The organism is Haloarcula mannanilytica (genome assembly GCF_005406125.1).
Taxonomy (GTDB): Archaea; Halobacteriota; Halobacteria; order Halobacteriales; family Haloarculaceae; genus Haloarcula; species Haloarcula mannanilytica.
Window position 1 is genome coordinate 1 of the sequence record NZ_BIXZ01000013.1, and the last position, 57,671, is coordinate 57,671.

At 56.9% G+C, this 57,671-nt stretch carries 53 protein-coding genes and 2 pseudogenes; 29 read left to right on the plus strand and 26 right to left on the minus strand.

Annotated features, from left to right (window positions below; all coding sequences use genetic code 11):
• On the minus strand, nucleotides 1–125 hold a 125-nt coding region (locus tag Harman_RS19435), incomplete at its 3' end, for a transposase (protein WP_137685352.1).
• A gap of 190 nt (nucleotides 126–315) precedes the next feature.
• Between Harman_RS19435 and Harman_RS19440 the strand changes: the two genes are divergently transcribed.
• Nucleotides 316–1,401: a Gfo/Idh/MocA family protein gene (locus Harman_RS19440; RefSeq protein ID WP_137685353.1), complete on the plus strand. Its 1,086-nt coding sequence runs from the start codon at nucleotides 316–318 to the stop codon at nucleotides 1,399–1,401.
• A gap of 3 nt (nucleotides 1,402–1,404) precedes the next feature.
• On the opposite strand, the pseudogene Harman_RS19445 reads toward Harman_RS19440, so the two are convergent.
• A pseudogene (locus Harman_RS19445) lies at nucleotides 1,405–2,041 on the minus strand (IS6 family transposase).
• A gap of 267 nt (nucleotides 2,042–2,308) precedes the next feature.
• On the opposite strand from Harman_RS19445, the gene Harman_RS19450 reads away from it, so the two are divergent.
• The 9 genes from Harman_RS19450 (at nucleotide 2,309) to Harman_RS19490 (ending at nucleotide 13,921) form a co-directional block, all read left to right on the plus strand.
• Nucleotides 2,309–3,328, plus strand: coding sequence for an IS110 family transposase (locus Harman_RS19450; RefSeq protein ID WP_137685354.1), 1,020 nt, complete (start codon nucleotides 2,309–2,311; stop codon nucleotides 3,326–3,328).
• A gap of 266 nt (nucleotides 3,329–3,594) precedes the next feature.
• Entirely contained in the window at nucleotides 3,595–4,389 is a 795-nt protein-coding gene (locus Harman_RS19455; RefSeq protein ID WP_137685355.1) for an IclR family transcriptional regulator, read from the plus strand.
• A gap of 342 nt (nucleotides 4,390–4,731) precedes the next feature.
• Nucleotides 4,732–7,182, plus strand: coding sequence for a beta-mannosidase (locus Harman_RS19460; protein ID WP_137685356.1), 2,451 nt, complete (start codon nucleotides 4,732–4,734; stop codon nucleotides 7,180–7,182).
• Nucleotides 7,183–7,648: 466 nt separating this feature from the next.
• Complete coding sequence (locus Harman_RS19465) at nucleotides 7,649–9,397, plus strand: ABC transporter substrate-binding protein (protein ID WP_235007275.1); 1,749 nt, start codon at nucleotides 7,649–7,651, stop codon at nucleotides 9,395–9,397.
• Between the two features lie 80 nt (nucleotides 9,398–9,477).
• The gene (locus tag Harman_RS19470; protein ID WP_137685358.1) at nucleotides 9,478–10,476 is read left to right on the plus strand and encodes an ABC transporter permease; all 999 of its coding nucleotides are present in this window, start codon (nucleotides 9,478–9,480) and stop codon (nucleotides 10,474–10,476) included.
• Nucleotides 10,463–11,497, plus strand: coding sequence for an ABC transporter permease (locus tag Harman_RS19475; RefSeq protein ID WP_137685359.1), 1,035 nt, complete (start codon nucleotides 10,463–10,465; stop codon nucleotides 11,495–11,497). The genes Harman_RS19470 and Harman_RS19475 overlap by 14 nt, the downstream gene beginning before the upstream one ends.
• Nucleotides 11,497–12,573 (plus strand): ABC transporter ATP-binding protein, encoded by a 1,077-nt coding sequence (locus Harman_RS19480; RefSeq protein WP_137685360.1) that lies wholly within the window; start codon nucleotides 11,497–11,499, stop codon nucleotides 12,571–12,573. The genes Harman_RS19475 and Harman_RS19480 overlap by 1 nt, the downstream gene beginning before the upstream one ends.
• A complete protein-coding gene (locus tag Harman_RS19485) occupies nucleotides 12,570–13,619 on the plus strand; it encodes an ABC transporter ATP-binding protein (RefSeq protein WP_137685361.1) in 1,050 nt (349 codons plus the stop codon). Before Harman_RS19480 ends, Harman_RS19485 begins: the two co-directional genes overlap by 4 nt.
• A 59-nt stretch (nucleotides 13,620–13,678) precedes the next feature.
• Complete coding sequence (locus tag Harman_RS19490; RefSeq protein WP_137685362.1) at nucleotides 13,679–13,921, plus strand: hypothetical protein; 243 nt, start codon at nucleotides 13,679–13,681, stop codon at nucleotides 13,919–13,921.
• Between the two features lies 1 nt (nucleotide 13,922).
• Here Harman_RS19490 and Harman_RS19495 read toward each other — a convergent pair whose 3' ends face one another.
• Nucleotides 13,923–14,837: a HEAT repeat domain-containing protein gene (locus Harman_RS19495; protein WP_137685363.1), complete on the minus strand. Its 915-nt coding sequence runs from the start codon at nucleotides 14,835–14,837 to the stop codon at nucleotides 13,923–13,925.
• A 146-nt stretch (nucleotides 14,838–14,983) separates the two neighbouring features.
• Between Harman_RS19495 and Harman_RS19500 the strand changes: the two genes are divergently transcribed.
• Nucleotides 14,984–15,349 carry a hypothetical protein gene (locus Harman_RS19500; RefSeq protein WP_137685364.1) on the plus strand — a complete coding sequence of 122 codons (366 nt, stop codon included), beginning with the start codon at nucleotides 14,984–14,986 and terminating at the stop codon, nucleotides 15,347–15,349.
• 63 nt (nucleotides 15,350–15,412) lie between these two features.
• A complete protein-coding gene (locus Harman_RS19505) occupies nucleotides 15,413–15,871 on the plus strand; it encodes a universal stress protein (RefSeq protein WP_160140717.1) in 459 nt (152 codons plus the stop codon).
• Nucleotides 15,872–15,883: 12 nt separating this feature from the next.
• Here the strand turns inward: Harman_RS19505 and Harman_RS19510 are convergent, their stop codons facing one another.
• Nucleotides 15,884–16,615, minus strand: a complete 732-nt coding sequence (locus Harman_RS19510) for a sugar phosphate isomerase/epimerase family protein (protein ID WP_137685366.1) — start codon at nucleotides 16,613–16,615, stop codon at nucleotides 15,884–15,886.
• A 47-nt stretch (nucleotides 16,616–16,662) separates the two neighbouring features.
• Nucleotides 16,663–17,751 (minus strand): Gfo/Idh/MocA family protein, encoded by a 1,089-nt coding sequence (locus Harman_RS19515; RefSeq protein ID WP_137685367.1) that lies wholly within the window; start codon nucleotides 17,749–17,751, stop codon nucleotides 16,663–16,665.
• A gap of 531 nt (nucleotides 17,752–18,282) precedes the next feature.
• Here Harman_RS19515 and Harman_RS19520 point away from each other — a divergent pair.
• Together Harman_RS19520 and Harman_RS19525 are read left to right on the plus strand one after the other, a co-directional pair.
• The gene (locus tag Harman_RS19520) at nucleotides 18,283–19,608 is read left to right on the plus strand and encodes a CBM35 domain-containing protein (RefSeq protein WP_137685368.1); all 1,326 of its coding nucleotides are present in this window, start codon (nucleotides 18,283–18,285) and stop codon (nucleotides 19,606–19,608) included.
• A 245-nt stretch (nucleotides 19,609–19,853) separates the two neighbouring features.
• On the plus strand, nucleotides 19,854–21,143 hold the full coding sequence (locus Harman_RS19525; RefSeq protein ID WP_137685369.1) for an AGE family epimerase/isomerase: 1,290 nt from the start codon (nucleotides 19,854–19,856) through the stop codon (nucleotides 21,141–21,143).
• Nucleotides 21,144–21,643: 500 nt separating this feature from the next.
• On the opposite strand, the gene Harman_RS19530 is transcribed toward Harman_RS19525, so the two are convergent.
• From Harman_RS19530 to Harman_RS19555, 5 genes and pseudogenes are all read right to left on the minus strand, one after another.
• Nucleotides 21,644–22,726, minus strand: a complete 1,083-nt coding sequence (locus tag Harman_RS19530) for a Gfo/Idh/MocA family protein (RefSeq protein WP_137685370.1) — start codon at nucleotides 22,724–22,726, stop codon at nucleotides 21,644–21,646.
• Between the two features lie 175 nt (nucleotides 22,727–22,901).
• Nucleotides 22,902–23,728: pseudogene (locus Harman_RS19535) on the minus strand (IS5 family transposase).
• Between the two features lie 379 nt (nucleotides 23,729–24,107).
• A protein-coding gene (locus tag Harman_RS19545) for an IS630 family transposase (protein WP_137685371.1) occupies nucleotides 24,108–25,108 on the minus strand; the annotation gives its coding sequence in 2 pieces (ribosomal slippage) (nucleotides 24,108–24,616 and nucleotides 24,616–25,108; 1,002 coding nt in all).
• A gap of 42 nt (nucleotides 25,109–25,150) precedes the next feature.
• On the minus strand, nucleotides 25,151–26,050 hold the full coding sequence (locus Harman_RS19550) for a homing endonuclease associated repeat-containing protein (RefSeq protein ID WP_268812815.1): 900 nt from the start codon (nucleotides 26,048–26,050) through the stop codon (nucleotides 25,151–25,153).
• Nucleotides 26,051–26,276: 226 nt separating this feature from the next.
• Nucleotides 26,277–27,176: a replication factor A gene (locus Harman_RS19555; protein ID WP_137685372.1), complete on the minus strand. Its 900-nt coding sequence runs from the start codon at nucleotides 27,174–27,176 to the stop codon at nucleotides 26,277–26,279.
• 329 nt (nucleotides 27,177–27,505) lie between these two features.
• On the opposite strand from Harman_RS19555, the gene Harman_RS22035 reads away from it, so the two are divergent.
• The gene (locus Harman_RS22035) at nucleotides 27,506–27,631 is read left to right on the plus strand and encodes a hypothetical protein (protein ID WP_268812816.1); all 126 of its coding nucleotides are present in this window, start codon (nucleotides 27,506–27,508) and stop codon (nucleotides 27,629–27,631) included.
• A 177-nt stretch (nucleotides 27,632–27,808) separates the two neighbouring features.
• On the opposite strand, the gene Harman_RS19570 is transcribed toward Harman_RS22035, so the two are convergent.
• The 3 genes from Harman_RS19570 to Harman_RS19580 all read right to left on the minus strand — a co-directional run bounded on the left by Harman_RS19570 (nucleotide 27,809) and on the right by Harman_RS19580 (nucleotide 29,518).
• The gene (locus Harman_RS19570) at nucleotides 27,809–28,318 is read right to left on the minus strand and encodes a hypothetical protein (RefSeq protein ID WP_137685373.1); all 510 of its coding nucleotides are present in this window, start codon (nucleotides 28,316–28,318) and stop codon (nucleotides 27,809–27,811) included.
• Nucleotides 28,315–28,914, minus strand: a complete 600-nt coding sequence (locus Harman_RS19575; RefSeq protein WP_137685374.1) for a DUF7437 domain-containing protein — start codon at nucleotides 28,912–28,914, stop codon at nucleotides 28,315–28,317. The genes Harman_RS19570 and Harman_RS19575 overlap by 4 nt, the downstream gene beginning before the upstream one ends.
• Nucleotides 28,915–29,224: 310 nt before the next feature.
• Nucleotides 29,225–29,518 (minus strand): hypothetical protein, encoded by a 294-nt coding sequence (locus Harman_RS19580; protein ID WP_137685375.1) that lies wholly within the window; start codon nucleotides 29,516–29,518, stop codon nucleotides 29,225–29,227.
• A gap of 336 nt (nucleotides 29,519–29,854) precedes the next feature.
• On the opposite strand from Harman_RS19580, the gene Harman_RS19585 reads away from it, so the two are divergent.
• From Harman_RS19585 to Harman_RS19635, 11 genes are all read left to right on the plus strand, one after another.
• The gene (locus Harman_RS19585) at nucleotides 29,855–30,310 is read left to right on the plus strand and encodes a pilin (RefSeq protein WP_137685376.1); all 456 of its coding nucleotides are present in this window, start codon (nucleotides 29,855–29,857) and stop codon (nucleotides 30,308–30,310) included.
• A gap of 7 nt (nucleotides 30,311–30,317) precedes the next feature.
• On the plus strand, nucleotides 30,318–32,384 hold the full coding sequence (locus Harman_RS19590) for a hypothetical protein (protein ID WP_137685377.1): 2,067 nt from the start codon (nucleotides 30,318–30,320) through the stop codon (nucleotides 32,382–32,384).
• Entirely contained in the window at nucleotides 32,381–33,214 is an 834-nt protein-coding gene (locus Harman_RS19595; RefSeq protein ID WP_137685378.1) for a hypothetical protein, read from the plus strand. The genes Harman_RS19590 and Harman_RS19595 overlap by 4 nt, the downstream gene beginning before the upstream one ends.
• A 2-nt stretch (nucleotides 33,215–33,216) precedes the next feature.
• Nucleotides 33,217–34,890, plus strand: a complete 1,674-nt coding sequence (locus Harman_RS19600; RefSeq protein WP_137685379.1) for a hypothetical protein — start codon at nucleotides 33,217–33,219, stop codon at nucleotides 34,888–34,890.
• Nucleotides 34,890–38,147 (plus strand): VirB4 family type IV secretion system protein, encoded by a 3,258-nt coding sequence (locus Harman_RS19605; RefSeq protein WP_137685380.1) that lies wholly within the window; start codon nucleotides 34,890–34,892, stop codon nucleotides 38,145–38,147. Before Harman_RS19600 ends, Harman_RS19605 begins: the two co-directional genes overlap by 1 nt.
• Nucleotides 38,148–38,152: 5 nt before the next feature.
• Nucleotides 38,153–38,527: a hypothetical protein gene (locus tag Harman_RS19610; RefSeq protein WP_137685381.1), complete on the plus strand. Its 375-nt coding sequence runs from the start codon at nucleotides 38,153–38,155 to the stop codon at nucleotides 38,525–38,527.
• Entirely contained in the window at nucleotides 38,524–39,003 is a 480-nt protein-coding gene (locus tag Harman_RS19615) for a hypothetical protein (RefSeq protein WP_137685382.1), read from the plus strand. The genes Harman_RS19610 and Harman_RS19615 overlap by 4 nt, the downstream gene beginning before the upstream one ends.
• The gene (locus Harman_RS19620; RefSeq protein WP_137685383.1) at nucleotides 39,000–39,755 is read left to right on the plus strand and encodes a relaxase/mobilization nuclease domain-containing protein; all 756 of its coding nucleotides are present in this window, start codon (nucleotides 39,000–39,002) and stop codon (nucleotides 39,753–39,755) included. Before Harman_RS19615 ends, Harman_RS19620 begins: the two co-directional genes overlap by 4 nt.
• Nucleotides 39,745–41,949, plus strand: coding sequence for a type IV secretory system conjugative DNA transfer family protein (locus tag Harman_RS19625; protein ID WP_137685384.1), 2,205 nt, complete (start codon nucleotides 39,745–39,747; stop codon nucleotides 41,947–41,949). Before Harman_RS19620 ends, Harman_RS19625 begins: the two co-directional genes overlap by 11 nt.
• Before the next feature lie 1,068 nt (nucleotides 41,950–43,017).
• Nucleotides 43,018–43,383 carry a helix-turn-helix domain-containing protein gene (locus Harman_RS19630; protein ID WP_137685385.1) on the plus strand — a complete coding sequence of 122 codons (366 nt, stop codon included), beginning with the start codon at nucleotides 43,018–43,020 and terminating at the stop codon, nucleotides 43,381–43,383.
• Between the two features lie 9 nt (nucleotides 43,384–43,392).
• A complete protein-coding gene (locus Harman_RS19635) occupies nucleotides 43,393–43,674 on the plus strand; it encodes a type II toxin-antitoxin system RelE family toxin (protein ID WP_137685386.1) in 282 nt (93 codons plus the stop codon).
• Between the two features lie 190 nt (nucleotides 43,675–43,864).
• On the opposite strand, the gene Harman_RS19640 is transcribed toward Harman_RS19635, so the two are convergent.
• The 6 genes from Harman_RS19640 to Harman_RS19665 form a co-directional block, all read right to left on the minus strand.
• A complete protein-coding gene (locus Harman_RS19640) occupies nucleotides 43,865–44,641 on the minus strand; it encodes a PHP domain-containing protein (RefSeq protein WP_137685387.1) in 777 nt (258 codons plus the stop codon).
• Nucleotides 44,641–45,387: a 2-phosphosulfolactate phosphatase gene (locus Harman_RS19645; protein ID WP_137685388.1), complete on the minus strand. Its 747-nt coding sequence runs from the start codon at nucleotides 45,385–45,387 to the stop codon at nucleotides 44,641–44,643. The genes Harman_RS19640 and Harman_RS19645 overlap by 1 nt, the downstream gene beginning before the upstream one ends.
• A 108-nt stretch (nucleotides 45,388–45,495) precedes the next feature.
• Complete coding sequence (locus Harman_RS19650) at nucleotides 45,496–46,305, minus strand: energy-coupling factor transporter transmembrane component T family protein (RefSeq protein ID WP_137685389.1); 810 nt, start codon at nucleotides 46,303–46,305, stop codon at nucleotides 45,496–45,498.
• Complete coding sequence (locus tag Harman_RS19655; RefSeq protein ID WP_137685390.1) at nucleotides 46,305–48,032, minus strand: ABC transporter ATP-binding protein; 1,728 nt, start codon at nucleotides 48,030–48,032, stop codon at nucleotides 46,305–46,307. Before Harman_RS19655 ends, Harman_RS19650 begins: the two co-directional genes overlap by 1 nt.
• The gene (locus Harman_RS19660) at nucleotides 48,029–48,889 is read right to left on the minus strand and encodes a hypothetical protein (protein WP_137685391.1); all 861 of its coding nucleotides are present in this window, start codon (nucleotides 48,887–48,889) and stop codon (nucleotides 48,029–48,031) included. The genes Harman_RS19655 and Harman_RS19660 overlap by 4 nt, the downstream gene beginning before the upstream one ends.
• A 706-nt stretch (nucleotides 48,890–49,595) precedes the next feature.
• Entirely contained in the window at nucleotides 49,596–50,729 is a 1,134-nt protein-coding gene (locus Harman_RS19665; RefSeq protein WP_137685392.1) for an SOSS complex subunit B family protein, read from the minus strand.
• A 1,302-nt stretch (nucleotides 50,730–52,031) separates the two neighbouring features.
• On the opposite strand from Harman_RS19665, the gene Harman_RS19670 reads away from it, so the two are divergent.
• Nucleotides 52,032–52,199, plus strand: coding sequence for a DUF1931 domain-containing protein (locus Harman_RS19670; RefSeq protein WP_137685393.1), 168 nt, complete (start codon nucleotides 52,032–52,034; stop codon nucleotides 52,197–52,199).
• Between the two features lie 213 nt (nucleotides 52,200–52,412).
• Here Harman_RS19670 and Harman_RS19675 read toward each other — a convergent pair whose 3' ends face one another.
• Together Harman_RS19675 and Harman_RS19680 are read right to left on the minus strand one after the other, a co-directional pair.
• Nucleotides 52,413–52,649 (minus strand): HalOD1 output domain-containing protein, encoded by a 237-nt coding sequence (locus tag Harman_RS19675; protein WP_137685394.1) that lies wholly within the window; start codon nucleotides 52,647–52,649, stop codon nucleotides 52,413–52,415.
• 48 nt (nucleotides 52,650–52,697) lie between these two features.
• On the minus strand, nucleotides 52,698–52,985 hold the full coding sequence (locus Harman_RS19680) for a HalOD1 output domain-containing protein (RefSeq protein WP_137685395.1): 288 nt from the start codon (nucleotides 52,983–52,985) through the stop codon (nucleotides 52,698–52,700).
• Between the two features lie 238 nt (nucleotides 52,986–53,223).
• Here Harman_RS19680 and Harman_RS21675 point away from each other — a divergent pair, with 238 nt between their 5' ends.
• Nucleotides 53,224–53,394 carry a hypothetical protein gene (locus Harman_RS21675; RefSeq protein WP_200831013.1) on the plus strand — a complete coding sequence of 57 codons (171 nt, stop codon included), beginning with the start codon at nucleotides 53,224–53,226 and terminating at the stop codon, nucleotides 53,392–53,394.
• A gap of 21 nt (nucleotides 53,395–53,415) precedes the next feature.
• Here Harman_RS21675 and Harman_RS19685 read toward each other — a convergent pair whose 3' ends face one another.
• Both Harman_RS19685 and Harman_RS21680 read right to left on the minus strand, forming a co-directional pair.
• On the minus strand, nucleotides 53,416–53,772 hold the full coding sequence (locus tag Harman_RS19685; protein ID WP_160140718.1) for a type II toxin-antitoxin system PemK/MazF family toxin: 357 nt from the start codon (nucleotides 53,770–53,772) through the stop codon (nucleotides 53,416–53,418).
• 6 nt (nucleotides 53,773–53,778) lie between these two features.
• Nucleotides 53,779–54,177: a MarR family transcriptional regulator gene (locus Harman_RS21680; protein ID WP_200831015.1), complete on the minus strand. Its 399-nt coding sequence runs from the start codon at nucleotides 54,175–54,177 to the stop codon at nucleotides 53,779–53,781.
• Nucleotides 54,178–54,980: 803 nt separating this feature from the next.
• On the opposite strand from Harman_RS21680, the gene Harman_RS19695 reads away from it, so the two are divergent.
• On the plus strand, nucleotides 54,981–55,292 hold the full coding sequence (locus Harman_RS19695) for a TrmB family transcriptional regulator (protein ID WP_235007278.1): 312 nt from the start codon (nucleotides 54,981–54,983) through the stop codon (nucleotides 55,290–55,292).
• A gap of 201 nt (nucleotides 55,293–55,493) precedes the next feature.
• Here Harman_RS19695 and Harman_RS19705 read toward each other — a convergent pair whose 3' ends face one another.
• From Harman_RS19705 to Harman_RS19715, 3 genes are all read right to left on the minus strand, one after another.
• Nucleotides 55,494–55,751 carry a type II toxin-antitoxin system HicA family toxin gene (locus Harman_RS19705; RefSeq protein WP_137685397.1) on the minus strand — a complete coding sequence of 86 codons (258 nt, stop codon included), beginning with the start codon at nucleotides 55,749–55,751 and terminating at the stop codon, nucleotides 55,494–55,496.
• Nucleotides 55,752–55,756: 5 nt separating this feature from the next.
• On the minus strand, nucleotides 55,757–56,032 hold the full coding sequence (locus Harman_RS19710; RefSeq protein ID WP_137685398.1) for a type II toxin-antitoxin system HicB family antitoxin: 276 nt from the start codon (nucleotides 56,030–56,032) through the stop codon (nucleotides 55,757–55,759).
• 85 nt (nucleotides 56,033–56,117) lie between these two features.
• Nucleotides 56,118–57,110 (minus strand): hypothetical protein, encoded by a 993-nt coding sequence (locus tag Harman_RS19715; protein WP_137685399.1) that lies wholly within the window; start codon nucleotides 57,108–57,110, stop codon nucleotides 56,118–56,120.
• Nucleotides 57,111–57,671: the final 561 nt, after the last annotated feature.

A 57,671-nucleotide genomic window follows, 5' to 3' on the forward strand; every position in this document is an offset into this window, starting at 1 on the left:
TAGCTGCCGTTTCTGACCGTCCGGTCAGAACGGCAGCGAGGACAGGTAACACCGTCACGCCAGCGAACCTGTTCCAGCAGGTCCGCTGCGACCGATTCCGACCCAAACACATCTAGCGGAATCATTCGTGTCGGGCACCGCTGGCGCGGTGCCCTTGTCCTCTTCGACTCCATAGCTACCGCTTAGCAGTATCAACAATCTCCTACGCAAGAGCGTATTTCTATAGGTATGCAATTTTCCGCGCAGTAGATATCGAAACTGTACCCGACCACCGAAGCATCATTATTAAGAAAAGAGCCTCGATATCACTTATCAATGGTTAACAATCAACTGAATATTGGTATTGTAGGGCTTGGATCCCACGGGAAGAACCACGTTACGATGTTACAAGAGATGGGCCATCAGGTACGTGGTGTCGATGCGAATCCTGAGAACCGCTTTGAATTCGAACAAAAATTCGATGGAGAGACGTACGAAACCCCCTCTGAATTGTACAATAGCGGTATTGATGCAGTAATAATCTCGACACCGAACAAATTTCACGAAGGTGCAACTGTTGATGCCCTGAAAAACGGTCTCGACGTGATGCTTGAAAAGCCGTTAGCTCACGACGTGGCCTCGGCCGAGAGGATTGCCAATACTGCAAAAACGACAGGGAACATCTGTCTCGTTGGGTATCATCACCGTTACCGCAATATCTGTCAGGTGACTCGATCGTATATTGAGCAGGATTATCTCGGTGAGGTCACGCATATCAATGCCAAATACATTCGTCGGCGTGGTGTCCCTGGACGGGGAACGTGGTTCACCTCTCGAGAAATCGCAGGCGGTGGTGCCTTGATAGATATCGGTGCTCACCTCGTGGATATGTTGCTGTTCCTCGCTGGGCGACCTACCCTGGAGAAGGTTATGGCAGTGGCTCGGTCGGATTTCGGCCAACACGACGACTATTCGTACCTCCACATGTGGGGTGAAGACGACGAGGCCCGGATGTATGATGTTGAAGACTCTGTAACGGCTTTCTGTTCGTTCGAAAACGGGCTGACGGCCAGTATCGAAGTTGCGTGGGCAGCGAACGATACTGCGACACACTCATATAAGATCCGTGGAACAGAGGCCGGCGCGTATCTTGATATCACAAATTCGCTTGAGGAGGTCGACCCAGTAGTCGACGTTCGTAACGAGTTGGAACTCTACGAGGCACGCTCGGGCGGAAGCGACCACTTCGTAAACTCTGAGGTCATTGCACCGCTCAATAACCCGTATCGAGAGGAACTCGAGACGTTCCTCTCGGCGGTTCGTTCTGGAGAGCGGCCTGCACAGAACAATGTCGAGCAAGCATTACAGGTGCAGCAAGTGATCGACCGACTCTACGATGCGAGCGGTCAGGGAGGAGGGTAGTGTTTAGTTTGGAGCATTGTGCCAGCGAGCGAAACTCTGGGGCCAATTTTCAGCTGTCTTCGGTTCGACGTGACTGAAACAGTTTGAAAATGAAGAGGTACGGCGTTTTACTTCTCTGAATATATGTTCGACAGCATTTCGATTTCCGTGACGTTCTGTCTGAAATCGGAGCCCGGCTCGTTGCAGTGCCGCTCGGAGGTGTTTTGCGCCATCGACGAGAAAAAACGGCGGTTTCGACATCATGTTTTTGTTGCAGTTCTTTGAGAAATATCTCGGTAAGAGCGGTTGTAGTGGTCGAAAACAACCGCAAATGGAGAATTTCGTTTGTCTGTGGATTTGCAGCGGCGTACAGCCAGAACTGCTGGTCGTTGATTCGAATCACCGTTTCGCCAACCGCAATCTGATTCGGATTTTTACCGCTGACTGGCTGTAGATCGGCTTTCTGCACCCAATCGTGGACTGCTTTGCGAGACCGCTGGACACCCAAATTATCAAGAACAGAGATTGTATTCGAAAGTGACAGTCCAGCCACGTGCATCTGAATACCGAGCTTCATCGCGCGCTCGGGTGTCCGCTCGCGCTTCACAAAACCCAAATCTATCCAGTCGCTACTACCGCTGAGGCGGGCAATTTCTGCCATAGACCAGCAAGAAATTCTCCCGCCTCGCTTTTCACGCTTAACTGACTCGATGGAAATTCTGCTATCCCATGAGAACGTGGAACAAGATATGGGACGCAAGAGACCGATTCGTGTTTCGTGCCAGCGAGCACGTTTAACTGACTGGTCCAAGTGCGTAGGAAGCCGAGGCTTGGGCGTGACAGCCCGGATGCCGCGCCACGCGGCATCCGGGAAAGCCCGAATAGGTGAATCTCTGTTCCACGCACTGACGTCCCGGAGTGAGAATCAATGTATCTTGGAATTGACGTTCACAAGCGAGACGCACAGGTGGCAGTAATCGACGAGGCCGGTGAGATCGTCGAAGAGGTTCGCGTCGCGAACGCGAACCTCGACGACCTCGCCCAGCGGTACGCTGGTGCCGAGGCCGTCATCGAAGCGACCACCAATTACTACCACATCCACGATATGCTGTCGGAGCATTTGGATGTGACTGTTGCTCACCCTGGCAAACTCTCGCTGATCGCAAACGCAGACAAGAAGACTGATCGCGTCGACGCAAAGGAGTTGGCGCGGATGGGCCGGTTGAATTCAGTGCCGGAGAGTTACGTCCCGACCGACGAGATTAGGGAAGCCCGCGCACTCGTGCGCGGGCGACAGAAGTTGGTAGAGAATCGTACCGACTACGCCAACAAGATCCACGGGTTGTTGTCCGAACACGGAATCACGCAGGAAATCAAGCCGCTGAGTGTGTCGGGGCGAGAGTCCCTTCGGGATCTCTCGCTCCCGACGCCATGGGACTCGTTGCTAGAGTCATATCTCGAAGTGATCGAGACACTCACTGAAGAGATCGAGACACTCACTGAAGAGATCGAGAGTCTCGAAGAAACGATTGAAGAGCGCGCTGGGTCTCTTGAGGAGACCCAGCTACTGATGACGATTCCCGGTGTGAGCTACTATTCAGCACTGATGATCTACGGTGAAGTCGGCGAAATAGAACGGTTTGACCGGGACAAAGAAGTCGTGAGTTACGCTGGATTGAACCCGGTGATCCGCAAGTCAGGCGACTCGCGGATCGAGGGTGGCATCTCGAAACGTGGCTCACGGCAGTTACGTTGGATCCTCGTCCAGTGTGCACGGACAGCCGTTCATACGTGTAAAGACGCGTATCTGAAACGGTTCTACGATCGATTAGCGGGAAAGAAAGGGTCACAGAAAGCAATTGTCGCAACTGCTCGCAAGTTGCTGGTGTCGATCTTCCACATGCTCAACCGAGAGGAGGTGTATGATCCCCCAGGTGTGAGTGCCTGACCGCCGCCGGTCCGGCGGCGGTCAGTGGCCGAGTTGCAGGCCGCACCAGCTACAGCTACCGCACACGATGTCTCCAGCCTGCCGTTGATGAAGAATAGTACCAGCTTGCAGTCCACCGATTTTCTTGCTTTCTCGTTCAATCAGCTTGGCGGTCCAAAATACTATGTCGTCAACGGTGGTTTGTTCAGGTAGCAGAATTTCCATAGGTAAACACGACGCGGGGAGGAGATGCAAAAACTAAATAGCCACACACCATGGTAGTGAGTATGACAAACTCCTCAGGAAAGAGAGAACGTAAAACCATCCAGTCGGTGGAGACCGCTCTTGAAATTCTTGAGGTCATCCGCGAAAAAGAGATCGCGGGTGTTACTGAAATCGCGGACGAGTTCGGTCGCTCAAAGAGCACGGTACACCACTACCTCGCTACGTTGGAGGAACACGGGTACTTGGAACGATCCGATGGAAAGTACCAACTCGGTCTCAGATTTCTGACGCTGGGCGGGAAAGTTCGCGAACAGGAGCAGTTGTATCACCTTGGGAAAAGCGATGTTGACAAGCTTGCACGAGAGACTGGGGAGAAAGCTCGTCTCATCGTCGAGCGAGATGGGTATGGTATCACCTTGTACCAGTCGTCCGGAAACGCGATCGAAGATACCCCGACGCACGTCGGTAGCATCGAGGAACTGTACTGTACGGCAGCCGGGAAAGCATTCCTTGCAGAACTCCCTGATGAAGAGGTTTCGACGTATCTCGGCGAGAAAACGATGCACGCGTACACGCAGAATACGATCACGGACCCCGAGGAACTACGCGATCAGTTAGAGGCGATTCGATCTCGGGGGATTGCCTTCGACGACGAAGAACGATACGACGGGATCAGATGTGTCGCTTCATCGATCGTCTCGAGTGACGATACGCTACTCGGGGCGTTGAGTGTCTCTGCACCGGTGGATCGGGTGTCCGATGAGCGATTTCGCTCTGAGATACCCGATCTCCTGCAGAACATTGTCGGTGTCGTGGAAATCAATACGACGTATTCCCGGTGGGAAGATATGTTTTGATATCAGCTGTAGCTCTTTGCGCTCAAGCTCGGCGATAGCACTGTAGATAACACGAGTACACACGTTAGTACCGTGGCGGAGATCACACTTTTTCGAGAAGTGGGGTGGCTAAGCCGAAACTGGGTTTCCTATAATGAAACAGTTTTCCGAAGATCCGCGCTCGTGAATCGCACTCCGCTTCCTTACTGGTCCTGAATGGGGTTCGTTGTGCGAGACCTCAGCGAATAATGAACAACTGCAGGCACGATTTATAGGGGTTTCCTCATCTCAAACGCACTGTCGACCGTCACTTCCGTGCTGTTCACCGGTACTATTATAAAGGACTACATACAGTGCAGAGGTATGCAAGTCCAGTCACTGACGGGACAGTGGCGGTTTCGCCGCTCTGAAGAGGAACCTTGGAACACGGGCACGGTCCCCGGTGGGATCTACACCGATCTTCTAGAAAACGAAGCGATTCCCGACCCGTACGATGAGGATAACGAACTCGACATCCAGTGGGTTGGGAAATCCGATTGGACGTACCGACGGACGTTCGATGTTGATCAGGCGCTGCTATCTCACGACCGGATTCAGCTGCACTGCGATGGGCTCGACACCGTTACGACCGTGCGCGTGAACGGGGAAGTCGTCGGAGAAACAGAAAATATGCATCGTGTCTACGAATTCGATGTCACCGGAGAACTTCAAGAGGGTGAGAACACGATAGAGGTACGCTTCGACTCTCCGGTTAAGTACGGGATCAACCGAGCGGATGCCTACGATTACGACGTACCCGCACTCCGATACCCCGTCGACCAGCCCGCACGTAGCCACATTCGAAAGGCACAGTGCCACTATGGGTGGGACTGGGGGCCGTGTCTCCCGACTGTCGGGATTTATCGAGACATCCGTCTGGTCGGCTTTTCGGGCCCTCGAATCACTCACACACGGACGAAGCAGGAGCATTTTGATCAGGCTGTTGCTCTCGGCGTCTCGGTGGGTATCGAGTCGACAGCTACGACCGATGGGACTCTTTCGGTCTCGATTGCGGGGACAGAAGTAGCGGAGTCCATTGCAATTACCAGCGGAGAAGAAGAGTACGAAGTGACGGCTACGGTCGAAGATCCCGACCTCTGGTGGCCGAATGGCTACGGCGACCAACCGCTGTACGACCTCGAGGTTGCGGTAGAGACCGACGAAACCACGCACGTAGAAACAGACCGAATCGGATTCCGTGAGATGTCGGTCGTTCGTGAACCACTGAACGAGTCAGACGATGGCGAGGGATTCCGGTTTGAGGTGAACGGGACACCGGTCTACGCGAAGGGTGCGAATTGGATACCGACGGACGCACTCTATGGCCGCGTGACGGACGAACGATTCGAGGACCTCCTCGGTTCGGCTGTCGACGCGAATATGAACATGATTCGCGTGTGGGGGGGCGGATATTACGAGTACGAGCGGTTCTATGAGGTCTGTGACGAACTCGGTCTGTTGGTCTGGCAGGATTTCATGTTCGCGTGTGCACTGTATCCTTCCGACGAACGGTTCTTAGACTCTGTAGAGAACGAAGTGAGGGACCAGATCCGGCGGCTTGGGAATCACCCGTCAATCGCACTTTGGTGTGGGAACAACGAAGTGGAAGAAGGTGTCAAAAACTGGTTCGCTGAACACGACCATCACGAGGAACTGGCTGACGGGTTTGAACAACTGTTCCTGGACCGGATTGCGACTGTCGTCGAGGCTGAAGACCCGAGTCGGACATACTGGCCAGGATCGCCCTCGTCGGGTGATGAGGAGCCCGAACCATATCGTACGGATGTTGGAGACATCCACTACTGGGACGTCTGGCATAAAGGCGCACCCTTCTCGGAGTACGAAGAGACCGAACCGCGATTCGTTTCGGAGTTCGGGTATCAGTCGTTTCCTTCCGTAGAACTGCTTCGTTCTGTTATCCCGGCTGACCAACTTAATCCGACCGCGCCTCTCATGGAGCATCACCAGCGGAATGAAGGCGGAAATGCGAGAATCCTTAGCCGAATGGCCGACCACTTTCGGGTCCCGTTCGACTTCGAGAACTTCGTCTATCTCAGCCAGGTCCAGCAGGGAATGGCGATGCAAACTGCGATCGAACATTGGCGACGGCTTAAGCCCTACTGCATGGGAGCACTGTACTGGCAACTCAACGATCTCTGGCCGTGTGCGTCGTGGTCGTCGATCGAATATGGCGGCGATTGGAAGGTGTTACAGTACGTTGCTCGGCGTATATTCGCCCCTGCGCTCGTCACGACGACGGAGACGGACGAGGGACTCGAAATCTGGATTGTAAGCGATGAGACCGAGTCGATAGAGGGAACGTTGAATGTGCGCTGGGAGTCACTTACCGGCGAAGTCATCGAGACTGAGCAGGTATCTGTTTCCATTGACCCACAGGAGAGTACGCGAGTCGTGACGGTTGACCCTGAGACCGTGATCGGCGAACGATACGCCGAGGCGTACCTGTGTGCCGATCTCGAGAGCCCTGTTGAATCGTATCCCAGTTACGATTTCTTCGAACCATACAAACACCTCGATCTCTGCCAGCCGTCCTTTGATATCACCGTCGATGGCACAACGCTCACGATTAGCGCAGACTGTATGGCGCTCTTTGTACAGCTCACGCTACCAGGTACGGACGGGAACTTCTCTGACAACTATTTCCACCTCCCTGCCGGGGAGGAGCGGCGGATAACCTTCGATTCGAACGAGACCATCACTGGAGATGAACTCAAGCAGGCGCTCTCGATTAGACACCTCCGGGCGACGTACTAAGTGGTATGTTTGCATGAGTCGTATAGAAATGTTTAAATAGAACTCTTCCAATGTCAGGACTGACGGGGAATACAACAGCAAGGCTATGCTGTGTCATCGATATCTGCTCGCACTGACGGCCGCTTTCGATCGGTCTGTCGTGCGACGTTTCGTCAGTCGAAGCTCCCCTTCGTGCCACCGTCAGAAGGGACGTCAGTCACACCAACGTGGTCATGGGACTTCCCGTCCGTCCCCGTCCGGACAACTGTCCTCACCACTTGCCTGACCTGTGCTCTCTGTGGGCCGTGTTCAGGGCTCTGTAGTGTTCGCTGAGTGGTCCTCACCCAATGTCGATAAACAATAATTTCCATAGTTTTATATGTCATCAGCGTAACCGTCTTGATGAGCAATGTCCGAAAATAAAAGCGCGGAATATAGTGACAAACTTGACCGACGAAAGTTCGTCTCACTCGTGGGGGGAACTGGCGTGGCCGCTCTCGCCGGATGTGGCGGGAGCAGCAGCGGTAGCGACGGAAGCGATGGAGCGAATGGCACGTCCGGCTCCGGGGATCAGGTCGCTGACGTTACCCATGTCGGATACACGAACCAGGTGCCAACACAGATCCAGTACAACCCGAGCAATCCGACCAGCTACGCGCAGATCTCTCAATACCTCCTCTTCGATCGGTTCGCGAATTTCAATTTTTCGCGCGGGGGGTTCGTTCCGTATCTGATTCAGGACTGGGAACTGCAGAACGACCAGAACCGATTCGTGCTGACACTTCGCGAGGGCGTGACCTGGGAAGACGGCGATAGTGTCACCGCCGCTGACGTCGCGACGCAACTACGCCTCTCGATGCTGTCCGGGGGTGCCATCGCTCGGTACACTGACGACATCATCACCGAAGACGAACAGACGGTCGTCCTCAATCTGAGTACGCAAGTCAACCCACGAATCATCGAGTTCAACGTCCTGGGTCAGCGGTTCATGACCCAGAAGCAGGAAATTTTCCAGAAGTACGTCGACAAATTCGACGGCGACGAGGAAGCGGCCGCAAAGCAACTGCGCTCGTTCAAGTATACCGATGTGGTCGCGAGCGGGCCGTTTACGCTCGAAGAACAGGCCAATCAGCAGCTCCTCTTGAGTCGACGGGATGACCATCCCGATTCAGAGAACATCAATTTCCAGAACTACTCGTTCCGGTATCTCGACGGCAACACGGCAGTCCACCAAGCGATCGGTGCGATGAATGTCGACTCCGTCTTTAGCGTCTTCGCACCGCCGAATGTGGTCGAGAGCTTCTCCGACGCAGTGCAGATGGAGACAGTCCCTTCGAAGTGGGGATACGGCCTCGTCCCGAACCACAACCACGAACACGCGGGTGACCGGGCAGTCAGACAGGCGATCGCACATGTCCTCGATCGAAAAACTATCGTCCAGAACGTCGGTCACACGCTGAAAAAAGTGCCACCCATTCCTGTCGGAATCCCGTCTGACGATCAGAAGCGGTGGCTTGAGGACGCCTATAGCGACTTTGAAGATTACGGTCCGGAGTCCATGCAGACTGAGAAAGCGGCACAGATACTCCGAGAGGCGGGCTACTCCAAGCAGAACGGGACATGGGTCGACAGTGACGGTACCGCGGTCAAGTTGCCCGTCACTGTTCCCTCCGGGTGGAGCGACTGGATTACGGCGACCCAGACGATCGTCGATCAGTTCAACGAGTTCGGATTCGACGCCTCCGTGGACTCACGGAACTTCAGTTCGCTACTCGGAACCGCGTGGCCCAACAGTGATTTCGTCCTCTCTGCAGGAGGGTGGCTCCCGGGTGGCGGCCGTGCCGCGTTCCCGTACTTCTCGCTTCAACACCAGTTGATCGAGAACTTCCGTGGATTCACTTACAACTATGGCCCGGCCGCGTCGTCGCGCGGTGGGACCCAGTCTGACGTAACCGTTCCCTCTCGTACCGGTTCTGGTTCGATGACGACGAATCCAAACGAGCGGCTCACCACGCTCTCCGAGACAGTCGACGAACAGAAGACTCGGGATATCATCGTCGAGCAGGCGTGGGTCACGAACGTCGACCTGCCGATGATCCCGGTTATGGAGAAACAGGAGCAGACGTTCTTGACGACGGACCAGTGGGACGTCCCGGAGCAGAACGCGGTGGTCTCGCAGGTCCGGTGGGCCTGCACGTGGCTTCCCCGACAGGGTGAGCTGAAGTACTCCGGTTGAACTCGCGTCGCGATCTACTCAGCGGGTTACACGGTTACAGAACCAAAACAATTATTTAATAGGTTATAGAACCCAACGCTATGAACAGTTACTTCGTCAAACGGACGGGTCGAGCCATCCTCACCATCTGGTTGGTGATGACGCTCACGTTCGGGATGATCCGGCTCATCCCGGGCGGCCCGATTGAGATGCTTCGGGCTCGGTTGATACGACAGGGTGTTGACCCGTCCCGTATCGACGCGATCGTACAGACATACAAACAAGATCCCACTCCAGTGTACGTCGAGTACTACGAATACGTCACGTCGCTGCTGTCCGGGAACATGGGACAGTCGTTCTACTATCAGGAGCCGGTGTCGGCGCTCATCGTCGACGCACTTCCGTGGACCGTGTTCGTCATGGTCACGGCTACGATCCTCCTGTTCGTGATCGCGATCCTTCTTGGTGCTTTGATGGCCTATCACGAAGGCACGGCATTCGACACTGCTGCCAGTAGTGCGTCGATCCTGCTCTCGTCGATTCCGTTCTACGTCCTCGCCATCGGGTTCGTCGTCGTTCTGTCCTATCAGTTCGGTCTGTTCCCGGCTCGGTACCGGATGAGTCCCGGCGTGGAACCCGGATTCACAGTACAGTTCCTCTCGAACGCGATCTACCACGCTGCACTCCCCATCGCGTCAGTCGTGCTGACCCAAGCAGGGTTGCAAGCGCTCGCCATGCGTGGGAACAGTATCCAGGTACTCGGTGAAGATTTCGTCCGTGTTGCCCGTCTTCGAGGGCTCTCGGACCGGCGGATCGCCGTACGCTACGTCGGTCGGAACGCGATCCTTCCGATGTACACCGGGTTCCTGACGCTCATCGGATTCAATATCGGGGGCTCGGTTATCCTCGAACAAGTGTTCACGTATCCCGGTATCGGATACTACATGTATCAAGCGCTAATCAACCGAGACTACGCGCTGATGATGGGCGTCTTTCTCATCATCACGACGACGCTGGTCGTCTCGGTGTATATCGCGGACCTGACTTACGGGCTAATCGACCCGCGCGTTCAATCGGGTGGTCAAAGTGAAGCATACTGAATCAGATTCGACGACGAGCAACGAGTTCGAATTCGGAACGACGAGCTCCGACGTTGAGGTGACGACCAGCGAACGGCTCCGCGACATCTACGAGGAGTTTGTCTACAAGCCCGGACTCGTCGCGTGGGACGACCGCCGAACCCGAATCGGGTCGATCATTCTGTTCGCGTACGTCCTGATCGGGACCGTGGGTGTCTGGCTCTACGAGGCTCCGGCCACGAACCAGGACCCGCGGAGCCTCCAGCCCTTCGAACAGTTCTTCGTCGCACCCCTCGGAACCACCGGATCGGGCGAGGACGTGCTCGCGATGGCCATCCACGCCACGCCGGCAATGCTTATTATGGTCCTCGCCGGCGGCGTGTTCGCGACCGGATTTGCGGTCCTCATCGGCACCGTCGCCGGCTACAAGGGCGGTGCTACTGATCGTCTCTTGACCACGTTCTCTGACATCGCCATGTCAATCCCCGGACTGCCGCTCATCATGGTCGTCGCCATTATTCTCTCGCCAGAGAACCCTGCGGTCATCGGAGTGATAATAACGATCAACTACTGGGCGGGGCTCGCTCGCTCCATCAGGTCTCAGGTCCTGGCGATCCGGGAGCACTCGTACGTCGAAGCCTCCCGCACGATGGGGACCGGAACGACGCGTATCATCGTGAAAGATATCATCCCGAACATCATGCCGTACGTGCTGGTCAACTTCGCCAACGCCGCTCGATACGTCATCTTCGCCGCGGTCGGGCTGTACTACCTCGGAGTGTTACCCACTTCCGTCTCCAACTGGGGAATTCAACTCAACAACGCCTACAAGCAGGCCGGTGCACTCAGCGGTGGCGGAACGTTCTACCAACTGCTCGTTCCGATGGCGTTCATCATGTTCATCGCTCTGGCGTTCATCTTGCTGGCACAGGGAATGGATCGGGTGTTTAATCCGCGCGTCCGGACTCGGATGGCGGGAGAGTCGAAGTCCGAATCTGACGACGATACCGACACAGCCGCGCCAACGGAGGTGATGAACTGATGACGCAGTCACACGACCAGCACACGGAGCACATCGCAGTTGACGATCCGATTATCGAAGTCAGGGACGCGTCGGTCACGTACGACGAGGGGACCTCGTACGTCCTTGACGGCGTCTCGCTCGACCTCGGTCGCGGAGAGATACTCGGCGTGGTCGGAGAGAGCGGATCTGGGAAATCGATGCTGGCTTCGGCATTGCTCGATGCCGTCCCGGATCCGGGCCTCCTCAGTGGAACGATCGAGTACCATCCCGACAGCGGAGCCGCCACTGACATCCTCGAACTCGACACCGAGGACCTCCGCGCGCTACGGTGGGAGGAGATATCGATGGTCTTCCAGGGTGCGATGAGTTCGTTCAATCCGACGATGAGTCTCCGGAAGCACTTCGTCGAGACGCTGGAAGCACACGACGAAGACGTGGAGGCGGGGATGGACCGAGCTCACGAACTGCTCGAGGATCTCTATCTCGAACCCGACCGGGTGCTCTCGTCGTATCCCCACGAACTCAGTGGCGGAATGCAACAACGGGCGCTGATTGCGCTGAGCCTGGTGTTGGAACCCGAAGTCCTCGTGATGGACGAGCCGACGGCGGCACTGGACCTTCTGATGCAGCGGTCCATCCTGCTTCTCCTCGACGACCTCAAGGAGAAGTACGACCTCACGATGCTGTTCATCACGCACGACCTCCCACTCGTCGCTGCACTCGCTGATCGGATGGCGATCATGTACGCCTTCCGCCTCATAGAGATCGGACAGACTGAGGAAATCATCAATCACGCTGCTCACCCGTACACGCGTGCATTGCTTAACTCGACACCCAACCTTGATGCACCACTCGAAGAGATGCGCCCGATCGAGGGACAGAGTCCAGCACCGATCAATATGCCAGACGGCTGTGCGTACCATCCCCGGTGTCCGCTGGCGGAAGACCAGTGCCGTACCGAAGTGCCAGATTTCCACATCGTTGCGGGAGACCACGGTTCGGCGTGTTTCAACTGGCGCGAATCCTACGACGAGATTGAACTCGTGCATCTTGACGATGGCGAACGGGCGATCCCAGAAGGTGATCGACAATGAGTGAGCCCGTCATCTCGCTGGAAAACGTGGAGGTGCACTTCGAGAACGAGCGGCTCTTGGACTTCGGGAACGACCCCGAAACGGTCCGAGCAGTCGACGGCGTCTCCGTGGACGTAGAGGAGAACGACGTCCTGTCACTGGTCGGTGAGAGTGGCTGTGGGAAGACAACGCTCGGGAAGACCGCCATTGGTCTCCAGCGTCCGACACACGGTTCGGTCAAGTACCGCGGGCACGACATCTGGGAGATTCGAGAAGGGAACAGCGACGCAGATCTCGAGTGGTCGGATATCCGAACGTCGCTCCAGATCATCCACCAGGACCCCGGCAGTGCGCTCAACCCGAACCGACGATTACTGTCGATCCTCTCGGAACCGCTCCGACAGGTGAATCCCGATCTCAGCAAGAGCGAGAAGCGAAGCCGTATCTACTCGCTGCTCGAACGCGTGGGGATGAATCCCGCTGCGGACTTCGCAGACCGATATCCACACCAGCTATCGGGCGGCGAGAAACAGCGGGTCGCGCTCTGTCGGGCGCTTCTGATGAACCCGGACGTGATCCTCGCTGACGAAGCCATCAGCGCGCTGGACGTGTCTCTTCGAGTCGAGATGATGGACATGATGCTTGACTTGCAAGCGGAGTTCGACACCTCGTTCGTGTTCATCTCTCACGACCTTTCGAACGCCAGGTACTTCTCCTCACACGGTAACGGGAAAATCGGCGTGATGTATCTCGGTCAGCTCGCCGAGATAGGGCCCGCAGAGCAGGTCATCAACGAGCCCCAACATCCGTATACCGAGGTTCTTCGATGGGCCACACCGGACCTCTCGCTTGACGATCACGGCGAGATGCCGATGCGGAAAATAGACATCCCGGACCCGATCAACCCGCCGAGCGGCTGCCGGTTCCACACCCGCTGCCCGAAAGCACGCGAAGCCTGTACCCGGGCCAATCCGACGGCCTACGAACACGGCGAACAGCGGGTCGCCTGCTTCCGTGAGGACGACACCCACGAGTACTGGGACAGTCCGGAATTGACCGACGACTGAGCCGACTTCCGTTCCGGCCTACGAGAACGTTTATTATCACACTTCGTGTGCTATAACGCATGGTCAATATCGAGAAATTCTGGTCAGTGATATGCGACTACGAGGGGCTCTTGCGGCTCGTGCTCACGTTCCTCGTCTTCATGCTGCTGCTGACATTCCTGACACTCCTCTTTGGCACACCGGGCACCGGATCGTTCGTTATCGCCGTCGTCAATCTCGTCTTGATTCTTCTTTTCGGCAGCGTCGTCGGGGTGCTCTACGTCGGGTGTATCCGTCGCGAAACGCGCGGCAGGAAAGAGTAGACTACTCGGACTGCTCGCGGAGCCAGTCTTCGGTCTCAGCGGCGAGGGTTCGGAGTTCCGGTGGTGCGTCTTCGTCCGTCGCGACAGTTCGGACGGCAGGTATAGCTTCGCTGTCCCCCACGTATCCGAGCGCACGCAGTAGTTGTGCACGGATCGCGTCGTCGTGTTCCCATGTCAAGAGTTGGTCGCTGAGAGCGGTGGCCGCGTCGCTGACGCCAGCGACGTCTGCCCGTGTGAGGGACGCGATGCAGTTCGCTACTGCCCCAACGACGGCAGCGTCGTCGTCGTTCAGTAGCGAGAGTAGTGGGTCGACGTGCTCGGCGACCGATTCGGGCTCGATAGCAGTAACCTCCTCCAGGACCATCGCCGCAACTGTTCGCGCGACGAATTGCCGACGCTCCTCGTCTTGCGAGATACTCTGGTGCAGTTCGAACACCTCGGGATCTTCGAGTGGGGCCGCGTCGAAGCCGGCCGTCGGGTCCGAGACGTCCCGTTCGACCACATCGAGCAGCTGGTCGGCGTGACCGACGAACAGTGTGGGGTCCTCGACAGCGAGCGCTCGAACCGGTATCGCGGCGACCGACCTGACGAGCGGGACGTCATCGGACAACAACTCGAGAAGGGGCGCAATGGCCGGTGTCACCGAGTCCGCGGACTCGGCAGCGATGGATGCGAGCGCAGACGAGAGTTCACGGTTTACGACAACGCGCTCGTCGCCGAGCACGGAGGCGATTGTCGGAACCAACGGTTCGACGAAGGACGGATCCTTCGCGGCTAACGTGGCCGTGAGCTTCGCCGCATGGGTCCGGCGACGGTTCTTGGTCGCACTGAGCGCCTCACCGAGGGCGTCACGGTCGACCGCTTCAGGGCGAACCATCTCGGGATCGAGTGAGGCAAGCGCCGTACTCTCGGTCATATGTTGTACACGGTTTTCAAGCCCGATATACGTACCGGTCACCTCCGTAGCGAGGACGGTGTACCGATAGTAGCCACTGGCCCTGCGGGAACGGTCGGGTATCGAGGGAAGAATACCTTGATATGTGTAGAATCGAACTAGCTGGTATGGCTACGGAGTCAGTGAGGATCGCTGTCGACGGTGAGACGGTTTCGCTCGTCGACGACGGCTCTCGTATCGATGTCGGTACCCTGACCGACTTGCACAGAGCTCTCGGTGGGGAGACGTATACGATCACCTACACCGACGAGGCCGCTGCTACGGCGTGGTCTCAGGCAGATTCGGGCGGGAAATATCAGTTCGAGGTGGCAGACGTGATTGATGGGTTCCCGCTCACGGAGCCCTTCGCCGAGCCAGTGGTAGACGCGTCGATGGAGGGCGACAACGAGGACGTTCCGGAGCGAACGGCAGCGCTCGCTCGCGTACTGCGTGAAATCTGGGATGCGAAGGGGAACGCGAAAGAGCTGCGATAGTCGCTTTCCTGACATTTCGAGAGTGCCAATACACTTATGTGGCGACCCGACGACAAGCACGATGTGAATCGCGGATTAGTGAGCCTGAGAGAGACTAGTACGCATCGAGCACTGCTCGAAGAAGCAGTGAGTTACGCTGACGGAACTGGTGCCGACCTCGTCTTACTCTGGCATCTCGACGAGGAGGAATACGACGCCGATGTCGAGCAACTGGAATCTATCGGACGCGTCGAAAATGTCGATTACGACCACTCGTCGGTCGTCGAAGGGGCAGCAGCGGACGCGAAATCGTTCGCAGAACCGCTGATAGCTGAGACCGGCATTGACGTTCATATCGCAGTCTCCGTCGACAATGCGGAAACTCGGGGAGAGCGGATTCTCGACACAGCGAACGAGCAGGGCTGTGACCACGTCTTCGTCGTCGGTGCATCACGCTCGCCGACTGGGAAAGCGATATTTGGCGATATCGCCCAGAAGGTCGCACTCCGGTTCGATGGGTTCACGACGATGGTGACTACGTGAACCGAACCGCGGTCAGTAGTAGTTCGCAACGACCGACGCGGCGTGCGTGAGCGTGTCGTAGCTGTTTGGCTCGCCCTCTGCCTCGTAGATGAGCCACTCGAGGTCGAGGTCGTGGACGGCCGCTGCGAGTTTATCGAGATCTAAATCTCCTTCACCGACGGTTACGGTCTCACCAGCGCTCTCATCGAAGTCTTTGAGGTGGACGATTTCGATTCGGTCGCCGAAGGTTTCCAGTATCCGAAGCGGGTCGTAGCCTGCTGCACCGGCCCATCCGACGTCTACCTGGAATCGAACGGTTTCGGTCAGGTCACGCAGCGTCTCGACAGCCGGGCCGTCGTCGAGGCCGGTAAACTCTTGATCGTGATTGTGGTAGTGCAGAGTGATCCCGTGGTTTGAGAGTCTCTCGGCGGCATCGTCAAGCCGCTGGGCGACCTCCGCGACGCGGTCGCGACTCTCGAAGTGTTCCGGATCGAGCCACGGTACAGCGACGTGTTCACACCCCAGTCGCCGATACGTGGTGGCCATCCCCTCTGGGTCGACTTCAATTTCGTCCAGCCCGACGTGTGCACCCGCCGACTGGAGCCCCGTTCGCTCGAGTGCCCTTCGGGCTTGATCGACGGTGCCACCGTTGATCCCGGCGAATTCGACGCCCTCAAACGGTGTCTCACTGACTCGTTCGAGAACGGTCGGTAGTGTATCGTCGATAGCGTTGAGACTGTACAGCTGGAAGCCAAGTTTCGTCATGCGACTCTGTGTGGACCGGCTCGTCTTATAACAGTTTGGACTCACTCTCACTCCGAGGGTGTCAAGCTGCCCGTCTCGACCATTCCTTCGAGTGGGTTGTCCGTGACGGTGAGCGGGAGTTCCACACGGCCTCGTTTTCGGACGGACTCGTAGCCCGCGAACAGTATCTCGGCAGTGTTCAGGCCGATTCGAGCGCTAATGCGTGGTTCCGTTTCCGTTTCGACCCCGTCGAGGAGCGCTTCGACTGCACGGTCGTGGAAGTGTGACCCGTAGCGATCCTCACTTTCCGTGCCCGTCCCGTGCATCGTCTCGCCGTCGACATCGACCTGTCGCGAGTCGGGACCCCGGTTCACGGACAGCATCGGACCGTCTGCTTCGTCGATACGTATCGTCCCGGCGGTTCCGTTGAGGGTTAGCGCGGCGTCCACGAAGTCGCTTCCCTCGCCGGTCGAGGCGACGCCGTAGACGCCGTTTTCGTAGCGCCACTGCGCCCACATCTGGTTCTCTTGATGGCTCCCGAACCGAACGTCCTTCTCGCGGTAATCAAGGCCCGCGAGTACCCACTCGGCGGCGATATCGTCGTTGAACATTCCGGCGAGGTCGACCGTATGCGCGCCGGTGTCATAGAAATCTCCCCAGCCGATTTCGACCCGCCGAAGCTCGCCGATCTCGCCGTCGTCGAGCAACTCCTTCGCCCTGGTGAATGGTCGAGCGAACCGGCGTTGTCGGTTGAACGTCAGCTGTACGCCATGCCGCCAACATACCTGTGCCATCCGCTGTGCGCTAGCCCACGTATGGGCCATCGGCTTCTCGCAGTGGATGGCCTCGACGCCGCCGCGTGCACAGCCGACGACGACTTCCTCGTGGACCTGTGGAGGCACGGCGACGCTTACCACGTCCGGAGCCACTTCCTCGAGCAGCTCGGCGTAGTCCTCGAATACGCGGTCCTGTGGAAGGTCGAAGGCGTTAGCAAAGGCCGCACCGTTTTCCGGGACGATATCTGCACACGCGACCAGTTCGCATCGCTCGTCAGCGAGAAACGCTTCGGCGTGACGATACCCCATCGCGAAGCCTTCGACTGATGGGTTCGACGGGTCAGGGCCTGTACCGACGACTGCAACGTTGTAAGCCGTCATCACTTCGTCAATCATCGTCCATCCATTTTAAACATCTCCTTTTCGTTGGGGGCGGTGTCGTTTCGTCGCTGGCGGTGTACCCGCCAATCCCATCCAATTACGGGTACGTCTTTCGGGACTTGCTGAAAGAGGACTTCTTCATCCGCTGGGGCGGACCGGATAGTACGCCCCCCGAAACAGGCAGCGGCAAAAGAGTACGACCTCACTATCGCTACCGAGTATGCCGACGGCGTCTCCATCGAAACACCACGTACCGTAACCGTAGACGAATCTGCCGATTCTATCACTATAGTAACAATTGAAACGATTTACATACCGATCGCACTGCTGTCGTGCGATCGGGTGTGCACTGACGTTCAATGGCTACTATAGCCCCGACTGACGGTCTCAGATAGCACTAGACTGTGTACGACTACGTGGGGCCTAGCGGATCGTGAAGTTCCACCCTGACTGTCTCCACGAGCAAAATATCGATCATTCATGGTGTGGATTTATTATCACACCACCATACCGATCAGGTGCGGGATACCTATGGTAACACGGAGAAGCCTACTCAAATCGACAGCAGTGAGTACAGTTTTCGGACTCGGCGGTCTTGCCAGTACGTCGCCTGTCGCCGCGACGGGTGCTTCGTTCGGCGACGGCGTGAACCTCCAGCCCACGTACTTTTGCGACGGCGATCAGGACTTGGGCTGGGACCTGATGAACGATCACTCCGAGATCTCGACAGTCCGAATCGAGATCGAACCCCCGTCGTGGGGAGAGACGAGCGCGACGCTCTCGGACGCCAGGCGGTGGATCGACGAGGCCAATGCCAACGGCTATCAGGTAATCGCCACCTGTCACCACTACCCTAACAACGGGTCCGGTGACCCACAGGCGCTATACGACGCCGCGAACTGGTGGGCAGACAACTACAGCTATCTCTCGGCGAACTCCTCATTCGTCGTCAACCTCCACAACGAGTGGGGCAGTCACGATACGACGGCGAGCGAGTACGCCAACGCGTATAACGACGCGCTGAGCACCGTTCGCAGTAACACGAGTTACACAGGACCAATAGTCTGTGATCTCTCGGGATACGGCCAGGAAACGGATATCGCGGCCGATGCGTCGTCGTCGATCGCCGACGACAATATCGTCTTCTCAGCGCACATCTATCCCAGCGCCTACAACTCTGTCGACGGCGACTGGCTGGACGTACAGGACCTCGAGTACCTGGACGACAACAGTGAGTATCCGTGTATGATCGGCGAGTTCGGTAGCAAGCGGGACGGACAGGCCGATTGGTCCGCGCTCGTCGATCACGCCAAGTCGCTGGGATGGCCCGTCCTCGGCTGGGCATGGAACGGAGACGGGTCGTCTGAACCGATGAACATGACCTCGCCGTACTGGGGAGACCAGTGTAGTGCGACCTCCTACTCAAAGACGGCCTACTTCGAGACGATATACAGTAAACTCGGCTCAGATGAGGGTGATGGCGGCGACACGGAGACGAAGTACCTGAACGCGGAGTACCACTCTCATGACGGTGTATCCACAGGCACGACACGCTCGGGATACTGGGGCGACGCGTATGTCACTGGATTCGACAGCGCTGGCGACTCAGTGACGATGGACTTCAATGCCGCGGCCAGCGGTGACCGGACAGTCACGATCCGGTACGCCTCCGAGTACGATACGAAAGAAGCGAATCTCTACATCAACGGGAGCTCGAAGGGGCAGGTCACACTCCCGCAATCGTCCACCTTCACGAAGACCAGCGTCGGGACGTATGCCTTCGACGAGGGAAGCAATACGATCACCATCGAAAAGGGATGGGGTTACTACGATATCGACGCTGTCGTGATCGAATAAGCGTCGGTAGCCCTCAGTCGTAGACGGTCGCCAGGCGATTCAATCCACGGCCCCGATTCACTGCCCTGTATGGTTCCCTCACGTTCGCCCCCGGTTGGTCCGCGGTGATTTGCCACGTATCATCTGCGGATGAGCGGAACGGCGTGACACCAACTCGTTCCAGTTCGCAATGCAGAACACAGCTCTCGCCTCCACCGATGGGGGAAATATTATATACTATCGTTGGCTTTGTAGCGATGTATCTCATGAGCAAGTCAGCCACCTCGTTAGCAGAGTCGTATCTCCCGAAACTACGGGAGGTCCTGAGTGACACCATCCTCGAGTTCTGGTATCCTCGTTGTCTCGACGAGGACCACGGCGGGTACGTCCTCGGATACGACGAGGACGGCGAGTTCAATGGACAAGACCACAAGATGATCGTCAGTCAGTCTCGAATGGTCTGGCTCTCGGCTCGGCTCGACCGTGAAGGGTACGGCGATGGGGAATACCGCGAGGCGGCGGACCTGGGGTACGAGTTCCTGCGCGACGAGATGTGGGACGACGAACACGGTGGATTCTACTGGGAGGTCGAGCGTGACGGAACGACGTCCAAGCCGAACAAACACATGTACGGCCAGTCGTTCGGGCTCTACGCACTCTCTGAGTACTATCGTGCTACGGGCGTCGAGGGGGCCCGCGATCTCGCGGTCGAACTGTTCGACCTACTGGAAACCGAGGCAAAGGATCACACACGCGGCGGTTACACCGAGTATTTCGAAGCGGACTGGACGCCGATAACGGAGGGGCAGACCTATTTAGCGAACATCGAACCGGACTGGTCGCCAAAGGAGTCCGGCGACGACGTGTTGGATCCCTCGCTGAAACTAATGAACACCCATCTCCACCTCCTGGAGGCGTTCACCACCTTCCACGAAGCGATCGGGACAGAGCGAAGCGGTACCCGCTTGCAGGAACTGCTTCACATCCTGACCTGCACGGTCGTACGACACGGCCTGACGGCTTGCAGCGACAAGTACGAACCCGACTGGACACCGAAACTCGACGACGAGGACTTCCGCATCGCCTCGTACGGTCACGATCTGGAGAACATCTGGCTGACGATGGAAGCAGCCGAAGCGTTAGACCTGTCGCAGTCGTTGTTCACAGACCTCTACAGGGACCTGTTCGAGTACTCGCTCGAATACGGATACGACTCCGAGCACGGTGGGTTCTATTTCTACGGACCGTTCGGTGAGCCGGCAACGAACCGAATCAAGGCGTGGTGGGTTCAAGCCGAGTGTGTCACCAGTGCGCTGAAGATGTACGCCCACACAGGCGACGAGACGTATCGTGAGGTATTCGAGGAAACGGTTTCGTTCATCGTGGACCACCAGATCGACTGGGACGTCGGCGAGTGGCACTCCGGCATTGCGGACGATTTGGAGCCTCTCGGTCGAAAAGGTGCGGAGTACAAGGCCGCCTATCACAACGGTCGTGCGATGCTGGAGTGCATCGCCGAACTCGAGGAACTGTCGCTTCCACCGTCGGAGACGTAGCTCACGCGGTCGGGAGCTGAGTGCTTCACTGCTGGCGTTCCGCTCCCTACTGGCGTAATTCGGCTGAAGACACCTGCCCCCGTCAGTAGTGAGCCCACACGACAGCACGTGCACCGGAAACGGCGTGGCAAAGACGTTCGGGGGCGTGTTCGGTACAGCATTCTTGCTCGGCAACCGCGACGAGGCTGTCGCGGTCTCCGCTCCGACTGACGCGTCGATTGGATTCGTTCCACATGCGCATAGATCGACGGAAGGGGGTCAGCGGTGCGTTTCCGATGATCAAACATTTCCGGTCCTGACGTGTGGGAAACACCTGTTCCCAGACACGGCAAACGAGTCGTACTACTGACAGCGTGACGCAGTGACTGCGCGACGATCCATACCAGTACGGTGCGGTCCCGGGAACCGACTGACTGAACCGGCTTCGATAACATCTGTACGTGTGTTATGGATCCCGATCGGGTATTTGATACTGTGAAACGCTTGCGTGGGTTCTTTTATCAAAGTGGTTCTGTCAGGTCATTCTGTTCGTAGATACGGTGGACGAGGCGCTGTGTATCGAGTGCCTGCGTGATCGTATTGACTGTTGGAGCGACACCCGTCGCGACGGCGTCGGCGAACATCGCCATCTGATCGCGGTACGGATCGTTCCGATTGGTCGTAACCGTCGTATCGAGGAAGTGGTCGGCGCCGCCCGTCTCCGCTCGATAAAAATCGAGCATCTGAACGACATCCGCCTCGCTCTCAACGATATCTGTAATGTCGAGGTGCGCTCCCATCTCAGTCCCGTGGATATAGTAGGCGTGTTCGGGTTCGACGTTCGTAGCCCACGCTATTTCTATCGCTGCTGTACACCCGTTCTCGAACTCGATAAATCCCGATGCTGCGTCTTCGACGTTGAACATTTTCGCGTCGTCGTCTTCGCCCCACATATCGAGATATGCGTATGATTCGCGATGGCCGAAATCAGAGCGCGTCGACGAGGTGACAGTCGAGACAGTCGGTGAGTCAAGAAAATAACACAGGAGATCGAAGACGTGGATCCCGATATCGATTACCGCGCCACCGCCAGCAATCTCTTTCGAGGTGAACCACGAGCCGCGTCCCGGGACGCCGCGTCGGCGGGTGTAGGTCGCCTGGACGTGATTGATGTCTCCGAAATGCCCTTCGTCGATATACCACTTGAGAATGTTACAGACATTCAGGAATCGGCTTTGGAATCCGACCATGCAGATCCTTCCGGTCTCCTTCGCTGTCTCTGCGATTCGTGAGGCACTTTCCATCGTATGTGCCAGTGGTTTTTCGATGAATACGTCGAGTCCCCGCTCCATCGCATCTACCGCGATAGGCTCGTGGAACTTGTTTGGTGTCGCGATGACGACTGCATCGATGTCCTGTTCGTACAGGGAACTGGGGGTATCGTACAGTCCCCCTTCGAAATCAGAGACTACGTCTTGGTCCCTGTCGAGATCCGTGTCTGAACCGTACATTCGGTGGCCGAAGTCATCGAGAATGTCGGCTCGGTACTGTCCGTACGTCCCGAGCCCGATTACTCCGATATCGAGTCGCTCGTCTGTTCGCATACCTGTGCCTCTACGAGGACCGACATACCGTTTGCGTTCGAACTCTCTCTGGATCACTCCAGTTTCATCTACTACACAGTGTCTTGTCCCCGGTCTGAATGTCTCAGGGAGAGCTGTCGGTAGCAATACTGGACACGTTCTACGGCTGTGTTGAATCGCCATAAGGCGGTAGAATTCACTGTTTGACGAAGCGTTTGATGTTGTAGACGACACACATCAGGGCGATTTCTCGGAACTCACGAAACCAGGACCGCGCTCGCACGGCGAAGCCGAGCGAGCGCTTCACAGCCGAGTTCACGGTCTCGGTCATCGAACGCTGATTGTAGCGTTCTTGGTCGATTCGCGCGTTGTGCGCGTGGTCGTAGGGTGCGAAGATGCGGTGTTTGATCAGCGGGCGAATCCCGAGGTTCCGAAGGGATTCGCGCAGTGCTTGCTTGTCATACCCCTTATCGGCGGCGAGAGACCGCAGATCGCCCGCATTCCGGCGGGCGATCTGCTCGGCGAGGTCTGCGTCGCTTCCTTCTCGGTTCGTCGAGCAGTGAACGTCAAGGACGGCTTGCGAGTCTGTATCGACGAGTTTCGCGACTTTTAGCTTCTGCACGCGGTAGCTTGTTCGCTGGCAGTAGTGGCGGCTCGCAGCTGAGCGTTCGTAGAATGTGGCGTCGATGGCTCCGTGTTTTGAGGGATCGTGCAACTGCGCCGACTGGCGCAGTAGCACTCGGCAGACGCCATACTGATTCGGTCGAATGCTTTACACAAGGTGGATGGCGAGGGGAGATCGGCCGCGCTGAGGCCGATCTCCCCGGTTATTTGGGGCATCTCCTTCAGCAGGTCAATCGTCATCCGGTAGGACGTGTCGAGGTAAATCCGGAGACAATGCAGGGAAACGAGCGCGTAGTCGGCGAATCCGCCGCCTTCCGGGGCGGCGGATTCGTCTCCATCGCCAGTAACTCTTTGAGCAACCGGCACAACTTCCCCAGTGAAGCGGGAGATTTGCGTCATAGACACTCGCAGCCTCCCGCTTCAACTCCTTTGATTTAGCGACCTATCCCGACGCCGTCTAGTGATTCAACACAGCCCCCTGAGCAGATCAAGTCCAGTCGTTTCCCCAAGCGTGTACGCAGTGATAATACAGTCCTTGGAGTCCGTTTGGAAAACCTCGAGCGCCTCTGATTTGGTCTCAACCCGTTGGACAGTCGCATCAGTCCGGGTATTGAGCGTTGTTTTGAATTGCGTGAGCCACTCGCTCGTCCCGACAAGCAAGACACAGGAGGAATCAAGGACCGTCGGAGAAGACACCATTATTCGCTACCCCAGAACCAGCGGGAATACAGACCGACGCGGGTTTGAGCTGAACGTTGCTGTAGTACTATAGTATTGATTAGAAATAGTTGCTCACTTTTGGGATTGAGAGTTGGTTGAGAGCTGTATCAATCGCTGTCGTCAGCTCGTCGAGTGAGTCAAAGAAGCGGTTACTAAGAGACGCTTGAAGCTGTCTCCAGCATTCCTCTACAGGATTCAACTCCGGCGAATACGGCGGTAACGTCACGAAGTCGAGGTCGTCACGGGCCGCCAGGTCCGTGACGGCCGACGCCTGGAAATATGATGCTCCATCGAGGACGACGATCAAGTCATTTTCGAATTCTTCGCATAATGCTAAAATGAAATGTTTCGCGTGGTCAGCGGTGACGTACTCGGTGAATCGGGAGAAAAAGCGATCACCGTCCTCGGTGATCGCGCCCAGCAGACACGTCCAGTCGCGTTGGCCAGAGAGTTCGACAGCCGGCCGCGTGCCGCGCGGAAACCACGCGGCACGCGGCTCGACTTGTACGGATGTCTTGGTTTGATCGATACAGACTACGGTGGCGTCCATCTCCCGCCGCTTTTTTTGAGGTCGTCGTAAAACTTCTCTTGGTCGTCTTCGTCAGCTTCGGCGGCTGAACGGCGTGGTTTTTGATAGCTCAATCCCGCTTCTTTGAGCAACCGCCGACAGCTTGGGATTGAGTACTCCACGTCGAAGGCGTCCGCGAGATACTGCTGGGCGAGCGCCGGCGTCCACGCCGGCGCGTCGATCCCGACCTCGCTGGGTGGTTTGTGAACGGTTTCTTCAAATATCTCTTGCTGTGTTTCTGAGAGTTTTCGTTTTCTCCCAGTTCGTTTATCATCAGATACGGCCTGCTCAAGCGACTCGTCGGTGTCGAGTCGCTTGAGCCAGCTGTAGATCGTCCGCCGCTGAACGTCGTACCACTCAGCTAACTCGGTTTGCGAAACACCGTTTTTGTACGCGATTGCCGCTAAGAGCCGTTGTGTCGGCTTCTTACCGTCCACGTTGTCGAGGGTGGCTTGCAGTTCTTCGACGGAGATCTCGTCGAGATGATTCATTATCTACTGCAAGATTCTCTGAGTGAAAAATTCTAACGGTTACTATAGATTATCGAGTGCATTCGCTTGCTCGTAGTCGATTTCATCGGTTTCGTCTCTGAATGACCGCAGCGGGACAATATGGTGTACGTGGAGGTCGCGTCCGTACTGGTTTCGGTGGCTTTCCCGGGTGTGGTCACAGTTCGGTCGTTGGCACTCGAACCCATCTCGTTGTACCGCTCGTTCACGCTGCTGACTCCATTTTGGCCCATACCACAAGCGGTCCCGCTCTTTGCCACCGACCCATCGCGGATGGTCAGAGCCACAATACGGGGTATGTGGCTCGTAGCCTGCCGTCGTGATTGCTGCATCCCACCCACCGAACTCCCGAAGATAGCCCTTGATCGAGTATTGGCCGTGTTCGTCTAAATCAGCAATGGCTGGGACGTGACCGAGCTCCTCTGTGAGTCGATGAATCTCTGCAAGAAGATCCTCTCGTGGGATTTCTTCGTTGTGTGGTTCGAACCCGGCACTCCGTAGAGCATCGTTCCAGCTGCCAAACCGCTTGCTGGCAGTTTTCCGCGAGTACTTCCCGTGGTTGTTCATCTCGTCAACCGTTGGTGGATGCCCGAGTTGGTCGGCGAGCGCCTGGATTGCTTCGATAATCCGGTCTTCCGGGACGTTTGTGGGGCGTTTGACCTCGAGATCAGCTGCCTGCAGGGCGTCATTCCACGTTCCGAAGTGGCTGAGATAGGTACTTCGCGAGTACTCTCCCTCCGTGTCCATCTCACTCATTTCCGGCGGGCGCTCTTTCTCGGTGGCAAGTCGTTGGAGTTCGGTTATCAAGTCCTCTTCTTGGCGATCATCGCGGTGATACCACGAGATGTGTCCGGCTTTCTTGCTGCCTGTTTCGAAGTCTTCCCCACAGAATTCACAAACGTACTCATGCGGATCGTTGCACATAGTTAATTCAAGGGCGCGATGCTGTTGCGCCCGCACCCCTCTGGGGCTTGATAAACCCGATCGGGTCGCGCATTCCTTCCCGCGGTTTCCCGGATAAATGTTGGATCGGTGCGTGAGGTCGTGGCTGCGCGCGCAGCGACGGTAGGAGCGAGCACGGAGCGGAGGGTGGGGAGGTGGGGCCTGGGCCGGTCCGGCACACAGCAAAAAAGGAGGCTGCTCCGACTGGCTATGCTTCCCACCAGCGGCCGCGCTCCGGGAAGTGGATGGTGCTCCACCCTGTCACGGCCAGTGAGACGCGTCCTTCGTACCAATTTTTCGCCGCTCCGTGGATACGCACCTGTTCGCCTTCTTCGATCCAGGGGGCATTCGATTTCTCCCAGATCGTCACCTTGGTTTGCCCGCTCTCGTCCGCGATGAGGCCAACTTGAGCGATGGCTGGCGAGTTACTATCCCAAAGCACCTCGATTTGACCTTCAACACTCACATCTTTGCGATCGACGTCCTCGAGGGCGTCGATGGGTACGGTGCCCCCCGGAGCTGTCTGCAACTCCTCGAACACCCGCACGACCGCACTCGTCATATCCGTGCCCTCGACGACCGCTTCGGCCAGCCGTCGACTGATCGCCGCACGCGACCAACCATCCAACCGCGTCGTGAGTCGGTCTGCCTCCGTGTTTACCGTCGCCAGTTCATTCTGGGAGAGCTCCGCTCGGGGATCATCCCGTTCGGGGTCAGCCATCGGATCCACGCTCGCGGCACGTTTCTGGAACTTCTGCCGGCGCTTCGTGCTCCTTTGCGCGGCGACCTCTCGAGTGCGCTGCTCCCGACCGTCCTGCGTTCCCAGCTCGGCCTGGGCACTGATGCGCTCCAGTTCGGCTTCCCGCGCCCGAATGCGCTCTTCCTGTTCGAGGGTGACACCGTGAATCCGGTCCTCGCTCGTGTCCGCGATCCCGTCCGGGTGGTTCGCATCCATCTTCGCCTGCGTCTCCTGCTTGACCGTCGCCTCGAACTCCGGCGTCTCGTCGACGACCGGGAAGCCGTCTTCATCGACCGCCTGACCGCCCGCGTTCTCGAATGCCTGTTCATCCACTGTAACGACCTTTCCGCTTGCGTTGTTACTAGACATTGGAATCTCACCAGATTCCGAAGGCGCTCACGCGCCGACACCGCGATGCCCTTACATCGCGGTTTTCCGACGACAACGACCGACAGAACCATCTGCGCGCCCGAGGCGGACGACCATCCAGCACCGCGCGCCGACCCGCCCGGAGCGAGCGGCCAGCGGGATATGCCCGCTCGTGTCCGGCCCGATGGGCGGGTTCGTGTCCAGGGCGACTGTCGCCGAGAACGCGCGCCGCCATGAGGCGCGCGACAGCGCAGGCGGCACCAAGCGCTGGAACGCGAAAGCCCGCAAGGGGCGCAACCGACGGGGATACCCGCTGGCGCCGAGGGCACATGCATTTTAGCCCGGCAGTCCGCCCGCTACTGCAGGCAGACCGCCCGGAATGGTCGGTCGCGAGCGACGCGGAGGGCGGCAGCGGCGAGCGGGGCGGGCCGTCACGTACGCACCTGTCCAGCTGACAACATCGCTCGGTGGGCCATCTACACTCCTGGCGGACTCAGAAAGGGCGAGGCCGTCTCGGCCGTCCCCCGACCCCGCAAGCACCGCAGGGACGAGGCGCGCAGCGGCGGTCGCGGGACGTCGAGCGGCCGAGGGCTTTCGAGATGTCGTGGACGGTCGTCGAAGCTCAGTACCCGTTAGTGACCGGTCGAACGCAGCTCCTCGATGAATCGGAAGCCGTTCACGAACGTCACCGAGTCACCGTACCCCTCGCTCGCGAGCACGGTTTCAGCGCCTTCGCCGGCCGCGATATCCGTTGTATAGATGTACACCTCCATCACCGCCCCCGCGCTGAGCTCATGAGCAGCAAGGGCCGCAAGTGCGGCGTCCGCCCGTTCGACCTCGTCCGCGGGCCGGTCATCGGCGTTCGCGATGTACCGCTGGACGCCGTCCATCACACGCGAAACGATGGGCTCGGAGAACTCGAGCGGCGCCGCCACCGTCGCCCATCCCTCGTCGATCGCGGCGTCGACTGGCACGTCCTCGACGTCGGGGTCGTCGACGGTCAGCTCCTCGTACACCCGTTCGGGCAGGACGAAGGTGATGTTGTTTCGGCGAGCGAACCGCCGAACGGCCTGATAGCGGCTGTTCGAGGGCTGCCCCATCGCGACGAACAGGCCGATGTCGGCGATGTGGAGCGCGCTCACGCGTCGTCAGCTGCGTCGCCGCCGTCCATGTCCAACTCGTCGAGCGACGCCCCTGCCGCCTCGATGTCGTAGTGCTCGTGGACGACGGGCCGGAGCGCCTGGAGGATCATCTCCGCGGCCAGCGGGGAGATATCGAGGTCGTCGGCCATCAGCCGGTGGGTCACTTCGCCGCGTTCGCGGGCGACGGCGTAGGTGAGCGCGGTCGCGAGGCCGGCGACGCCGTGGCGGTCGATGTAGGTATCGATGTCGGCGTCCGTCTCACGGCGGCCGACGGCGTCGATGAGCGCCGGCGTGATCGTGTACTCGCGGTTGCCGGCGGCCGTCGTCACGGTCAGGTCGATCTCCCGGGTGGCGTACCGCCGGGGCTGCTCGTCGTCGCTGACCGCAACGACGCCGGCATCGACAAGCCGGTTGACGTAGTTGTAGGCCGTTCCCTGTGCGAGGTCGAGATCGTCCATTACGTCCTGGACGGTGGCCTCATCCTCCCGAGCGAGGTAGGCGTACAGCTGGGCCAGCTGTGGTTCCTCCAGCAAGTCCGCGACTGAGAGAAAGTCGCGAATGACGTCGCCGTCGGCGCGATTTGAGGTGCGTGACACGAGTCGTTCTTGATTACAGTTTACAGTGAAACAGTAAAGAGTGTTTGGGATCGCTTTGCTGGCGTCGTGACGAGATGTTCCTTGAGGTTGCACGCCTAGAGTGTTCTAGGCCCCACCGCGGCTACATCACACACAGAACTGTAGCGGCCCCCGAGATGACCGACTCCGATATGGGATCACGTGAGTCGGGCAGAACCGACGCTCCCGTAAAAGTCGGCGTGGCGCGTCGGCGACGGCGCAAGCACCGCAGTCACGAGGCGCATACTCGTCACAGGCGAAATGTCCTCGTCGGAATCCGGTACTGCCTGGATCACTGAGATGTTGTGTCTGCTGGAACCACTCTGTCGATGAAGGTAGTAAGAAGGTCATCTGCCTCCCGTTCAATCCCGTCTGCAGGCGGCTCCCAAAGTTCGACAGTAAACGCCGTTGCCTCTGTCGCATGTCCGTCAGTAGCAATAACAACGAGAACAGCACTTTGATAGATGACGATCGTCTTGTAAGCATCAACATCGAGATATTCAATTCCGGTTTCGTCAAGGGAAGCACGGAGGTCAGCCGGTTTATTCAATGTATGGTACTGGACCGGCTCGTCCTCACTCGTCATATCAGTAATTCCTAGCCGCGGTACAAGTACTTCCGGTTCGATCCGTCGACAATAGCACGTATCTGAGTACGGGCTCACGCGAAATCTTCCAAGGACCGCTGTTCATTACGAATTCCACAATTACCGTATGTGGACGTATCACATCTTTCTTGACCACTGCAACGTCTGGGATAGAATTTCCCGACAATCATCTCATAAGTTTTTTCTTCACTGAGTTATCAGAATAATCTGAAGAGTTAGATCAAGGTATAATATAGATAAATAATAGAATTTCAAGGTAATAGAAGTCTGACTGCGCTCGATCAGCCAGTACAAACACTCCAATTAGACACATCCATGAGCAACATAACACACGGACAGAACGCATCGAATTCACGAACGACGCTACGTACTCACGCAAAACGGCGACTTGCCAAGGTATGGTGTACTCCCGCTGTAAGACGGAGTGCCCAACTGTTGCTTGTCGTAGTGGTGTTCTCTGGCACTGCAATGGGCCAGACTGACGTGGGGGACATCTACTGTGACACTGCTGTCGAAGACGGCGTTGATGTCGTCTTTGGGGCACTGGCCGGTCTCGGACTCCCGGCGACAATGGTGTTCGTCGGCCGTAGCGGTCTGTCGTACATGCGTGCGTCGGGGAACCCGAATCAGCAAAACGAGGCCCGGCGGGACCTCATCCTCTCGCTCGTTGGCCTCGGCGTCGTTGTGCTGGCAATCGTGGCTCCAGAACTCATCACGAAGTTCGGGGACAACGTTGGCTTTGGCTTCTCGGACTGCGTGACGCCATTCTAAGCACACGATGCCAACCCTCCGCTCACTGCTGCTGGTCGCAGCCCTCTGCTCGCTGTTCTCGACAGCCGCAGCTGCGGGGCCTACGTCTGCCACTCTCAGTGGTCCGGCCCAGATTGAGCGGGGGACGGCACATTCTCTCACCCACGGGAGTCACGGTGGTGTGGGGGTATTCCAACAAAACGCCACTGCACGGAATAGCTCCAGCGGGGAGAGACCACAAGCGAACGACATTGACAACAACGAGTCCAGTGTCCAAGATCCACCAGATAACGGGACGGAAGCCAACGAAACCAGCGATAAAGAGTCCGTTGACCCGGAGTCAGCGACGAACCAGACAGAATTGAACAGATCCGTCGACGTAGGGTCGAGACGACAGAATCTCAGCGCAAAAGTCTCGTGCTACGAGAACGCCTCGAATCCACCAGCGAACGCGTCTGTCGGGGACAACGCAACGGCAGGGGTCGTGCCACCGAACAGGTCGTACAACCACAATCACACCTACTTCCGTGCGCTGTGGTCTGGCGACCAGGACCACCCAGACCAGACACGGGCCGACCGATCAGATGCCGAGAACGGCACGCTAGCCGTCCTGCCCTCATGCACGGGAGACATGCCTTCTCGTGCGCCCTCGAATCTGACGCTGTGGAACCGGCCTGAACACGATTCGTTCCGGACTGGGATCGAGAATTCCTCGCGACCAGTCAACGTTACCAACACTCGCTCTGGACTCTGGATTCGTGACGCCTACGTCGCGTTTTTCAGCATCGAACCGTCGACGGTTGTCCATCGACCATCAGGAACAAAGCGGCTCGTCCGTCCGAACGGGACCGTCCGTGCAATCCATGACTACCGGTTAGTCCTCTCGGAGGTCTTCGAGGACGACTTCCGGGTCCTGAACACGTCGACAAAAACGACGCTGTACGCCAACGGAACCGAAATGGACAACAGCACCGCTGCTCAGCCCACGCTGGACTACACGAACATCACCGGGACCACTGAGCTCCGACTGGTCACGACAATCTCAACGAATCTCACGGAGATCGACGATGACGACATCGACGAGTACGGGCTCACAGTCACGGACTCACGCACGGTCCACGTCGAAAACCTGTCCGAACGGGAGGTGGTCGTCGAACCTGGCGTCGTCCCGAATGGCAGAGGGACCAAGACCGACGACTATCGGATTGGGACCGAAATTCCTGGCAGTTGGCAGCGCGTACGCTTTGATGCCGGATACGAGGTTCAGAGTCAGTGGCGGTTCTACACTCGCTCACCGCCCGGCTGGGAAAACTGGTCAGAGAACACGGCGACGCCAGTGCGACCGCTGGAGACCCACGCTGTCCGGGTTACGGAAGGGCCAGAAGTCACGGTCAACCGCGTGCAAAACGAGAGTTCGGACGGTTGGCAGTTCGTGCCGTCGCTCGAAGCAACGTATCCGATGAACGCGACGGGGAACACGACCGCCAACGGGACCAACAGGGCTACGCTCCCACCAGAGATTCGGATTAATCGCTCGGAGTCGTTCACGAGAGCGGATCGGTTCACGATTCGGAGCGCGGAACCGCTCCGAACGGAGACCTTCATGATTCACGGACTGGTCCGTGGGAACAGCATCGAGCAGCCAACGGACTCGACGAACCCGACGCCAATTCGGGAGGTCAACATCACCTCCGAGGTCGTCAACTCGACCGACAACTCGACGGACCTGCTGGTTCGGGTCAAACCAAAATCTGGGTTCCCGATTGCAGCGGGGAACGTCACGGTTGCGACCGGACAGGATAGGGTCGAACGATCGTTCTCTGGTACGGACGAGATTGCAGTGACCGTTGACCAGGGCGAGGTTTCCTCAGCGATAGTCACGTACAGCCCGAATCAGATCTGGTGGGAGCAAGGGCGTGCTGTCCCAGTCCGGGACACCCAACAGCGGGTCGCATATGAACTCAATCTCCCAGACCTTGCAGAGTTCATCGACCTTGCTGTGGTGACGCTCCTGACACTGTTGCCGGCTGTGCTGGCGCTGTATGGCTACGACGTGTGGACGAGAGGCAAATTCATCGGTTGGTATAATCCATGACACACAAGACTATACCACGAAATAGCAGTATCGACCGTAGAACAGTGCTTGGACTCTTGAGCGGGAGTCTTGCTGCCCTTGCAGGATGCAGTGGGCTGGCTGCTGACAGCGGTGAAGGCGGCGGGAACGCCGGCCCGCCCGAAGAGCAGTCCGAATACATCGAAGAGACATCGATTGGGGTTGTGGAGAACGGCCGCCAATTGGCTCTGGAGGTAGCTGTGACTGATGAGATCAACCCTTCATCGGTCAGTATCATCACAGAGTCCGGTCGGGAGTTCTCCAGTGACTATTTCAGTCCTGGCGAGACCAGGACACGCCTCTCGCTAACAGAGGGAGAAGACTCACATGAGCCATTGCCACGGGGACAGCACAAGCTCTATCTCCGTGGGGATGATGTCGAAACTGAACTCCCACTCGAACTGGGCACTTCGTTCAAACTTGACGAAGTCGTCCCTGGGACCGAGCATGAAGAGATTCGTGACGATAGTTTAGGAGTGATTGTTCGGAATGTGGGACAACGAACTGGCGCAGCAGTTCGGACGATTGTCAATGGAGAAAACAAAGACAGTGATCCGTTTGCTCCGGTAAAGCCCGGCGAAACCGGTGTTGTCGAATTCACATTCCTACTTAATGATCGAGTGGCTAATTGCGTAACAGTTGAAGAAACAACCGAGAGAGCTGAGGAATTAAGAGTTGAATTCCTTTGGAGTGACCCGGTTATACTCACCCAAACGATCAGCTACGATAACTCAAAGGGGTGTAAAAAATCTCTAGTTGGCGAGCCAGAAGAAATCACTGCAACCTCAGCAGAAACGGAGATGGAGACGTAGTAATGCAAGCGGGAATTGGTGAACAAGTCGTTCAGGAACTTGTCGAGAGGGTGATTGAGGAACTCTCGTCGGCAATCTCGTCCGGTATCAGTAGCTTCCTTAATGAACTCAGATCGGACATAACTGAGTATTTGGAGGGGTTTTTCGAGTGGCTTATTGATCCGATGGTAGGAACACCCTCTCCTGAAGGGCCCAGCTCGTCAGCCCCTGTGGACATCGCGTTTGAATCTGCAACTAACGCCCCGTGGGACTCGCTGATCTCGAATATATACTTCGACTCAATCGTTGGGTTAGCGATCGGTATTCAGTTTTCTGTCTTGGCAATGATTGGACTTAGATATGGGTCGATGAATCCAGTTGTCCGGAAGAAACTCCTACGTCGGCTTGGGGTTGCATTTCTTTCGCTGTTCTTCTGGCTTCCAGTAGCTTCACTGGGGACCCAGTTTTTCGATGCTATTGGTCGTCAGATCTATGCTTCGGGACACACCGAGGCAGAGGCTGCTGCCCTGATTAGCTCAGTTGAGGAGATCGCTTCGCTCAGTCTGGGGATATTCGCTGTCCTCATCGTGGTAGGGCTGTACGTCTACCTCAAGGCGGCGTTCATCTTCATCGCCCGGTGGATTTTGGTCTTCCTGCTCACGCTGTCGATGCCGCTAGTCGCGACGTTCTGGGCAGTGGAAGTCTGGCCACTCAATCGCTTTTCGGGACTGGCGAAACAGGTCGCCGGTGCGTATCCCGGCGTCCTTGCTGCGGGCATCCCGCCTGCGATCTTGATCCGCATGAGCTTCGAAGCGACAAACTGGGGACTGGCTTCTGACCTGTCGCTGTTCATCAGCCTCGTCACGCTGTACCTGGCGGCAAAGTCCCAGAAAGTCCTCATCCAGCGGAGTAGCCGCGTTGCAATTCAGGTGAGCGAGCAGGTCCTTGCCGGCGGCAAAAAGCCGGTAAAGATCGGAGCGGCGGCTACTGGTGCAGCGGCCACAGCCGGCGCTGGAGTGGTCGGTGGCCCCGGCGCAGCAATGGCGACGGGTGGCACGATTCGAGCTGCCTCAAGCGCCGCGAAAGGACGGATTGGTGGCGCTGCCACGGGTGCCCAGATGGTCCATCGCCAGATGGCAGCCAACCCCGCTGGCATGAAACACAGTTCCAGTAACAGTGGCACCATCGGATCCGGTCCCGGTAGCGGTGGGAACAGTACCAACGGCTCTGGTGGCGGCTCAGGCGGTTCAGGCGGGTCCGCTTCGCCTCCTACCGGCGGCAGTGGGTCCGGCGGCTCCGGCGGGTCTGGTGGCTCTGGCAGCTCCTCGTCACCCTCCAACAGTAGTGGCGGTGGGTCCAGCGGAGCTCCTGCTGGAAGTGCGCTTAACAGCAAGTTCACAAATTCCAGCAACGGAAGTTCGCCTTCTAGCACCTCCAGTGGGGCCGACAACGAGTCGATGAGTGAGCGCCAAACCAAGCGCAACACTGGCGATACCAGAGTGTATGACTCCGATGTCGATCCGCCGTTCTCCGACGAAGACTTCTCAGAAAACGGGAGTTTGGAGGCCGAAACAGAGGACTCTGAGACGTTTGACTCGCTTGCAGACGTGTTTGCGAGTGACGCTGACAAACTCGGACCGGACGTGTATCGAGATGGAATGCCGGGAACAGACACAGACGACGCGGAGGACGACTAATGGCTGACAATCAAGACGACTACAACACGAACATCATTCACGAATCTCTCGGAGATACGACCAACTTCTGGGGGGACTACACGCTTGGGGAACTCATCTTGTTCCTCATTCCGCCGTTTGGCTTCCTCATCGCCATGGGGATGCCGTTCGTTCCAGCGGCGCTGTTCTTCCCAACGCTGGCTCTGACGGCGCTCGCTGAAGTGATCCTCTACATTCTCCACAAAGTCCGACCGGACCATTATCGGCTCACGGAGTGGCTACGAGTCAAGCTATTCTGGCTCGTGAAAAAGCGGCGCTACACCCACGGTGCGGGCAATCAGGATGCTCGGCAGGTCACGCGACTTGAGCGGATCATGCCCCACGGCATCGAGCGCGTTGACGGGGCGTACGTTGGGGCAGTCGAAGTCGAACCTGCCAATATGGCGTTGCAAGACGACGAGAAGTGGCGCAAGGCGGTCAAGTCGCTCACGCGGCTGTCGGAGTCGCTGACTGGACGCGCGAAGCTCCACGTCACGACGGCCGAAGTCGATAATGAGTCCCACATCCAGTCCCACATTGACCGCCTCGAAGATCCCGACGCGAAGAGTCACCCAATCTTCCGTGGAGTCCTGTTGGAGTGGGTCAACCGCTACACTGACGATGAGGACGACATTGACGCGGAAACCGAACTCCAGCGCAAGTACTACATCGTCGTCTGGGTGACCGACGACGACATCCACGACCTCCAGATGACCGATGACTCCATCGCGGACTATCTGGCTGGGATACCCGCTCTTGGACGGTTGTTTGGTCGGTTCGATAGCGATACGCTGACTGACGCCGAGCGAGAGGAGTTCAAGGCCAAGAAACTCCACGACCGGCTTGGGACCGTCGACAGGGCAGTCAGCAATATGTACCGGTGTCGCAGCCGGTCGGTCAGCCCACACGAAGTGGCAAACCTGACTGAAGACTACTGGGCCTGTGAAACGCGGTCGGAACGCGACTATGCGGAAGCAGCGTCGCTCTCACCAGTGACGTACTCCGCCCGAGAACTCATCAAGCACGGCAAAGGGGCTGCCTCCCACGACGCTGCAGAGGGCATAGAGACTGACGACGTTGGAGGATCTGATTATGAGGCCGATGAGACCGATTTCGTCTCCCAGTTGCACAGGCCGGGCGAGAACCATCGATCGCTGGTCGCGCCGACAGATATCGATTGGGAAGCCGACCACGCGCTCATTGATCAGGAGACGTTCACGCGGTGCTTTTGGATCGAGACGTATCCAGAGCATCCGACCAGCGGGATGCTAGAACAACTGCTGCTGGATACGGACCTTGCCGTTGATGTCTCAATATACATTGACCCCTACGACCCTGACGCAGCCGTGTCAGTGATGAAAGAGTGGATCTCGTCGCTGAAGATGCTGCAGTCGGACATGGGAGAGCTTGAAGCGGAGGACATCGAACAGGAGGTCAACCAAGCGAAGTATATCCGGCAGATGGTCCGCCGGAACCACACGTCGTTGTTCCGCGTTGGCGTGTTCATCCGCCTGACCGCAGAGACCGAAGAAGACCTCCGGAAACAGACCAACCGGCTCGAAACGTTGTTGCGGGACTCGCCGTCGAACTGCGGCGTCAAGCGAACGACCCGCCGGCAGGAAGCCGGACTGGTGACTGTCTCGCCGATCGGGGCCAACGAACTCGGCCAGAACCGACTGTCCTCGATGACCGGGGAGGCGCTGGGCTCGCTGTTCCCGTTCTCGTCGAACTACCTCCGGATGGACCATGGCATCGAATACGGGCTGCACGGGCACAACGAATCTTCGCTGTTGATTGACCCATGGGCACTCGAAACCGGCCACTCAGAGCTGGTGACCGGGATGCCCGGCGGCGGAAAGACACACGGAACACAGGCTCGGGCGATGCGGATGCTGAAAAAGCGGTCGGACGTCAAGCAGATCTACATCGACCCGGTCGGGGACATGCACGGCAGCGCGCAGATGCTGGATGCAAAGACGATCACAATCAGCGGTGAGACGCCCCTGAATCCGTGTGAGATGCACCCGACGCCGGAGCATGTACTTGAACAGTCCCCGGATATGCAACCAGTCTCAGCGAAGAAAGACGAAGTGTACGGCGTCATCGAAAACTTCCTCCAATCGCGGGATGTTGATCTGGAGATGCACAGCGGGCTCATTACGTTCCTCATCGACACGATATTTGCTGAGTCCGATATCGACCCAGCCGACCCGTCAACGCATACGCCGGCGAACTCGCCCGACCTGAGTGACTTCCTCGAAGTGGTCGACCGCCTCCAGGAAGATCCGGGAATGTTCCCCGGTGCGACGACGGAGTCCTCCCAAGAGAAAATCCAGCAGTACGCGAACGAACTCTCGATTGCGTTGCATCCGTTCCGACCGGGGAGTACGTTCGGCAATCTCTCAAAAGAGTCGGACCTGCGGCTGATCGACGACAGCAGCAAAGCCGTCTATCTGGACCTCCAGCAGGTCGAAGGCTCGGGTAGTGGCCTCGGCAAGCAGTCGTTCATCATGCAGTTGCTGCTGTCGACGCTGTACCAGCAGGCGAAAAATATGGAGCAGAAGGTCGAAATCATCATCGACGAAGCCCACTACCTGTTCAACGACGACGCGAACTTGGAGTCGCTGAATCAGATCGCCCGCCACCAGCGCCACGCCGGACTACGTCTGGTTATGCTGTCCCAGACGCTGTCGGAGTTCGAGGACAAGGGTGCAGCCGAAGAAATCGCGGGGATGTGTCCGATCAAGGTCCATCACCGTGAGCCAGAAATGGGCGATGAGACTGCGAAAAGTGCTGGACTGACCAGCGAACAACAGTCCTACATCCAGCACGCCGAAGCCGGGAAGGAGTCACTGGGCGACGGACAGGGCTACTCGCAAGCGCTGGTCCGCGTCGACGAGCATGGCGACTACCCGCTGACGATCAAAACCTCCTGGGAGGAAAAACAGATCATTGACCTCGACGCCGACGCAGAGGACGCGTTTGACGATGTTGTCGCTGAGGGTGACCCGACTGTTACTGAATTCGAAGAGTTTGTCCACTCGAGAGCAGTCCAACAGGAGCTCACCAATCACGGACTGTCGCCTGAGAAGGCTGAACGCGTGCTGGACGGACTGAGCGAAGACGAGTTGGTGGACGCTGTGTCTGTGGCACTTGAGCAGGCACAGCCGGAGGCAGCCGCTGTTAACGGTAGTGCTGAGGAACAGACCAATCCAACACCAGTTGACTACATGGACTGATTCACATGAGCGAAAGTATCACGCTGTCGATGAGTGCAGAGAAAAAGAAACAGATCGTAACGCAGGCTGAGAAGAATGACGAAACGATCACCCAGTTCTTGCTCAAGGCAGCAGAGCAGCGTATTTCGCGTGAATTGCAGGAACAACGTGCTACCGAACTGGGGATTGAACAAGAACTGCAAGACCTTGCCGATAGTGTCACAGACGAAGTGAGCGCTGCAACGGATGTCGATACGGATCAAGAACTGTGCCATATCGTCGCATTGTGGGAGTTGATTTCGAGTGAATATGATCCCGAGAAGCGTGCTGCTGCAATGGAGGAAGCCCCAGAGAAACTGCAAGAGCAAGTAGCAAAGATCGGTGGAGGTGACAGCAAATGACGGATAGAGACGCTGTCATTCAGATATACACGACTAGCGAAAACAAGGAATGGATCAAAGAGCGGGCTGAGATAGAGGGTAAGACAGTCTCAGATATCGGCCACGATCTTGTTGAAGAGTATATTGACAGCGAAACTGGTGAAGCCCAGTTTGAACGGTACAGGACCGACACTCAACTTGAACTCCTCCTGGAGAATGTCCGAAGCGATATTATGGAAAATCTGGACGAGTTCAAATCCGAGTCGCTAGAGGAAATAAAAACTATCCAGAAAGTCCGGACAGCATACACCATCGCAATCTGGAAACTGCTACATGAGGACCACGATGACGCACATCTCAGATTAGCGATGAAATTTGCGACTGAGCGCATTGGACAAGAGCCAGCTACAGAGACACAAAACGAGAGTGAAACAGACTCAGGAGCACAGGGGCGTGAGTCTTCCGAGACCACCAATCCGGGAGGTGACAGTGCATGATACTCCAAACGGATTATCAGTGGAATGGAGCAGGAAACCTCGTTGACTACATGCGACGCGACCGAGCACAGGACGCTGGGGCGACAGTTGACCTACGGAACCCAGCCGGACGAGACCTATCTGATTCGGAAGTGGATCGGTTTGTCAACAAAAGCCAAGAGTTCGGATTCCAGCGGCACATGATCGTGTCTCCAGATCCCACTGGACACTATTCACCAGAAGAGGTGGATACTAACACTCGGGAAATTATGAACCGCGAGTTCGCCCGGCAGCCGACAACGGACTACGTGTACACTGTCCACCAGAATACGGAGTTTCCTCACGCGCATATTGCTGCCACTGCGGAGCCTGCAGAGTTAGAACTCAACCGGGATGAGATTCAACAACTACGTGAGCGGGCGGCGACGACGTTTGAAGAGCCTGCTCGGACAAAAGATCCGACAGCAACTGCTCACGACGCTCCGGAGAATCCCGGGCGGATAGTGGATCGAGAAGCGAGGGAACAATACCATGAGGCAGAACTGTCGCTGAAGCCTGATGCTGAAAAAGCGCTCAAGCGGGCCACTGAGAAGAATGAACAGAAGGAAGTCGGACAGTCCGTGGCTGACAAAGAGCGCGACGAGACCCGAACAGAGTCACTCTCAGAGCGCCGTGAGGAAACGCACGAAGGAGAGGCAGAAGCTGAACGTCAACAGGGACAAGAACGAGAGCGAGACGAACGCAGAATGATGGGTGGAGACGGTGAGTTCTAGCTCCTCTGCGCCACCAGGACAGCAGTCCGGGGAGGTCCCGAACAGTCTGAAGTACGACAATGTTGTTGGGTTCTTCTGGGCCGGATTCCTGCTGTTGTTCCCGCCGATGATTGTTGACGGTGATAAAGTGCTGCCAAAGCGGTTCTGGGCGTGGCGCTACATCTACCTTGGATTCGGACTCGTCAGTGCAGTCTTCTTCCATGAGGCGCTTGCTGGGACGCCGAGTGTCGCACTGCTGTTCCCGTTTGCTCACGTACTGGCTGCGATCTCTGTCGGGTCGCTGTTCGTCGATTTCACCGTTCCCGGTTTGTCGCTACCGATGGTCTCGTATTCGATTGCAGCTATCCTGTACGCGATCTCAATCGGCATTGTATTCTCTGGGGAATTGCTGCGGCGGACCTCTCCGGAAATGCTCGCGATGAATCAATGGGAGCACGATGAAGGGGAGTCCGTCGTCCCACTGGAAGACATCGCTCACGAACATGAAGAGGCCGAGATGCCGTTCACACTCGATCAAGATGTCTCAACGGCTGTTGTGGGTGAGACTGGAAGCGGGAAGACGTCGATGATGAAGCTACTAGCCTACCAGTTCCCCTACTACAGCGACACAGCTGTCATCGCCCACGATACCGGTGAGGACTTCAAAGAGTTCTACGAGGATCTTGGATTCGACGTTCAGTGTATCCGCCACGATGACAGTGACGTGGTCTGGAATCTGTTCAAGGATGCTGACTCAGAATCAGACTTCCGTGAGGTTGCCGGCGCGATCTTCGGGGAAGCCGATGGCCATGACCCGTTCCATCGACCGGCGAAGCAAACCTTCGCAGAGATGCTGCTGTACCTCCATCTCAGCGCAAAAAAGAACAACCGTCGTCATGCTCTCTGTCATGCTGATATTGTCTCGCTGCTCAACGGCGGTCACATTGCCCTCAAGAAGGCACTTGATGAGTTCGACCGGTTAGAATCGGGCCACATTGACCCTGACAAGGGCAAAGGCGCACAAAACGTCTACCAAACGATCAAGGAGAACGTCGACCCGGTCTTCACTGGCGACTTCGGGGAGTACGGGGAGTTCTCATTGCAAGAGTATATTGAGAATCCGGACGGCCGGGTCCTCATCATTGATTCGAACCCAACGGAACTGGAAACGCTCGGACCGATGTATCAACTGCTGGCAGACTGGTCAATCCGGTACGCGATGAACGCTTCTAATCCAACGGTCCACATCCTTGACGAGATTGACGCGCTGCCAGCACTCAGTCAGGTGACGAATCTCACAGCCCGAGGGCGGAAGCATACAGCTCGCGCACTGGTTGGCGTGCAAACAATCGGCCAGCTCAAGGACACGTACAGTACAATCTCTGGGATTGTGGGCAACTGCCCGCAAGGAGTTTACTTCGGTCCCGGTGACAGTGAGTCGACGGACTTCATCCTCGACGAACTCGGCGAGAGTCGCCAGTATGATCGCTCCGAGATGGTCTCGATGAGTCACCAGGGACGCGGCGAGAATCCACGGACGCAGGCTCGGGACACCTACCGTCAAAAAGACAAAACACCAATCACCTCTGGTCTGCTCCGAGACTTTCAGCCCGGTGAGTGCGTTGCCGTCTCTCGAACGACGTGGGTCCACGGGCAGTCCTACGAACTAGAGGACGTTCGTGATAGCCTCCCGGCACAAGGAGCGGAGTCGCCCGAGAGTTCGGAACCAGAGCCCACGAAGGACGACACCGACATAGAGAATGACAGCTGGTTCTCGTTTACTCGGGCACGACTTGATGAGGCACTCCGTGGGTCAGGTGGTGAGACCAAAGCCGATGAGTCCAAAAATAATCGTCCGGATCGTGGCCCCGAAGTGGAGCCGATTGTCGACGCTGCAGATGGGTTGGACGACGACGATTCGAGTGACCCACTCGACCAGGCAACAGCAAACACTGCTGTCACGTCTCCGGACACAGACTTCCCAGACCTGTCAGAGTTTGCAACTGAATCCAGTGGTCAGGATCAGGACCAGCAGTTGCCCGATGACGACGGGGACCACTCTCCTGATCTGGGTTCAGATCCCGGCAGTGAGGAGACAGAATCTGCTGAGACGGAAGAGAGTGGATCGGCTTCTGAATTGGATACTGACAAGAGTGAAGAGCAAGACGAAACGGAGTCAGAAGAGAAGGGGTACGATCCGGGCCAGTTCATGTGACTCATCTTCACTAGGGGCCACGACAAAGTATAGGCGTTAGAATAGTTCTGCAATTTCTCTTTTTGCTATCCCTTCACTGCTTCTCAGTAAAACAACTCTCATCACACAGAACCAGGGTTCTAATATAGGATTCTGGTAAAGTAACTCAAGCTAACTGATTCTAGCGAAAACCGCATGAGGGCGTCGGCTCTCTGGCTATCTGAATCTACCAGTCTAATAACTAATTCACAGACAACCGCAACACGTAACGGGTCTGATTCACAAAATAATCGGTTCTTTATCTTGCCATGCTTTGCAGGGCGGTCTGAGAGCGATTGTTGCGAGATATGTATAAGCAGTCTAACACTGGAGGTACGGCGACTAGTCTGCCACCAAACGGTAGTGACGACTGGCAGACAAACCCCATGAGAGAACCTGTTGGGACACAGACAGAAGTAACTTCCAATGCGGGATCCACATCGTGACGTGAACACAGTCGGGCAGCCCCACGAGAGGTCGTCTGATTTCATTGAGCCACGTAAGTGACCGGCGCGTCGACGCCGGGGCCACACCGATCATGGGTTCATCCAAACTCAGCCAGAGCTGGCAGACCCACGCTTGGGACAGACCCATGTCGACGCCGTACCGAACTCGACTCGTCGATCTACAACTGCGGGACACACCACTATGTCCGGAGCTTTGTATCCGAATTCCAACAGGTGAGGCAGACGTTCCTTTCGTGCTTCAACGCTTTCGCAATTTAGAGTCCGTGGCCGGCCGAGAACCGTCCGATTCTCGGTGGGGATCGCGCCCGCTACCGCAGACACGATGGACCGAAGTGAGGCGCGCGTCCGCGCCGAGCGCAGCGTCCCGTCGTCCGAGTGAGCACTACGAACGAGGGTTCAACAGATGACCAGCGGGAGCCTGTTCGTTCGTGTGTCCGAGCCACGGTAACCAGATGCTCGCTCTCGCACTTCTCTCTTGACGTTGTCGCACTCGCTCCGCTTGACCGGATCTCAGTCGACCATGTGCTCCGAACCATGTGGTACGGGCAAAATCATTATTACTCCCGGTCGACTTCTAGGAAGCATGAGTAACCGTGCTCGGAACAACGCCGGGGAGTACACGGACAAACTGACCGAACAGGACGTACTGAAAGCGCTTGATTACGAGATTACAGCGGAAGAGCCGATGCTGACGGTTGGCGAGATTCACGACGCGCTTGCCGCACACTTCGACATTGAGGTCAGCAGCGAGACGGTGCGCCGCCGGCTCGGCGAGATGAAGGAGCAAGACCTGGTCGCGAGCAAGACGTTCGGGGCAGCCGCGAAGGGCTGGACCGCGCTCGCCGGGCCGCAACTTGCCGACGACGTGCTCGCCGACATTGAGGCGACCGAGGGCGAGCTGGAGCGTGGCGAGACCATCTCGCATGACGAACTCTTCGGGGACGAGTAGACACGTCGTATGGTCGGTTTCGAGTATTCGTCGCGTGCCGTGGAGTGGTTGGAGACAGCAGACAAGACAGCGCGAGAGCAAGTCCGGTCGAAAATCGAGGGCATCAGATCGCGTTCACGCGAGCCCTTCTACGAACCTGATCACTTTCTCGAACCATACACCAACAGCCCGTACTACAAAATCAAAGCCGGGCAGTACAGGCTCGTGGTCGACTGGCGCAAACGGGACGATGGCGAAGATGTGTTTTTCGTTCGAACAATTGGCCACCGCGACGGCTTCTACAGCCCCTAATCGGTCAAGCCTCGGGGCTTGCCCCCGAGGTACTTCACCTACATAACCTCCCCATTCTGCCGACAACAGTTAGAGCATTACTGACAACGCTATCAGCTTGTAGGGTGAGCGACCACCAGATCGACACCCACTCCAGAACCCTAAAGTGTCCGCTCGCTGGTGTCACGTCAGCACCTTGCGGGTCTGTACGCTAGTCACTGCCTGTCAAATACTGCAAATCAACGAGGGACAGGTTGTGGATGCCAGTTAGTGTCCGGATTTCAGGAATTCGTTGAGAGAGTTCTGAGGGAGTATGACTGTCCGAGCCCAGTACAAATTGAATGCCGTACTCAGTGAACAGTTCGAACATTCCTGGATCGGGATGTACGCGGCCGAGGGAACGATGGACGCGGCCAGCGTTCACCTCCGGGACTGTCCGAGATTCGGCGAGCGCTTGTGCAACACGCTCGTAATCTGCCCGTATTGTGTGTCGCCGGAGAGCCGGAATTCGTTCTGGAAGATCGAGATGCCCAACCACCTCGAAGAGCTCGGATTCGATAAGGGCGACAAGGGCGTCATAGTAGCGTTCGACAGCGGTACGGCACTGTGACGCGTCCGCGTCTTTAAATTGTTTCCCACTGGTGTAGTTGTACTGACCAGCGAAGTGCACACTCCCGATTGTGTACGCGAACCTCGCCGCATCGAGGAACGCTGCTATCTCTGACTCATCTTCCTCAACGTAGCTCATCTCTGCCGCGTCGTAGAGCCTGAGTTCGGTGGATTCCCTTTCGGTGTCGATGTCTTCGCGACGTTGCTGGTACGTCTCGACGAGGTCGTACGTTGCTCGACGACCGAATTCGTCATCGGTCACGATACAGTGGTCGGTCACCCCCAGTGCGGACAATCCTGCATTCTCGGCCGCTGCAATCATCGCATTGAGGTCTGATCCATCTGAGTACGTCGTATGCGTGTGGATATCTATCTCCATCACGCGGTGTCCGTTGTGCTGACGTCGTAGAGCCGCTGGCCTTCCAACTTCGGCACGATATCCCGGCTGTCGAAGTTGAGCGTGTACTCGTAGAGATCCCGCCGCTTGATTGGGGGTTTCTGCTCGTACTTTGGCCCCTTCCCGAACTGGACAACTTCTCGGTAGACCTCGCGTTGTTCAGGCGTCAACGGCTTCCCATGGAGATGTCGAGCGATGTACAGCGCGCCGACGAGGTCCTCCGGTGACGGCTTGCCTTTCGACCCTGCAGCGACGAAATACGTCTCCCGGTCATCATCTGCAAGATGGTTCGCGACCGCCTTCCCGTTCGTCAACCCGCCGACATAGATATCAATGTCCTCACCACCAGCGAGGCGAAGGTCCGTGACCGCGTTCCCTCCATTTGTCGATGTCATCGCCGTCGGCCGGCCATCCACATCAACGTCTTGGACAAAACTCGGTGAGTTGAAGAAATCATAGCCCTCCTCACCGCGGTAGTTTGGACCAGAACTCCCGCCGATTTTTGCATCAGGATTCTCCGACTTGAATTCCGGTTCGTTTCCGCGCTCCTCAGTAATGTAGATGTACGCTGCGCCGTTTGCAAACAGCTCCGGTACCGTCGTCGAAAACTGGGCGATATCAACAACGACGTAGTTTCCGGGATCAGGGTCCTTCGGGATTTGTGCGCGCCCCGGAATCATCGTCTTTAGAAGCTTTGATTCGAGCGGGTCGTCAGTGACTTGGCTCATATTTTAGGCTCAAACTGTCGTCCCAAAAAGACCACTAAGAGGGCTATACCCGGGACATGTGTGCTATATACCGTTCAATAGATGAGGCGAGTCGTACTCGCTGAGTGATTATATGAAGACTGCAAGGACGGCAACGAGAGTGAGCGACCCAGCGAAGAAGCCGACATCGAGGGGGCGAATCTTCATGTCTGCCAATCGAAGGTCCGTACTCGCATCGTCTTGCAGAGAATGCGAGAACCCGCGGGCTTCCATGGCTTCGACGGTGACCCGACTGCGCTTGGCGACGTTGAATATCATCGGGTAGAACGCTCGCATCGAGAGTTTCAGCAAGTAGGTGTAATGCCGCCACCGGAACCAGCCGGGGTTACTGGGGGCAGTGCTGCGCAGTCGGAAAGAGTTCACGAGATCGTGGTATTCCTCAAACAGCACTGGGAGCATCCGGTATCCGTATGTGATAAGGAACGTGAACTGGCGTGGGATTCCCAGACTCTGGAGGCCTTGGGAGAGGGTCTTCGGCCCCATGCTTGAGAACACGGCGAGACTCGACACGGAGATAATCGTCAGCTTCAACGTGAACGGAATAAGTGCGCGCACTGCCGCAACTGGGTCACCCGTGAAGACAGTGACAACAGCGTACGACCCGAGTGTCGTCGCAACAGTAAACGTCATCAAGCCCACCAAAAACAGACTGACACGGGACAACATCGCGAGTGCCGATACGAACACGAGCAATCCGAGCAGGACCGTCACATCGTAGAACAACCACGGCACGAAGAGAAAGACAACATACCAGAGAAGCAAAACTCTGGGATCCAACTTGTGCAGGAATGACCCCTCGTTCTCGTAGGCCGTCCGCAGCAGATCTGATTTAATGGCCTCAACAGACGTGGCTTCGCGGAGGTCGTCGAGTGCCGCCATCATTCGCCCCCCTCTGTTGTTGCAGACGCGTCATCGTTGAGGGAGTCGGCAAATGCCTCGACTGTGAGAGGCGCTTGCTTGAGCCCGAGTTCGGTCCCAAGTCGGACCGTCTGAGGCGGGCGGAGGTTCGCTCGGTCCAACACGTCAAGGTTCGCGAACACTTCATTCGGGTGGCCATCAGCAATGATGCCGCCGCTGTCCAGTACAACGACGCGAGTCGCCCACGACGCTGCGAGCTCTAAATCGTGGGTTGCAATCACAACCGTTTCGACGCGCTCGCCAGCTCGGTCGATGGTGCGGCCAACCTCTTCACGGCTCGCCAAATCGAGGCTCCCCGTGGGCTCGTCAAGCAGAACGATTGACGGGTTCGTCGCCAGCCCGATTGCCAGTGATGCCCGGCGTTGCTGGCCAACGCTCAACAATCGGCCATCACGGTCCTCCAGCGCTTCCAAGTCGAGGAAGTCGATGACGCCATCAACACGCTGCTCGACGTCTGTATAGTCCCTGTCCTTGAGATAGTGTGCGACATCGGCCCGCACGCTGTCATCGATGAACATCTCCTCGGGGTTTTGCTTGACGTAGACGACTTCATCGGCCAACTCCTCTGGGAGAACCCGTTCAGTATCCGTGCCATCAACGGTCACTGTACCGCTGTCTGGCGTCTCTAACCCAGTCAGTAACTGCATCAGAGTGGACTTTCCTGCGCCGTTGCTGCCGACAAGTACCACTCGTTCGTCTGGATAGACCTCGAGTGAGAGATCATCAAGGACGTGTTTGGTCCCACTCCGGAGCGTATCGTACGAATGTGAGACATCCTCGACGGAGATGACCGGCGTTCCCTCCGAGGCCGGCTCAGAGTCTCCGTTCAGTCGCCCTCCATCGGTGATGGCATATTCGGCAAACCGAGTAGCGGCGTCCGAGATTGTCACTGGCAGTTGCTCACCGTTGTCGAGGACCCGTTCAGCGATGCGTGTTACCTGCGGCGGGTGGACACTCTGTGCTCTGAGGTCCGTTATCTGGTTGAGCGCGTCTTTGACGGGGCGTTTCCAACTGACAACCCCGTCTTCGACGAGAACCACGCTATCGCAGTACTCGGCAATGAACTCCGTTTGATGCTCGATAGTGATGATCGTCTTGCCGTGGGTCTGGTTGAGAGTGGCGAGTTGCTCGTACGTCTCTCGTGCATTAATCGGGTCAAGTTGTGCAGCTGGTTCATCAACGACGAGGATATCGGGATCAAGCGACAATGCAGCTGCAAGCGCGACGAGATGTTTCTGTCCCCCGGAAAGCTCCCAGACGAACCGGTCCTCCAATCCGTCCAAGTCGAGTAGATCGAGTGTCCGGTGGACGCGTTCACGGTAGTCTTCGTGTCCGTAATTCATCGGTGCGAACGCGACCTCCTCGAACACGGTCGGACTGACGAGTTGATTGTCGAACTCCTGAAACACGTATCCGACGTGCTGTGAAAGTTCCGCAACGGAACTTTCAGCCACATCGTGGCCCGCGACCGAAACACCGCCCTGCATGTCGCCCTCGTAGAAGTGAGGAATGATACCGTTGAACGACTTGCACAACGTTGTCTTTCCGGACCCGTTCCCGCCGACGACAGCGACGAACTCACCGGGCTCGATGGTGAGATTCGCGCCGTCTAGGACGTACTCGTCCGTCCCGGGATACTGGAACTGCAGTTCGTCAACGGCAATATGAGAGTTGTGTATCGCGGTCATCGGTCAGGCTTGTGAGTCGCACGATACCAGACGACCGCTACGACGACTGCAGAGGCGACAATCGGGACTGCGATGTAGCTCTGGCCGTACATCACCAGGAATTCAGGCTCCCAGACGACATTGAGTGCCCCACCGACTTCGCTGGTTGCTTCAGCTACGAATGCGAGTGGAAACGCGACGAGCACCCCCAGCAGTGCCTTTCCGGAAAAGCCACGTCGCATTGGTGCGCCACGCTCACCTTCGAACGGCTCCATGCCGAGCAGCGGCTCGACTTTCCCGTGGAGTTTCGGGTAAAGGTATAACGCAGGAATCACGCCAAAGATGACCCCCGTGATCAGCATCTGTGTGATGAAGTCGACGCCCTCCAGAACAATGATACTCTCTGGAAGTCCCGGTACAGCTTCCAACTCTTCGACGCCGACGTAGACTTTCCCGATGTCGATGAAGGTGGCGAAAAACTCCTCAAGCGCTTCAGCGATGAACACGACGATTGCCAATTGCGTGGTGTTCTCGGGATCTTGGAGCAGTTTCGCGGCGAAGTAATAACAGACTGGAATTAGGAGTAGGCCCTCCATCGCTCCCAGTCCGTCGAATTCACCGAGAAGGATTTCACCAAAGACAATCTCTCCAACGGGGACAGCGAGTGCGGCCCAGTATGTTCTGAACAGCAAGACGAGGACGATTGGGATGAAGATGAATCCGCCAACGCCTAGTTCGAGCGGCCCCACAGTGAACTCGGGGAGGATTTCAGTAAACGCGTTTTGCAACCCGGTGAGTGACATGACGAGAATGAACACCATCATATCCTGTCTGTCGAACGAGAATCGACCCTCTGTACCAGTTAGAAGCGTACTCATGTTCCATTGGAACAGATACCGATTTTATACTTGAACTATTATAATAGGGGAACTAACGGATATTGCCCACAAACCACCGACTGTATTGCTATATATCGATATACCAATAGCCCTAATCAGGGGGAACCCATTGTTCGTATGAGTAGAGCTTCTGAGATTGCTAGTCGAGTGGTCCTGACCGACTCGCGTCCTACATCTTACACACAAGTGTTGATAAGATTCGGATAGATCGGATATGAGAACTGTTCTATGAGACACTCTTCTTGATTCTATTTGATGCACCTAAATTCCAGTTGGGGCCACACGGTGGCGGCGGACCGGCGAAAGAGAGGCTCGTTTCCACTGCCTGGTGGCAGTCCGGGATCGCGCCCGCTACTGCAGGCACGATGGACCGAAGCGAGGCGCGCGAGTGCGCCGAGCGCAGCGTCCCGTCGGCGTCGCGCGCTGTCGTGACACACCATCCGTACGCCTGTTCCGCCCCGGCCAGCTGGCCCACGCCGACGCACACACCAGTACACAAGTGTTCTCATAGCCCCACCATGACTGACCCACAGTGTTGGCTGTCAGCGTGCCAGTCCGTGCGCGTGGTCGCTCGGCGGCGGCCCGGCTTGCCGGTGGCCGCCGGCGAGCCGCGTGCGCGAGCACCGTCGTCGCGTCGACCGAGCGATAGGCCCCGCCCGGTGGGGGACGCCCTCGCAGTCGGGCGTTAGTTCGCCTCGGCGTGGGCTATACCGCGATGGGTTGCAACCCCATGCTCGGACTTGAACAGGTCTGAACACTCGGGACAGCGGGCCTTCCCGAGCGTCACGGCGACCGCTTGGTCACTGTCTCGGTTGTTGGCCCACTGGTGAGCATCAGACTCCGCGTCCCACGGGGCGACCGTCGGGCTCTCGCCTGACGAGCCAAACGCACAGCCGGCGTGTCCAGTGGGTGCGGGACCGTCGCCGCGTTCGATGATGCACATCAGCGTGTCGCTCGTGACGGCCACGGTCTTGAGACCGTTATACTCGTCTGGCTTACCCCCGGAGATTCGCACCCGGTCGCCTTCGTGGAGCGTGCGGACCATCTCGCCGCCGTGCATCGACTTGCCCCAAACCGTGACCTTCGCGCTCGTCCCCTTGTCATCCTCGATGTAGAGGACTTGGTACTGATTGCGGGCGTCTGGCTCGTCGATGATGTGCGTGACTTCGCCTTCAACGGTACACTCGTAGCCGTAGGGCGAGACATCCGCGATAGGCGTGGGTGCGTCCATTGCAGCCCGGGCATCTAGCTGAGTGGAAAACGCGGCGCTACACAGGTTGTTACCGTCGTCAAGATACTCTGCGAGGAGACGACTGGCGGCGGCGCGGGTCATGATCGTCTGCTCGCTGATGGTGTCGGCCTGCTGGTTGACTTTCGCTAGCGTCTCCGCGTCCATCTCGGCCCGTGGGTCGTCGTGGTCGAAGATCTCCGGGCGCTGGCTCATCGCGTCCGCAAGCTGGCGGTTGCCCGCTTCGCGGTCCACACCGTTGGCATGGTGGCGGGCTAGTTCGGCGTGTCGGGCTTGCTCGGCTTCGCGTGCGTGGCGTTCCTCTTGCTGTTGAAGGGTTTCGCCAAAGCGTCGGTTGGGGCCGACCTCGGTTGAGCGGGTCCAGTCGTAGCTGTGATAATCCTCTTGGTGGGCGTAGTAGTTGCCGCGGCTGTCGCTGCCCTTGTTCAGCCGGTAATCGAGTTCATCGCCGTTTTCGGTCTCTGCGACAGCCTCTAGAAGTTGCTCAGGGCCACCCTCGACGTGGGCTGAAAGCGACACTGTCTGGTTGCTTGCCGATGCATTCTTACCGCTGGAATTGGTAGCGTACATTGTCTTTCTGCTGGATACGGAAAGACACTTGTCGGGTGTACTAGCACCCGATTTCTGCGGCGTGAAACTGCCCTGCCAGCGCCGCGTGTGTCGTGCCTTCCGTACCTAATGACATGTCTGGATGGTACTTAAAGATATCGGACTAATTAGATTTCTTCAAGTGGAGTATTTGGATGTCTTGATAGTTTCTAAGCGGCGTTTTGTGTTTCACATTTCGAAGGAGATTAGTATATAAATAGCTGATGGATGGTGACATCCCGGCGGGCGGCCTCATCGTGTGCGATTGCGGTGAGCCAGCATCCCGCGCGGCCAAGCGAGTGCCGGATGGGTGAAAGCCCGGCAGCGCAACGCAGTGAGCAGCCCGGACCACAGGGAGCAACGCGACCGTCCTCGTTCCGGCGAGGGAGCGCCGGCCGCGAGGGTTCCTCAAACGGATCGTGCGCGAGTCACGTGTGCGTCGACTGTGCTGTAGCAGTCGGGTGGGACTGAAAGGGGCACGCCGCTGGCGCTTGCTGTGGTCGGTTCAGCGGCCCCTATCCGAACGGAGTGAGGATATGTCGCTGAGCGACCGCCAGCGGCGTGGGGCTTTCAAGATGTGCTGGTCCGACACCGTCACCGTTCTTGTGGTTTCGGTCGCGATAGTAGCCCCACCATCTCCTCTACCCCTACGATGGTGAGCACTGGTTCGAACAGCACTGCCACGAATCTCTCAACACGTAGTATCACAACCTCCGGTCCTTCTGGTACAGTATCCTCCAACTCTACCAGATGTACTTCTGTTTCCGCCCTCAGTTTCAGTGGTCCCCCAATCCCGTCGTCACAAGTAAGGAGGTATTCGATATCCTTTCTTGTCCGTCCGTTCACCACTCCACGAACCGGCTCGACCAGAAACGAGAGTGCTGCCCAGCGGCGGCTGCACGGCGGCCAGTGACACACTAGTCAGCCACCTGTCCCCTGCCCGGCCGGTCAGTCCCACGCTGTCACACACCCGCCTCTCGCCGTCTTCGTTAGCCTGCCAGCCCCACGTTGCTATCCACCAGTCGTCCGCCTGTTTCTCCCGTCCGTCTGCCCCACGCTGAGAGGGACCGACTGCCTGCGACAGTGCAGTCGTATCTCTCTGGTCTCTAGCCGCGCGTGACGTGGACGTGCCCGTCGTCTCTCCCTGTAATAGCGGACTGGCGGGCCTAGGCGGCTCACTGATGGCCCTCTGCACACGTTATACCAGGCTCAGCTTGGGGATCGGGACCCTAACTCCCAACATTGGAGAAGATATATAAGTCAACTTGAGTTCAGTACGATTGCATGGCAGACCTAGTTGTCAAAGCCGCCGTCAAAGAGGAACTGAGCGAAATGAACGTTGCCGCCGACTTTTACGACGCACTCGACGAAGAAGTCGAAGAGCTGCTCCAAGATGCAGCCCGACGTGCAGACGCTAACGACCGAAAGACGGTCCAGTCGCGAGACCTGTAACAGAGGACCCCTACTTTTTACCAGATAGTCGCTGCGAATACGGGTTCAGTATTCACAGACGCAGCTGAAACGACTGCCGCAGTAGGCAGACCTATCGATAGTTGTTGTAGGCATTGACATGCACACCAAAACCGGATTCACTACAACGAGAGAGTCATACAACAGTTCTCATACCCGGTCTTTCCCCCTTCTGTTCGCCCAATACAGGAATGCTTATCTCGCAATTTCTATGGTGTGGTCGTTGTAAACCACGACTTCATATCCACAGTAATAGAACGAGATCGAGTGGGGTTCGTCTGCAGAATTGATATCTAAATTACCAATAGCATTGAGAGTATCGATATCGACACAGTGGTTGATTGTACCGAGTTTCGACATCGGACAGTCTTCTAACTCTGCAATAACACGTTTTACAGCAGTCTTAACCGTTTCTGACTCCCTTACTTCCATGTGATATTTTCCTTGATATATATATAATAAAAGCTCATCTCGGGGTGATTAATTGTCATCGGAAAATCGCTTATCATTTTTCAATTGTCTTGATTCTTGAATGGTGAGATAACCATCCTCCCCAACAGTGACAATAGAATCACTATATTGGAATGTAAAATGTCCAGTACGCTCGGTTACGGCGTTGTTAGTTCGGTTAAACAGCTTGTCCAGAGCTTCAGGATTAACAGTGTTATATAGTGGTGGAAGCGACCTTGGAGGACAGTCTTCAACCTCACTTACAGCCTCCACAACCGCTTCACTCACAGATTCAGAGGACTCTATCTCCCGAGTCATTATTCTAACCTAATATTTCAATATATCTAATATATGTGATTTTGTGTGTTCATTATTTGAGTGAATTTTGTGCCATGGACACATGTATCGAGTGCTATTTCATTCCTCTTTCTAATGGACAAAACACCTTGTGAAGAGCTGTATGACACTCTCTCGGACTAGGGTACTGAACCGCCTACCCAGTGCGATTCCAGTTCCACCCCAACGCCTATTCGATGATACCTGGTATACCAACTATATGAGCGAGGAATCGGCCCAGATTTACAATCGAGCACGCCAAAACGGGGGTTCCTCAGCCGAAGCATGGGAGGACCTGCAATCTCTCTCCGAGGATATCGACTGGGACGTTGAGCGGATGCTATCTGAGTCGTCGACAGTTACTGATGCGGACCGTGAATTGCCACAGTAAGTTCTGAATGGATGGGGTAGTTTACTCTGTTTCTGCTTTCTCCGAGGCATCCAGATAGGAGATCGTGGCCGCCGTGACCTGCGCAGTGAACTCGTCGGTGACTGAGCCCTGCCGTCCCACGACGTGGAGGTCGTCTTTCAGGGTAGCGATCGTCCAAGGAAGGACGAAACTCTGCTGGCCCGGCTCTCCGCGGATCCACGCTTCGCTCGGCACAGCGAAACTACCCGCGTGGTGGGACTGAGTCGAGAACGCGACGGCGATCGACTCCTCGTCAGGATACGGCATCCGTTCACCGGAGACAACCAACCACGGACGAGGGTTTCCGGCATCCGTCTTGAACGGATCAGGTGCCCAGACGACAGTTCCGCGGTCAGCCATCCGGATTCACGACTCCTCATCGTGCTGCACTGTGTCCGACTCGATGGGGTCGACGGCTGTCTCCATCCAGGCTTCGACGTCGTCGTCGGAGAACCCACCGTCGAGTTCGTCGGCCGTGGCACCACCGTGAAGTCCAGCCGATCCGACCGCGTGTTCGGCATCAGCAATCGTCCAGAACCGATCACGGTGTTCGACGAGGCCGTGTTGCTCAAGGCGCTTCAACGTCGGGCCAACGCTCCCCTCTGGGACGTTGACCGCGTCGACGATCTCTCGCTGGCGGAACGCCTGGTCAGCGTGCTCGAGAAGAAAGCGATAGACCGTCCCCTGGGTGGTGTCTGGCGCGAGGTCGGGGAGTGACGGTCCGTCCTCGTCGATCGAGCGAAACTCGTCTTTCGAGATGGGCATCGTAAGTATTGGTTTGTATTAGAAGCTATTAGGTCTTATCGGCAGGGCTTTCGACACGGATTGGTGGATAGTGTTGCTTGAGGGTTTCTCGGGTTTGATGTCCTTCTCGTGCGGTTCCACGATTCGTATGTACCCTCGACAGGCCGGGGCATGGCTCACTCTTTACGAAAGCGAAGTCCGTTCCGACGAGAGTAACCCAAGCATCGTTTCGCCTCGTCGAGTCTGTTTTTTGATCGGTATCTATGGAAATGGACGTTCGGCTCATCTGAATTTTCCAGTGAATTTCTCGGTTATGAGTGTTTGTCCTCTCCCCACGGAATCGGGTTGTAAGCCTGCCCGTCAATGTTGTAGCGGTTCTGGCCGCAACCCGTTGCTTCGTAGGGCCGACGGCAGTCATGGCAGGGCATCATCGCTCACCCCGTTGGCGGCCTTAAAACACCTCGCCACTGGCCTGTGCCAGTCGATGCTGGGTACGAATCGTCGGTTCGTCCTCGGGTTCGCTGTCTGCAGACTGTTCGTCGACGGACTGCTGTTCGATGCTCATATTCAGGAACGCCTCTCATCCGCCAGAGGGACACAAAATTGGGGGAGCGGACCGTCTCAGACTGAACTACACACTACTGAATTTGGCCCTCCAATGGGGAGACTAGTCGGTCGGACACACCACGGTTTCCGCTGTTATCCGGCGAACCTGCTATGGCTTCGTAGACAAGTCGTCACTCATTATTTCAGGTGTATCTTTGAGATGTAGCCACTCAGTACGTCTTCTTAATCAGTATGGGCTTTTATTGGCAAACCAAGCTATGATGACACCTGCAATACCCGCAAAGAAGGACATCCTCTCGTTCCTCACAGCCCACTCAGAGCAAGCCTACACGCCCAAGGAAATTCACGAGGCGACGGATGTTGCCCGTGGGAGCGTCGATGTCGTTCTGTCACGGCTCGAAGATCGGGACCTGGTGCGGCATCGCGGTGAGTACTGGGCCATCAACGACGCTGGGGACATCGAGAAGACCCTCAGTGCGATGGCCACGGCTCGTGCAGCGACTGACCGTCTTGGTTCCGAAGATCCTGACTGGGGGTCTGGTATCGACGACTCTGCGGCCCAGGAGTGATGACCTACGAACAGGGTGACGTTTGGTGGTGGCCTGCGCCACATAAATCTGGACCGTCGTACCGACCGTGGGTCATTGTCAGTGACAGCTCCCATCCGTTCGCACACACAGAATGTATCACGACGTGGTATCGCCTATCGACCAGTACAGTTCGTCTTCAGAAACCAGATACTCGCGGCCGTCGTCGGTGACTCGGTTCGCCTATGAATTACGGTCGATCCACTCACAAAAGGCCTCGAAGTCGTTCGCACCGGCGTCGTCTGCAATATCCCGAAGCGTACCGATACTCAACGAATTGTGGGCCGGCACGGCGACGACACGCGCATCCGTTTCGTTGTGGTCTTCGGGCGGGTCCCAGCGGAGAATCAGATGGTCTCCCGTCGTTCGGACGTGGTGGAAGTTTCCTGTGTTTACCAGAACCTTGTACACCTCCTCGCCGGAGAAATCGCGCGTGACCATCTGAGCTACTGGAGCACGTCCGGGAGGTCGCCATCCTGTGAGCGCGCTTTGTCTGGGTCGACGCCGAGGTCGCGGAGTTCTGCATCTGTGGGTTCGTGGCCGCCGTCACCGGTGACTGCGTCGACGACATCCATCAGATTCTCCAGCGCGATACCCGGTGTCTCACCTTCAGCGGAGATTTCGACCTGGAGGTGGCGGGCCGTCCACTTGCCATCCGGGTTCTCTACCAGTCGGATTTCCGGCCGGTCACCGTCGTTATCGTCAGCTTCAGCGCGGGACATACGTCATAGTAGCCACTCCCGTGAAAAAACCCTTCGGGCGTCAGCTCTCCAACCCCAGATGCCCGCGGCCGGCTCGGGGAGAGAATTATCCACCAGCTGAAGATTCGTGGAATGACCGACCGGATCGAAATTCAGTCAATTCAGCGATCCGGTCTTCGAGTTCTTCAATTTCCTCGCGAAGTTCGTCAGCCTCCTCGCCGTTAGTCGCCTCAAGCTGGTCTTTCAGCCCTTGCAGGCGGGTTTCCTTTTCCTGTTCGTCTACGTCGGCCTTGCGAACGTACTCACTCGTGTCGATGTCGTAGACATCGGATTCGGACAGTTCGGTCACATCGAGTGCTTCGTCAACTTTGCTGGAATCGACTGTCGTCAACCGCTCACGGTCGATACCGGCGGATTCGAACGCGTTCAACACCAACTCATCGTCTTTGAGCGACCGGTTCCGACGTGTGGTCCGCTGGACGGACCCAAACTGCCCAGAGACTGGCTGGTCGTGATGAAGGCGGTCAAGCAAGACGCTCCGAACATCTTTCCGGAGGTCGTTGGCGTTGCGCTGGACGTCCGACAGAAGCGTGTAGATGTTCACGAGTGCGGGCGTGTCGACAGTGTCGAGCGTCGTCAGATCATGGCGTTCGAGTGCGTCAATCAGCAAGAGCGCGTCTGCATACACGTCCAGGTCCGGCTCTTCACGCTCGGTCTCGTCGGGTTCCTCACTACCGCTTTGAGCTTCTACCAGTGGCGATCCCGTGGACTGGTCGCTTTCGGTCAGTGTGCCCGCTCGGTCGTCTATCTCGAAGCGTGGATGGAGAGACAGGACAGTCGCGTACGGTTCGGCATCTGGTGGCAGGTGGTCGACATCGAATTCGCCACGGGCCTCGCTCACGCGCTCGTACAGCGTCTCAAATTGGGCTTGCTGGAGTGGGATCGTCTCGTCATCATCGCGGTACTGAATCAGCACGCGGTGTTCCTGGACATCCTCGATGCCGAAGGCTTTGCGCGAAAGCGGGGTAACGAGGGTTGTATCCGGTTGGAGTGCGTCAACGTTGTCGAGGAGGTTGTTCCAGGTCGGGCCGAAGGTCATTGGCAATAGTATGTTGTGATCGGTGAAAACGATATGGCAGAGCAGTTGCAGATGTCAACCACTGTCGAGACGTGAGTGTATTGCATTATCTGTTCAGCACCGCAAAAATATCCGAGTTGGATGATACTGGACTGGGTATTTGATTCCGCTATGCGATCATTATCGGTAGGTCAATCATTTCCCCGGCTAGGAACCAGAGGAAATTATGGACAAGGTTCCAAACCATCCGAATTCTTATTATCTCTATAATTATATCAAATGTTTTGTTGGTTCATACAGTAGTTGAGAATTACTATCCTCTTTGTGTTAGTCGATTATTCGGTCTATTTCTGGTTTACTTTATAATTACGGGAGGTGGACAGATCGATAGACTTGGCACTATTTAGTGAATGAGTTTGAGAAGTGATGAGGCCTTTTCGAGAAGTATCATGCAACTACTATCGATTTGTGATATTGGTCGTTGAATATAGTTTCTTCACCGGTGAAGGCAAGTGAAACAGCTGCCACGTAGACCTTTGACTGTGGTGGTGTCAGATCCCAGATCGACTCGAGCTTGGAATC

Excerpts from the sequence above, each read along its gene's own strand:
- Harman_RS19500 (WP_137685364.1), top strand. The coding sequence starts at position 14,984 with ATGGCTACGGAGTCAGTGAGGATCGCTGTCGACGGTGAGACGGTTTCG.
- Harman_RS19640 (WP_137685387.1), bottom strand. The coding sequence starts at position 44,641 with ATGGAGATAGATATCCACACGCATACGACGTACTCAGATGGATCAGAC.
- Harman_RS19510 (WP_137685366.1), bottom strand. The coding sequence starts at position 16,615 with ATGACGAAACTTGGCTTCCAGCTGTACAGTCTCAACGCTATCGACGAT.
- Harman_RS19710 (WP_137685398.1), bottom strand. The coding sequence starts at position 56,032 with ATGTCCCGCGCTGAAGCTGACGATAACGACGGTGACCGGCCGGAAATC.
- Harman_RS19490 (WP_137685362.1), top strand. The coding sequence starts at position 13,679 with ATGGTCAATATCGAGAAATTCTGGTCAGTGATATGCGACTACGAGGGG.
- Harman_RS21680 (WP_200831015.1), bottom strand. The coding sequence starts at position 54,177 with ATGCCCATCTCGAAAGACGAGTTTCGCTCGATCGACGAGGACGGACCG.
- Harman_RS19680 (WP_137685395.1), bottom strand. The coding sequence starts at position 52,985 with ATGACTCGGGAGATAGAGTCCTCTGAATCTGTGAGTGAAGCGGTTGTG.
- Harman_RS19675 (WP_137685394.1), bottom strand. The coding sequence starts at position 52,649 with ATGGAAGTAAGGGAGTCAGAAACGGTTAAGACTGCTGTAAAACGTGTT.
- Harman_RS19460 (WP_137685356.1), top strand. The coding sequence starts at position 4,732 with ATGCAAGTCCAGTCACTGACGGGACAGTGGCGGTTTCGCCGCTCTGAA.
- Harman_RS21675 (WP_200831013.1), top strand. The coding sequence starts at position 53,224 with ATGAGCGAGGAATCGGCCCAGATTTACAATCGAGCACGCCAAAACGGG.
- Harman_RS19455 (WP_137685355.1), top strand. The coding sequence starts at position 3,595 with ATGACAAACTCCTCAGGAAAGAGAGAACGTAAAACCATCCAGTCGGTG.
- Harman_RS19655 (WP_137685390.1), bottom strand. The coding sequence starts at position 48,032 with ATGACCGCGATACACAACTCTCATATTGCCGTTGACGAACTGCAGTTC.
- Harman_RS19480 (WP_137685360.1), top strand. The coding sequence starts at position 11,497 with ATGACGCAGTCACACGACCAGCACACGGAGCACATCGCAGTTGACGAT.
- Harman_RS19715 (WP_137685399.1), bottom strand. The coding sequence starts at position 57,110 with ATGACCTTCGGCCCGACCTGGAACAACCTCCTCGACAACGTTGACGCA.
- Harman_RS19695 (WP_235007278.1), top strand. The coding sequence starts at position 54,981 with ATGATGACACCTGCAATACCCGCAAAGAAGGACATCCTCTCGTTCCTC.
- Harman_RS22035 (WP_268812816.1), top strand. The coding sequence starts at position 27,506 with ATGCATTTTAGCCCGGCAGTCCGCCCGCTACTGCAGGCAGACCGCCCG.
- Harman_RS19450 (WP_137685354.1), top strand. The coding sequence starts at position 2,309 with ATGTATCTTGGAATTGACGTTCACAAGCGAGACGCACAGGTGGCAGTA.
- Harman_RS19650 (WP_137685389.1), bottom strand. The coding sequence starts at position 46,305 with ATGGCGGCACTCGACGACCTCCGCGAAGCCACGTCTGTTGAGGCCATT.
- Harman_RS19705 (WP_137685397.1), bottom strand. The coding sequence starts at position 55,751 with ATGGTCACGCGCGATTTCTCCGGCGAGGAGGTGTACAAGGTTCTGGTA.
- Harman_RS19615 (WP_137685382.1), top strand. The coding sequence starts at position 38,524 with ATGACGGATAGAGACGCTGTCATTCAGATATACACGACTAGCGAAAAC.
- Harman_RS19590 (WP_137685377.1), top strand. The coding sequence starts at position 30,318 with ATGCCAACCCTCCGCTCACTGCTGCTGGTCGCAGCCCTCTGCTCGCTG.
- Harman_RS19670 (WP_137685393.1), top strand. The coding sequence starts at position 52,032 with ATGGCAGACCTAGTTGTCAAAGCCGCCGTCAAAGAGGAACTGAGCGAA.
- Harman_RS19440 (WP_137685353.1), top strand. The coding sequence starts at position 316 with ATGGTTAACAATCAACTGAATATTGGTATTGTAGGGCTTGGATCCCAC.
- Harman_RS19635 (WP_137685386.1), top strand. The coding sequence starts at position 43,393 with ATGGTCGGTTTCGAGTATTCGTCGCGTGCCGTGGAGTGGTTGGAGACA.
- Harman_RS19610 (WP_137685381.1), top strand. The coding sequence starts at position 38,153 with ATGAGCGAAAGTATCACGCTGTCGATGAGTGCAGAGAAAAAGAAACAG.
- Harman_RS19470 (WP_137685358.1), top strand. The coding sequence starts at position 9,478 with ATGAACAGTTACTTCGTCAAACGGACGGGTCGAGCCATCCTCACCATC.
- Harman_RS19630 (WP_137685385.1), top strand. The coding sequence starts at position 43,018 with ATGAGTAACCGTGCTCGGAACAACGCCGGGGAGTACACGGACAAACTG.
- Harman_RS19585 (WP_137685376.1), top strand. The coding sequence starts at position 29,855 with ATGAGCAACATAACACACGGACAGAACGCATCGAATTCACGAACGACG.
- Harman_RS19520 (WP_137685368.1), top strand. The coding sequence starts at position 18,283 with ATGGTAACACGGAGAAGCCTACTCAAATCGACAGCAGTGAGTACAGTT.
- Harman_RS19685 (WP_160140718.1), bottom strand. The coding sequence starts at position 53,772 with ATGGCTGACCGCGGAACTGTCGTCTGGGCACCTGATCCGTTCAAGACG.
- Harman_RS19580 (WP_137685375.1), bottom strand. The coding sequence starts at position 29,518 with ATGACGAGTGAGGACGAGCCGGTCCAGTACCATACATTGAATAAACCG.
- Harman_RS19525 (WP_137685369.1), top strand. The coding sequence starts at position 19,854 with ATGAGCAAGTCAGCCACCTCGTTAGCAGAGTCGTATCTCCCGAAACTA.
- Harman_RS19555 (WP_137685372.1), bottom strand. The coding sequence starts at position 27,176 with ATGTCTAGTAACAACGCAAGCGGAAAGGTCGTTACAGTGGATGAACAG.
- Harman_RS19530 (WP_137685370.1), bottom strand. The coding sequence starts at position 22,726 with ATGCGAACAGACGAGCGACTCGATATCGGAGTAATCGGGCTCGGGACG.
- Harman_RS19620 (WP_137685383.1), top strand. The coding sequence starts at position 39,000 with ATGATACTCCAAACGGATTATCAGTGGAATGGAGCAGGAAACCTCGTT.
- Harman_RS19515 (WP_137685367.1), bottom strand. The coding sequence starts at position 17,751 with ATGACGGCTTACAACGTTGCAGTCGTCGGTACAGGCCCTGACCCGTCG.
- Harman_RS19485 (WP_137685361.1), top strand. The coding sequence starts at position 12,570 with ATGAGTGAGCCCGTCATCTCGCTGGAAAACGTGGAGGTGCACTTCGAG.
- Harman_RS19600 (WP_137685379.1), top strand. The coding sequence starts at position 33,217 with ATGCAAGCGGGAATTGGTGAACAAGTCGTTCAGGAACTTGTCGAGAGG.
- Harman_RS19495 (WP_137685363.1), bottom strand. The coding sequence starts at position 14,837 with ATGACCGAGAGTACGGCGCTTGCCTCACTCGATCCCGAGATGGTTCGC.
- Harman_RS19660 (WP_137685391.1), bottom strand. The coding sequence starts at position 48,889 with ATGAGTACGCTTCTAACTGGTACAGAGGGTCGATTCTCGTTCGACAGA.
- Harman_RS19595 (WP_137685378.1), top strand. The coding sequence starts at position 32,381 with ATGACACACAAGACTATACCACGAAATAGCAGTATCGACCGTAGAACA.
- Harman_RS19605 (WP_137685380.1), top strand. The coding sequence starts at position 34,890 with ATGGCTGACAATCAAGACGACTACAACACGAACATCATTCACGAATCT.
- Harman_RS19645 (WP_137685388.1), bottom strand. The coding sequence starts at position 45,387 with ATGAGCCAAGTCACTGACGACCCGCTCGAATCAAAGCTTCTAAAGACG.
- Harman_RS19550 (WP_268812815.1), bottom strand. The coding sequence starts at position 26,050 with ATGTGCAACGATCCGCATGAGTACGTTTGTGAATTCTGTGGGGAAGAC.
- Harman_RS19665 (WP_137685392.1), bottom strand. The coding sequence starts at position 50,729 with ATGTACGCTACCAATTCCAGCGGTAAGAATGCATCGGCAAGCAACCAG.